The following is a 57,671-nucleotide window of genomic DNA, read 5'->3' on the forward strand; positions in this document are numbered from 1 at the left end:
GAGAAGTCAGACAACCCAGCCTCCCGCCCAGCTGCCGAGACTCGCTCTCGCCCTGCTTTCTGGGAGTGAACTTTTTAAAAAGCGCATGCATCTCATCATCTACATCAGCGATTATACAGGTAACGCTGGGCAAATCTCCACAGATCTGGAGGACATCTGCCAGACGGCTAAAAACAGAAACCCGGAGCACGACATCACCGGCTTGCTCTTTTATCACAACGGTAATTTCCTGCAGGCGATCGAGGGAGAAAAAGCCAAGCTCGAAAGCCTGATGGCTGCGCTGGAGCGAGATCCACGGCATGAGAAAATCACCCGCGTGGTGGACTGCCCCATTGCGGAACGCGGGTTCTCCGATTGGAACATGGATACCTTCGAGCTGGAGGAATCCGAATCGATCAGCAGGGACACACTGCACGCGTATAAGAAAACTTTCACCAGCCAGATGGAGATGGACAGCGCTGTGTTTATCGAATCGCTGAAGTCGATGTCCCAGGACCGGAACCTGCGCGCCATTGTGGTGAGCTAAGCGGGCTCGCCATGCACGGCTCAGATCATCTCCAGCAGGCGTTCGGCCTTATCGGCCACGATGGCATCCTGCGAGTGGCTGAGCTTATTGATGAAGCGGTGCTCGTTGTGCAGCTGCATACGCAGGCGTTTATGCCAGTCCTCGGCGGTCTCGTCATTGGGGACGGTGGCGAATTTTAAAAACAGATCCAGCACCTCACCCTGCACCTCCGGCTGCGCGATGCCGAGGATATCGACGAGAAAAGGGAAAGCCGGCTCGGCGGCGGGCCAGACTTGGCCGGAGCAGAGCGCCACCCACATATCGTGACCTGCCTTCATCGCCCGTGGGCCTTTGCGCGATGCCAATGCCTCGAGAATGCGCGGCACCTGCTTCTTGGATGCCGGTGCCATCTTGAATTTTGCCCAAGGCACCTTGCGTAGTTTCATCCACATTGCGTCCGCCATGCCGATAGCGTTAGCAGGTTCGGAAACAATAACCGACCGCGAAATGCACGAGTGTGGAAAAATCTGCCAGCGGGTGATCACTTGCTCTTTGTGGGAGCTGGAGGATAGTATCAGATGCGAACCATACTCTGCACGGCCGGCTTGTTAATTGCCGGCGTCCTGATTTCCTGCGCCAAGGAGAAGCCCGTGACGCTGGAAAAATACCAGTGGAAGAAACGCCTCATTCTCAGCTACCCCATAGATGCCCAAGCTTGGGCTGAGCAGTTGAAGTCGGTCCGGGCGCATTATGCCAAGATGGAGGAGCGGGATCTCGTCATGTTACGCCTCGATGCGGAGATGCAAAGTTTCAGCGCCGCGGAGCGCAAGGCCTTGATCGTGAAATACCAGCTCAGCCCCGGTAGCCACGTGCTGATTGGCAAGGACGGTGGGGAAAAAGCCCGGCAGCAGGGGGCACTCGATCTCAAGCCGTGGATACAGCTCATCGATACCATGCCGATGCGCCGCAATGAGATGAAAAAGGACTAGAGGACGTCCGGATTGAGCTGCCACATGGTGTAGCAGAGTGCGGCGGCGAAGCTGACCCAGATGAGATAGGGGAGCAGTAGGACCGCAGCGACTTTGTGCAAGCGCCAGAAAGCCACGACATTGGCCACGATCAGACACCACAGCAGCAGCACCTCGACAAAGGCGAGGGCGCCCAGGTGCCATTTGAAGAAAAGCCACGACCAAAGCGCGTTGGTCGCCAGCTGGACCAGGAAGATACCCAGTGCCAGCTTGGTTTTCCGACCAGATGGCTGTCGCCACACCAGCCAAGCAGACACCGCCATCATGGCGTAGAGAGCACTCCACACCGGCCCGAACAACCAAGCCGGCGGCGCCCAGCTGGGCTGCGTGAGTTCTTGGTAAAAACTACCCGCCGTGGCCGATGCAATTGCATCTAGCGCAGCGGCTGTGAAGGTGACGATACAGCAGGCGATGAAGCCGACAATCTGGCTCTTGAGCGGTTTGGGGGTCATTGTGAGGAGGAGGGAAATACGAGACGCCTACTTCGTCTCTGCCACCGGCAGAGCGGCGGCGATCTCCTTGGCAACTTGCTCGGCGAGGTGTTGGTAGCCTTTGCCCTTGAAGTGGACGTCGCCCACCTTGGCTTGGATTTCCGGCAGGCGCTTGAGGGCGTGCGCGTGGAGGTCGTTGATCGCGATGTCGTTCGCCTTCATGATCTCGGCGGCGATGGCATTGTATTTGATTTCATCGCCCACCTTGCGGCCGGCTTCTTTTTCCGGCACGGGGGTGGTGGCGCACCAGATCAGGGTGGCTCCGGTCTTTTTCAAGCGGGCGACGATTTGTTCCATGCTCTGGCGATACTGCTCGGGCGTGGCGGTCAGGGTGCCGTCGATCTTATCGCGGTGGCCTTGGGTTTTGGACTTGGGGTTGCGGTAGCAGATGTCCCAGAGGCCCCAGTTGAAATGAATCACATCCCAGTGTCGTGTGCCTAACCATTTTTCCAAATTGGCAGCTCCATGGGCCGCGAATTTGCCATTGCTGGGGATGCGGAAGACGTCTGCCTTGCCATGCAGCTTCTTCCTCACAGGGACGGTGTAGCCGATCGAAATTGAGTCGCCGATGATCAGCACATTAGGACGATCCGGATGGTCCTTGGGGTTGGCGAAGGCTTTGGAATATTCCTTGCCGGTATAGAGCTCCGAAGCATCGGCGAGCTTATCGGCACGGAGTGCCGTGCAGGGGACAAGCAGACAGAGGGCGAGGGTGAAAAAGGATGGGCGACGGCGTGAGGTCATAACTAGATGATGCGTGAATCTGGCGATCTGTCTACTCTTTAGCCGCCCCCTTGATGGCGGGGTGCGAGAGCAGGAAGGCGCGGCGACCATCGGCAAAGGTCCGGATCGGGGTGCCGGCGCCCCGCACTTCACTGAGCTCGTCAGGCTGATCGGCGGTGAGCTTGAGGAAGGCCTCGGTGCTGCCGTTTTTCCGGGTATCGGCGATGACGTCGTCTTTGATCATGGCGCGATATTCGGCGACGATCGGGCCGAGCTTTTTCCAGTCAAGCCAATCGCGGGCGATGCTCTCACAGTGGGCGAGGTAACGTTTCCGCAGCGAGGGGACTTTGAGCAGCTTGGAACGCAGCGGTTTGGAGTCGTCATCCAGTCCGACCAGGGGGTCGAGTGAAAATGGGCTGGCGTCCGCGGCGGACTCACCACGGCGGCGGTGGCCGGCGCGGAAGGCTTCGTTCATATCGTGGGGCACGATGTGGAACATGCCTTTGGGATCGCGGTAGAGGGTGAAATCACTGGCACGTGCCCAGTAGCCATCGCTGTTCATCAGGGTGCAATCGATGGCGAGGAAGCGCAGGGTGCTCTCGATGTCGAGGATGGGAGCGAGCGCGGCTTCGAGTTGGTCGATGGGGGTTTCGTTGAGCACCTTGCAGAGGCCGATCAGCGCTTGCCAGTCCTCAGCATCGCCTTTTTTCTGCTCAAAGCGCTTCTTGTATTCGGCCAGATCCTCGCCGAGGTATTTCAGTCCGGCATCGCCGCGTGGGGAGCCGGGGGCCTTCCAGCGAGCGCCTTTTTTGGTGTCGTAGTTCTCCTTGAGGAAGTCCTTATCGAACTGCTGCTGGTTCTGATAGATGCCCCAGTATTCGCCATTGATGACCACGCGGACGAGGTTCACTTTCGGCGCCGGTGTCAGGCTGCGGGCGATCTGCGAGTAGATCACGGCCCCCAGCAGGCTGGCATCGCCGAAGGAGTTGTTCAGATTGAGTGTTTTGTAACCATCGAGTCGCTGGTCCTTGTCGCTGTGGTCGAGCGAAACGTTGAGCGAGCGTTTCTGGCCGCTGCGGGTTCTGAAGTAGCTGGACGCACCGCGGAAATGTATGCCTACCCCTTCGTAAACCTTGCCATCGATGGTGAGTTTGGCCGGCACATCGACGTCCGAGTTGTTGAACGCCTCCAGCTCTTTTTCCCACTGGTCGTTTTCAAAATCAATGAATAGGGTGCGCAGAAGCTTCGGATCGTAGACCTCGCCCTTGACCTTCTCGATGTCGGACGGGCTGATTTTTTTGCCCGCTTGGATTTTCAGTTCCTGCTGCTCGCCGCGCCGTGGGCCCCGGCGCCGCGATGTGGGGTTCTGCTGAACGAACTCGAGGGCTTTGCTGCGTTCGGCGGTTTCGAGTCGACCGTTTTTATTGGCATCGAACTTGTCTAACAATTCGCGCTCGGGCGATTCATTCGGTCCGCCGCCGCCACCGGGTGGGCGGCCTGCTCCATTAGCCCCCGGAGGTGGTCCTGGCTGGGCAAAAGCACTCGCAGTGAGAAGGACAGCGCCGGCGGTGGTCAATGGAATGAATCGTTTCATGAAGGAGTTAACCTAGAGGAATCTGATTGGTTTTCAAATATTTCGAGTGGAATTTGATCATGACGCAGATGCTCGGCGCTGAACGATTGATCCCCGGTGCAGGCTACGTATAGTGGCTTTATGAAGACACCCTCCATGACTCGGCGCGATATGATGAGGCTTGCCGCACTGGCATCACTGGCTCCTGCCGGCAGTGCCTTGGCAGCACCCGGCGGTGGCAGGTCGCCCAAAAAGGGACTGGCGATTGCGGTGAAGAACAACGGCTGGGCGGAAAAAGTGCGCAAGCTGAACTGCAAGTGGTTCTACTCCTGGGGGGCAAAAATCCCCAATGGCATCCCTGCGGGGGTCGATTTCAAACCGATGATTTGGGGTTACTGGGGCGATAAGGCAGGGCTCGCCAAAACGGGTCAAAAGATCAAGGAAGCCGGTATTAAAGAGCTGTTAGGATTCAATGAACCCGATGGCAAACATCAGGCGAACATGTCGGTGGAAAAAGCCCTGCGCATCTGGCCGCTGCTGATGGAGACCGGGCTGCGACTCGGCAGTCCGGCTTGTGTTCACCCGGATAACGACTGGATGAAGGCCTTCATGGCCGGCGTGAAGAAAAAAGGCCTGCGGGTCGACTTCGTCACCGTGCACTCCTACGGCGGACCCCATGCGAATCAACTGGAGAAACGCCTGCACAAGATTCAGAAAATGTACAACAAGCCGCTCTGGATCACCGAGTTCGCGGTGGGCGACTGGGATGCCAAGACCCCGAAGGCGAACAAGCACCACCCGGACAAAGTGCTCAAGTTCATGGAAACCATCCTTCCGAAGCTCGATCGCATGGACTTCGTGGAACGCTATGCCTGGTTCCCTGCGGGTCAGAAATCAGCGCCGCTGGGCACCAGTGCACTTTACGATGGTAAGGGGAATCTGACACGCCTCGGTAAGGCATACCGAGACGCCTAAGGGGTGGGTAAGGAAAGGTCAGCTACGGCTGCGGCATGGCGGAAACTGTTCTGCTCGGATTTTCCTAACTGAGTATGTCGCCTGCTCACTCAAGTGATCAGTTTAGGTATTGCCGCGTGGACGATCCATGTGATGCTGGGTGGGTTCATAGATGAGAGAATCACTTCTAGGCGCGTTTGCAGTGCCTGAGTGAGTTCTTTTGATCTATGGGATGGTTCAATACCGAGAAACCGTAATATGATGAAGATAGAACAAACAATGAAATCAATCAGGTCTCTGACCGCTCTGACGCTGACGGGCGTCGCCATGGTCTCCGCATCAGCAAATGCCGCAACTCTGGCATCCTGGGATGCCTGGGCGGACAGTGACACAGCCGGTGGCTTAGCTTCCGATTTTTCCACGGCGTCGATAACTACTACGATCACCGGTACTGCGGTCCGGGACATTGTCACCAATAGAGGCAGTAATGACGGAACGTTCGGAACCTTAGCTGGAGCGGTATCCGATACAAACGCACTACGGATGAACAAACCTGACGGTTCAATCTTGCAAGTGAATGTTGCCAACAATTCAGGAGCTACCCTGTCCTTCGATCAATTGCATTTCGATGGCGTGTTTACGGGTGACAGCATTCGGGACTTTGAGGTCGTATTTGTGAACACTTCCACGGCGACCACCAGTGGTCTGTTAGGTTCAGGCTCAATCACCTCTGATACGAATACCGTCACATTCGTTGCTGACTACGATGATTTCGATATTGATGTAAGCTCGATCACTTTGGATAGCGGTGATGAAGGATACTTTCAGATCACCTTCGATGGTGGCACTGGTGGTATCAATAGCGCTTCAACGATCGACAATGTTGCTCTTACGACCGTCGTTCCTGAGCCATCTTCCGCGGCCTTGCTTGGCCTCGGTGGACTTGCGCTGATCATGCGTCGGCGCCAGTAAGTCTCTCAACTTTGTGTGTGTAGGGTGCCAGTTTCTAACTGGTGCCCTTTTTTTGTCTTGTTCCCTTGCTGACTGAAGAGCCGCCCAGTTCAGCTCTAGCGCTGTTTACAAAGGTCAGGGGGGCTTAACGCGATAATGTGATGCATAAACGGCCCACGCGCAGGACGTGTGAGCCGTTTATGAAAAAATGGGTGTGTCAGCTGAACTAACTTCTCTTACGGCGGGCTGTCAGTGCGAGAGCACCAAGTCCTAATAGAAGAGCGGAAGATGGTTCCGGCACAGCAGCTGCACCGACTTGGTGGGCGAGTTCTGGCCCAGCGTCGATAACGGTGTATCCCCAGGAAACGATGACATCTTCGGGATTGAGCAAGGTCGCGTCACCGTCGAAATCTGAGAAGTAAATGTTGTGGTTTAAGACATCTCCGACAGCAAAACTAGCCTGTGAAGCTTTTTCAATATGGATAATGTCTGTTGCCAGATAAGTGGCTTCGTTGGGAAACATGTAGATCAAACCCAAGTTTACGGCACTGGGGTCGAGGCGGGTGGAGCCGCGGAGGATATCGCTGTAGTCGATATCGTTGGTGACAAATTCAGGATTGCCGCCGGGGATGCCGATGACGAGGCGTTGTTGGGCATTTCCTCCTGCGACGTCGTCGGTGATGGTGCCCGTGATATCGAAGGAGAGTGTCGATTCGGTGGCACTCCAATTGGAGATCGTCAATGCGGCATTAGCGGCACTGGTGAAGGAGCTGATCGCGAACAAAGCCGCTGCGATACTGCGTAGTTTGGATGTATTTTTCATGGTTGTATCATTGCTATAACCATCGGTGAATGGAACTAGTGGGAGTTGTTCCATTCAACGAGAATTATGATGCGTTTTAAAGGAATGTCGTGATGACACCCTTAGAAAGGAAGGTGGGGACTGAGGCGCAAGACTGGGCGCGGAGATAAGATGAATTAACATGAAATTGATTCACTTTTATGATGTCTGTGTAGGTATTGAGGTGACTGTTTTTCCGCCAGGGCCAGATTCAATCGCTGAACCTCCATCGTGTGGTGGGGAGGGAGCGATCTGGTGACGTGCAAGAGAGTCTATTTTGTAGGCACATCAACGCAAGAAATGGGGGCATGGTCCAACTGTGTCTATGATAGGCACACCCAAATGAGGTTTTTTGAGATAGCCGACTGAGCGGTATGCTGGTGCTTTAGATTGAGATGATCACATGTTTCATGTGTGACTCAACTGTCGATCTGGTAGGTGCAGGCTTATCAGATATGCAAACAGCACAAAGCTATAAAATATGAAAACACAGAACATCAAGAAAACGATCACCAAGCACGCTGTATCCGCGCTGCTGGTTCTCACATTGGGCGGATCAGCAAGTGCGGCTACACTGAGTGTGACGGCCTTGGGGGACCCCGATCAAGCCATCGACCTAACGGCTCTCGGCACCGGCGATTGGGCGCTCTATACGACGACTGATCTTGAGCCGACCGAGAGTAAAGCGGGAGGCAGTGGGATCAATGCTGTCACCTATGCGGGCTCCGACGTTCTTGGAGCATCTAATTCGAGCCAGAGTATTTTGTACTCATGGTCGGACGGTAGCCCGACTGCGAGCAACCCAGGCGGAACCTTTGACGCTGACCATTTGAGCACTGTTAATGAGCCAGGCTCAGCGGTGTTCTCGACAAGTGTGCTGGCCTCGACAACGCTCAACACGCTTTATGTGACCTACGGACAGTGGAATGCAGTTTCTCGTATTACAGTGTCGTTATCGGATGGCTCGATTGCTGATCAGCAACTTGATTTGTCCACCAACGATCACCAAACGGTGCAGATTGATTTTGCCTCGGATACGGATGCGGTGCTTGATGTGGAAATTGAATTTCTATCGGATACGGGAAATAATAACAGCCAGCTGCGTTTTCAGAGTTTAGCCTTGGCGAACGCTGTTGATCCGATTCCAGAGCCCTCCACGAGCGCTCTGCTCGGACTGGGTGGTCTGGCTCTGATCTTGCGTCGTCGCAAGTAATTCAGCGGCGTCTCCGGGAGGAGACTGTAACCATCGACACGAGACGGTCTGTTCGCGGGCCGTCTCGTTTTGTTAGGTGGCGAGCTGATTTTTACTTGGTCGGTGGACTGAAATGGAAGGAGTCGAAAAGGCCATAGTTCTCCTGATGCGGAATATGGTCGCCAATGAACTTAAGATTCTCAACGCTGCAATGCGCGGTGAAGGTGATCTCGTCTCCGAAGGCCGTTTGCAGCTGCTTCACTTGCTTGCCGTTGACGAACCATGAGATCAAATACTTGCCATCTTTTCTGTGAGCGATGTCGATGGCCAGCTTATACCAGGCCTCAGCCTTGATCAGAATTTGGTCTGAGCTGAACGGGTTTCCCTGTGAGGTGCAGTAACAAACAAGGTCGTTGGGGCCGGCTTTGAGTTTCTCGCGCAGGGACTCCTTACCGTAGCCAATTTCAAAATCGACTTCGTGTCGATCGTTTCGATAAAGAAAGGCACCCACGCTGGACTGATCGCCCTTACCCATTGATGGGATAAACACACGCCAGGTGTAGCGCCCGATACCGAAACGTCTGGTCGTCCGAATCTTCACGCGGTCTCGTGTCTCCGCTCTGGTGCTCATGCGGAGGATGCCCTTGCTCAGACTGTAGGATGGAGGGCTCTTTGGACTGGAGTCATTTTTCCATCCTGAGAGGTCATCGAAGTTCGCGTGAAACGAACTTTCCTCGGCGTGGATCTGCTGATGGCCTAGGGTGAGGAGAAGTGAGATGCCGAGGAAAAGGCGGATTTCGCGGATCGATCTCATGGCCGTCAAATGGAGACTCTTCATTGTTGGGGCAGGTTTGTTGGCTGTGACATTCCTCTGAGTGATCTAGCGCGGGGCGGGGCCCAAGGTCTGGCCACCGTCGACTAATTCGGCACCCAGAAACTTGATCGAGCCATGCGGGAATCCACCGCGGACCCAGCTTCGGAAATGTCGCAGAGCATCCTCGTGCAGGTGGCGATAGCGTGTGGGTGATGGCTGCAACCAAGCGAGAAAATCAGCGTCCTCCAAGACGACGAGCGACATGTCACGAGGCATTTGGATGCCGTGCGCGAGACAGTAGTTGTTCAAGCAAATGGCCTGAAAAACATTCTCGGTGATGACCACCGACGGTCGTTCTTTGGTCAGCGTCATTCGCCACCACTCGTGCCAGTCGGATGGATGGACGAGATCTGGAATCATGTGGGAAAAGGAGACCTCTTCGCTATCCCAGTTTTCTGCGAGGATTGGGGCGGTGCTTTCCTGCACGGCACCTGTCATTACCTCTTCAGGTGTGGCGCGGCCCATGACCAGAAGGATGCGCCGATGCCCCAGCTCAAGCACTTCGCGTAGCAGGCCGGTAATGCAATCGACAATTTTGAAACCGCTGCCCGAAAGTAGCCCCACACTACCACGCAAGCTGCCACCGGTGGCGTAACAAGGGAGCTTGAAGGTTTCGACAGCCTTGACCCATTCCAGCGTGATCGTGTCGAAAAACACGCAATTGGCACCGGACGCGGTGATCCACTTTTTGAGCAAATACTCAGGTTTCCGGATCCTCATTAGATCGCACTGCACCCGACTCGTCTGGCCGCCTTCGGATTTCCAGAAATCCTCAATCTGCAGGATCAGGGCGGCGTCCTCCTGAGTTGGGGGATGGCGGCTATCGATGACGACTAACAAGTGCAGCTGATCTGACGCGGCTTTTTTACTCTCTTTGCGCAGGATTTTACGCATCTTCCCTGGCTCGGCGGGGGAGATCAGTCCGTTGGCTTCGAGGATGTTCAGGGCGCGTTCACAGGTCGGGCGGCTGACATCGTAACGCTTTCCTAAAATCCGGTGCCCAGGTAGGCGCTCTGTCCACACACCGGCTGTGATCTCTTTCGAGATCTCAGCGGCGAGTTGTTCGGAAAGGGTGTTTCGCTCGAGTCGGGCCATGCAGGAAACCTGATCGCAATACAGGACAATGTCCACCACAACTATGCATATCATATGCACACTTGAAAGCCGCCTTTCCATATCGACCTGACCGTAGCGATGTGGAGGATCTGGTGTGTGTGATGATAAAAAACGCTGCGCGTGCTCTGCTCAGTGGAAGTTCTGATCTCGATCAGGGCGAACCTAATCACACCAACCCTAACCAAACGATGATGAAAAAACACCTCGCTTACTCGATTAGTTCATTATGCATGGCCGCCACGCCGCTGGCCTACGCAGCCACGCCCATGATTTCCACCACGGACTTTGTGGTGGCTATCGATGCCGATGGGAATGGTAGTATCGGACTTTGGGGGAATGAATTGTCTTTCCTGACCGACGGTATTGAGAACAACAAGGCGATCTGGGGAGGCGCATCCAATAGCGGCTTCATCGTCACACCTACCTTGGCGAGTGGCTTGGTGGCTAGCTTTGATATCCGGTCGGCCGACCACGGTCCGCGCGATGTCACCAGCTGGGCAATTTACGGCACCAATGATGCCATCACGAGTACAAGCAACAGCACAGGCACCGATGAAAACTGGACCTTCATCGACTCTGGCACTTTGGCGGACCCCGCTCCATGGACCACTACTTCGGTCGCTGTCGATGCGAGCGAAGCCTATACCTCTTACAAGGTGCTCTTTCCTACCACCGTTGGTGAAGATACTGAGACAGCGGTCGCTGAGTTTCAGCTGTATGCCGTCCCGGAGCCCTCGTCCGCCGCGCTGCTTGGCTTCGGTGGCCTTGCCCTGATCCTGCGCCGGCGCAAGTAATCTACGAATTTTTTTGTGTGTGCAAAACGGTGGGTGGAGTGATCTCTACTCACCGTTTTTTTGTACGGATGACCGGGCGGCTTGGGGCGCAGGGCCGAGGCTGGCACCTCCGACTTGCTCGGCGCTGAGAGCCTTGACGGATCCTGGGGAGAATCCGCCACGCACCCAATCTCGAAAGTGGCGGAATGCTTCGTTGTAGAGATAGCGGTAGCGCGTGGCGGGAGGTTTGAGCCAGGTGAGGAAATCGGCATCCTCCAGAACCACAATCGACATGTCACGTGGCATTTGGATGCCGCGTTCGAGGCAGTAGGTGTTCAGGCAGAGCCCTTGGAAGGCATTCTCGGTAACGACCACTGAAGGCTGCTCCCGGTCTAGCGTGCTTTGCCACCAGTGATGCCAGTCGGATGGGTTGGTGAGGTCTGGGACCTCGATGGAAAAAGTGATCTCTTCCCCGTCCCAGGTCTCGGCGAGAATCGGATCCGTGGTTCGGCGGATGGCTTCGGCCATTGATTCCTCATCGGTGGCCCGCGCAAGCACCAGTAGGATGCGTCGGTGACCGAGCGCGAGGAGCTTTCGAAATAAAGTATCGATGCACAGCACCAGTTTAAAACCACAGCCAGAGAGTAAACCTGAGCCTGCGCCGATGTGGCCTCCTGTTGCATAACAGTGTAGTCCAAAGTGTTCAAGGTGCGCAATCCATTCCGGGGTGATGGTTTCAAAGAGCACGCAGTTGGCACCCGACATTTGCAACCATTTCTTGAGCAGATACGTAGGCTGATGGATGCGCGTCAGGTCACCTTCCACGCGACTGGTTTCGCCTCCCTCGCTGATCCAGAAATCCTCCATACGTTTGATCAGGGCTGCGTCTAATTGGGTAGGGGGATGGCGGCTATCAATGACAATTAGCAGGTGCATCCGCTCTGTGTTCGGGGTTTTGACCTTTTGCCGTAACACGGCGCGCATTTTACCGGGTTCTGCAGGACCGATCAGGCCATTGGATTCGAGGATCAGCAAGGCCCGTTCACAGGTAGGACGACTGACTCCAAAGCGTTTTCCCAGCACGCGATAGCCAGGCAGGCGCTTGGTCCAGACGCCGTTTTCGATCTCTTCGCTAAGGGCGCGGGCCAGCTGCTCGGCAAGCGAGGTTCGGTCTAGATGGGGCATGATTGGATTCAAACCGAGATCACCAAAAAGTCCAGTCTAACTGAGTATGTGCACTGCTCACTCAAATGGAAGCTTTGAGTGTCGACCTGATGCTTAACCGTGAGATACTTAGACGATCGTATTCTCATGTGGCATGTCCTTTGTCATGGGATGAATGCGATGAATAGTTAGAATTCTCCAGGCTCCCGATGGGGTTCGGCGAGGGTTAAGCGATAAAACATGAAACAATGAACACATATAAAAACATACTCACTTTGGCTGTGCTCGGTGCGGCGTCTTGGGCTGGCACCATGCAGCTTGACGCTGCGTCATATACCTTTTTGGGAGGCGGCAGTATAACGGTAGGGGCGAACTGGGAAAATGACTCGGATAACTCCACTGGAACGGTTCCTGGCAGTGGCGACACCGGGGTGATCGCCGTGGACGGAACTTATGCCGCTAACATATGGAATACCTCGGGTGCCAATATCCTGCAAACAGGTGGAGATATCGTCAGTTCAGGTGGCGGCACCTCACAGAATTTCAACTTCAACGGTGGTAGCACTTATACCATGACCGGAGGTTCATTTACTTCACGTGGTCTTCTAGCCAACGGAACGACGATTAATCTGCTCGGCGGAACTTGGACGGTTGGCAACGGGACTTCAGGCAGCGGTTTCGGTGTTGGGAACGGAGGAACGCTGAACATTGGAGGCACGATGATCATCGATAATAACCGAACCACTGCTCACGGTTTTTCCAGCAGTTCGGGCACGATCGACTTTGCTGCTGACTGGACCGGTAGCTGGACCAACCCCACGGTGGATACGGCAGCCTGGAAAACGGAGATCACCACGGGTAACTACACCCTGGGTGGCGTGGATATCACCGAGATTTCGTTTGATGAGGACTTCGTGGTCACCGGGAACACCCTGAGCCTGGTGGCTGTGCCTGAGCCATCATCCGCCGCCCTACTCGGTCTTGGTGGTCTGGCGCTGATCATGCGTCGCCGCAAGTAACGGATCTATTTTCACGGAGTAGCAACTGGTAGGTAGAGTTTGCTCTGCCTACCGGTATTTTTGATTCGATGGATGGGTGTGAATGCACCTAGTCCGCGCAACTGTGCATATGTCCTGCGCAGACGAATGAAGCCCTCTACGGCTGGATCTTCCACCAATCCGTGTAAGTTACCCCAATGAGTCGTCGTTATACCTGCCGCTAGGTCGTTCGTTTTTCAGAAGCTGGAAGCACATCGGCGGAGCCTCATCTATTTCACACACTTAAGCCATCTTCATGAATTCTCATTTGAAACGTGTTACCACTCTTTGTTCTCTCGCCATCTTGGCACCTGCCGTTCAGGCCAAGCCGACTCCGTCAGAGCCGGCTATCACAAAAGCACATGCCGTCTACCCAGGCTTTTCCCGGCCTCCATCCCAAGGGGAAAACTACAACACCTGGAGCGATGCCAAGGGGCCTGACGTTGGGGCCACGACCGTGGATGTGAGCCGCCTGCCCTCACGCGTCGATAACTCGGCTCGTCCTCAGTTTCCCGCAGTTTACAAACAGATCTGGGGCGCTTGTGGTCAGTTCGCCTCAGTGGCGTCGATTTTCACGTATGAAATGAACGTCCTCAACGGCACCGCGGCCGATACGGATGCGACACGTTTCCCTGCCCACTTTTCGTGGAACATGATCAACAATGCCGAGAACAAAGGCTCCGAGGCCTATCACGGCTGGGAGGTGGCGAAACACATCGGTGTGCCCACCGCCAAGTCCTACGGCGGCGTCCGTTTGGATAAAATCGGCGTCTGGCCGGATGGCTACCATATCTGGCGTGAGGCGATGGAATACCGGGTGTCCGGCTACCGCTACACGCCGCTGAATACGGTCGAGCAGCTCAACGAGGCTCGCGCTTGGCTCTACGATCGCAATCAACCGAAACAGGGCGGGCAGACCGTCGGGGGATTGTTTGCCATGGATGGGCGGATGGGCGAGCTGAAAAAAGTCACCGTCACCCTGCCGAAGGGAGCGCATGAGGCCGGTAAGAAGCTTTGGACGAAGTGGGGACCCAGCGGCTACGGCCACGGCATTGCCTGCGTCGGCTACGATGACGAAGTCGGTTATGATGTGAATGGCGACGGTAAAATCACCAACGATGTCGACCTCAATGGCGACGGCAAAGTCACCCTCGCCGATTGGGAACGCGGGGCCTTCATAATTGTGAATTCCTGGGGCGACGAATGGTCGAACAATGGCCGAATCTACCTCCTCTACAGCGGCATGGTGGATCCTACTTGGAAAAGGGGGAACTACTTGGGTCGGGTGGAAGTGGCCCGCTATCAGCCGCGGACAACGCTGCGTCTCAAGCTCGCCTGCAGTGACCGCACCGATCTCCGTATGAACATCGGGCTCGCTAGCGATGAGCAGGCAACAGCTCCCGAGCAGCAGTTTGCTCCAGAGGCATTTAACGGTTGGCCGTTATTTGGTAGAAGCAATGCGGGACACGTCCCCATCGCAGGCCCAGGTGATGATCGCCCCATCGAAGCCGGGATTGACCTCACCACACTGCTTAAAAGACTAGGCCCCAACGAGGACGGCAAAGGCCGTTTGTTCCTGAGCCTCAGCCGCGCCGATGGTAGTGAGGCATCCGGTGAACTCATCGAATGTGCCATACGGACTTATGACCAACATGGCGGCTTCGTTCGTGAGTCCGTCGTCAAGGTTGGAGATGGTAGTTTTGGGGAATCACAGTTCACACTGGAAGCCTCGGTCGATGGCCTCCCTGTCCAATAAAAACAACATGATTGAGAGCGCGTCGCTTTGCCCAGCCTCTAATAAATAGTCATTCCTGCAGCAGCATCTTCTTTGAGTCACCTCATCTTCTCACCAGGTCATCTTGCCCGATCTTCCAAAAAAGAGCGCTGACCTGCTCATGGAGGGGCAATGGTTTGGGGTGACCACTTTCATCTATAACCTTTGCAATTAAACACACATTAAGCTTAAGAGTCTAAAAATGACCCTTTAAGAAAGCATCTAATACTGTTTTCTGAGAATGCTTCCATTACGAATGGAGATCATAAAGATGAGGTGTTTTTGATTGCGAGTTTTATCTACGTCATTCTATCTTTATCACTTTCAACCCATTTATTTCATGACTCTCTACATTACTCGTCTTCGCCCAGTTGCAACGAAACAGGGTTTTGCTCTGATCGCGACCATTTCTGTGATGGTTCTATTAGTCATGATTGCTCTGGCAATGTTGTCACTTTCCACGATTGAGCTGCGCCAGGAAAGCCAGGCCGCGCACAAGCAGACGGCGCAAGCGAACGCTCGCATGGCGTTGATGAAGGCCTTGGGTGATTTACAAAAATATGCAGGAGCCGACCAGCGTGTGACAGCAACGGCATCGATTCTCAGTGACTCGGTAGCGACGCACAAAAAAAATTGGACCACCGTGTGGGATACCACGGATTGGGACGTCACGGATCCGATTAAGACCAGGGACAGCGCTTACATGGGAGCGCTAGTTTCAGGCGATGAATACTTACTTCCTACCGATCTTAATTCTGCGACTGCAGCGCTTGAGCAAGCGGTTCCCCTAACTGACCCTGAATGGATCCCGCTGGTAGCCGAAGGTTCAGTGAATGAGACTGACGAATATGTGTATGCCCCACGCGTCGATGTGGTTGATTCAAGCTCTCGGGTAAATGGAGGTTATGCTTACTGGGTGAGTGATGAAGGGGTGAAGGCTAGGCTGGACGTGGCCGAGCCAGCAAATTCGCCTGGCAATACCTGGATCACCACTGGAAAGTTGGCAGCAGCTCCCGGCACGGGAGCGCACAAGGTAACAGGTCTCGCTGACTACACTGCCTACCTGCCGGAGGGCGGGAAGGTCGATCAGATCGACAAGATGATGAGCTACCGAAGCTTCGATTTGAGTGATCTGAATGCCGAAGCACTCAAAGAGAACTTCCACCATTTAACCGCTTCACATACCGGTCTCCTGGTTGATAACCGTCGCGGAGGAATCCGCCGTGATCTTTCAACAGCCTTTGAAATTGACCCTGAAGAATTCGGTGAAATTGAAGAGTTCAATAATTCAGGCGAGACGAATCAAACGGAGGAATACAGCTCATTTGCACCCTCGGATGTGACCTCTAATCCGCTGTACTATCATAATGGAACGGACAGTGAATTAGGTTACCTTTACGAAGTGCCCGTGGATTCTTCTAACCGCTACCGCGGTCCGACATGGGATCTTTTGAGAAACCATTACAGGATCTATAAAAAAGAGCGCAACGATCTGAATTTTAGGGGGCTCCCCACGCCCAGTAGCGGAGCTTTGGCAGCTCATGGTGTCGTTCCTTTCAGTTACACCGGAGATCCCAATGGCTTCGAAGGATCTTCTTTAGGATCCGTCTATGTTGGCCCCAACTACAATGGAGGTGCCGGCTATCAGTGTCCGTTTGTTTCCTCGCACGGTGCGAGCGGTGGCCACGATGCACGTAATGGGAATAGAATGCAGCCCACGGTGCAGAAAATCACCCCGGAATTACTCCGCGCTGTCTTTGTCTTTGGCTTGGCTCGCGAAGAAGACCAATTCTACATGACGGCTACCCCTTTCTTCACCTTCCACAACCCCTACAACTATCCCCTGGAGTTTTATTCGCTGAGCGTCGATATGCGCGCGGTCGGTTCATACACGGCCTTTTCTGCGCAATATGAAGACAAGTCGGGCGCGAATAAGACCGCCATTTTGAAATACCAGAGCTCCGACTGGTATGGCTTGAAGATGCTCACTTCCTACAGGCTGACTCCACCATCCAGCGGCCTGCATCGACTGGAACCTGGTGAAATTAGGATCATGAGTATGTTGCCGAATACGGAAATCGCAGCATCGGATCGCAACATCATCCGCATGACGGAATTCCAATACAACGAAGCAAACGGCCTGGTGTCGAATGCTAGGGGGGTGGGCCAAAACTATATGGAAGTGAAGACTGATTCCCAGATCACCGTGCAGATGAGTCTGAAGCAGGCCAATGCCACGCTGGGGAATATGTTTGTGCGCCTGTATCATCCGGAGAAAGCCACTGGTGGTAATTATAACATCGGAGACACGTCGACATTTTCCAATAATAACGATTGGGCGACTAATCGATACAACGATACCGAGCCGCTCTCGCTGATCAAACAAATCAAGGTGTGGCCGTACACTCAGAACGCGAGTGAGGCCAGGGTCTTCAATGAATCTCAGGTGACTCGACCAGATCAAGGATACCTCTCACTGTTTGTCCTGGATATGAACCTGAAGACCTTTCAAGATAATGTAGCCGTTCTCAGTGATTTCAACTACAGGGCCATGGGGGTAGGCCCAAGGGATTATGACGGCAGCGATGTGATTGCCCCGAACTGGAACATGAGCATCAGCCCCATCGGTGATTATTCTGAGCTGCAGCTGACCGATAGCATCGATGCTCCTGGGTATTGGGGCTCGTCACATGAAGCAGGAAGTGGTGAGTCCGAGATCGTGCTCTTTGATCTGCCTCACTCTCCCAGTGTCTCACTGGCCTCGCTACAGCATGCAGACACATCCAAGCTGAATTTCCACGCCATGCGCTCCATCGGCCACTCTCGCCCGCAGGTTGGCCAGCAAGACCTCACGAAGATTTACAACAAGCTTTCCAATTCACGAGGCACGGCAGGGGCGAAGGATCAGATTGATACCGCCTGGGCTTCCAATGAGGCGCTGTGGGATCGCTATTATTACTCTGGGATCAACTGGGGTGATCAACCAGGTCAGCCCTACGCGACGCATGAGCAAGCTATTCAGGCTGTCATCGATGGGAATGCTGGTGAAGTCTTTGCCAACACGAGGATGCAGCTGCTGAAGCCTGTGACCTCGGAAAATCTGGCAGAATTGACCGGCAACGAGGGCTACTCGAAAATAGGGGAGTTTCTTGGTATCAAGGGCGCGTTTAACGTGAACTCCACGAGTATTGAAGCGTGGAAGGCCGTTCTAGCCTCACTCAGTGGTCATGAGATTAGCTACTTAACCGGAACGAGCCTCAACGAGGAAAACCTAGGCAATGATCTCACTCCTCTGAGCCGTTTCAGCACTCCTGCTGGAGATGAAAATAATGACTTCATGGGCTTCCGTGCACTCTCCGATAAGGAACTGGAAGATCTCGCCGAAGCAATTGTCGATCAGGTCAAGCTGCGCGGTCCTTTCATGGGGCTTGCCGACTTTGTCAATCGTCGCTTGCTGAGCGATGAAACGGGTGAGGCAGGAGCCATCCAAGCGGCTATTGATGAGGCCAATCTGAACTCGTCTGTTGGCATGGGATCCACCAGTGACGGTGGACTCAAGCGATCGGCCGAAGATATCAATGAAGGTATGGCTCGGCACATTACCCAGGGAGATGTGCTCAACTCACTGGCACCCGTCATGGCGACCCGTTCAGATACTTTTGTGATCCGTGCTTATGGAGATAGTAAAGATGCGGATGGGGTGATCAGAGCAACTGCCCACTGCGAGATGGTCGTGCAGCGTGTTCCTGAATGGCTGGCGTCGACTACAGAGGAAGCTACAGTGCAAAGTTCAAGTTATCCGTCCCAAAACCCGACGACTCACCCCATTCTGGAGAAATGGGAAGAGAACCCGAATTTACCAGAGGTTAACAAGAAGTTCGGTCGGAAATTCGAAGTGAAGTCCTTCCGCTGGTTGTCGAAAGACGAGATTTAAACATAACCCTGTAATTACTTGAGATGAATTTGATGAGAAGAATCCTAATTGTCGCCCTGATTTTGGGCAGTGTTTCCTATGTGTCGGCCCAATCAACGGATACTGAGGATGCCACAGGGAAAACGTTTCGAGCGACGTCATTCAATCAATGGCAAGGAGTGGAGCTCTTTGCCAAAAGTAAGAGTTCCTACTTGCCTCTAAAGCCAGCCAAGAGCTCCTATACACGCAGTTTTCGGTATGTAGGGAATACAATCGTGCTTTATAAAGAGGGGCTGTCTGATGAGGGTAAGGAAATTTTCCTAGAGGCAATGAAGGTGGTGGTTCCTCCATCGGTGATTGAGCCATTACTGATTCTCGCGTGGGATGGAACCCGCAAGAAGGGGGTCGCTAAAGTGATTGAATTCTCCCCCAGCAAGTTCCGTTACGGCAGCTACCAAATTGTCAACTTCAGCCAGTTACCGCTGGGTGGACATATCGGGTCCAAGTCGAATAAGGTGGTTTGTTTGCCAGGTAAGGAATATATTACCTCATTCAATTTTGAGGAAGGTAAAGCCGTCGCTATCGTTTTTTATGTCCGTGAAAATAACGAGCTGAAAAAGGTGTTTGGCTCAATCACCACGCATCGGAATAGAAAAAGAGCGGTGTATTTGATGTATCCTGAACACAACAAACTGAATAAAACTGTTTTTAAGAGTTCCGTGATTGTCGATGTTGCACGCGCGAGTGATTCTTGAAGGTTTAGAGCTGCACTCGGCTGGGGAGGTTGAGTTAGGGGGCACATGCAGAGAATGGCCCTCTAAATGGAGTCGCACACAGAGGAGGCTGTGATGACGGTGCTGCTAGGTTTGATCTCACCACGGTGGATGGCGTAGGGAGACCCTGTCATAATAAGCCTAGTGCTAGAGAGCATCTGCGTAGCCAAACTGCTGCGTTTTTACTAAAGTTGAACCATGTTCAACTGGGATTCATTCACTCGGCGTGCTCCAGTTCTCCTCGGCATCGGTCTACTGACCGCCTGCACGGTGGGCGAGGATTATGAACAGCCCGATGTGAATCATCCCGACCGCTGGAGCGAGCTGGAAACCAGTGGCCTGAAAAATGGTCAGTTAGATCGCAGCGCACTCAATGCGTGGTGGAAGAGCTTTGGCGATCGCAAACTCAACGACCTGGTGAACCGGGCGGTGAGTGGCAATCTGAGCCTGAAAGCGGCCGCTTCCCGTCTCCTTGAGGCGCGCTCGCAGAGAGTGGTCGCTGGCAGTGCTAGGTTCCCAACCATCAATTTAGGCGGCGACATGATCCGCACCGAATTCAGTCAAACATCGAGAACGCCCTACCCCACAGGAACTGTCTACGAGGGTGGTTTTGATGCCGGCTGGGAGCTGGATTTGTTTGGAGGAATCCGACGCCAGGTTCAGGCCGCGAAGGCCAACGAGCAGGCGAAGATGGAAAGCTATGGCGATGTGCGGGTGACCTTGCTGGCGGAAGTGGCGGTGAACTACGTGGAAATCCGCGCGTATCAGGCGCGGTTAACGGTCGCGGAGGCCAACCGTGACGCCCAGGCAAAGACGCTGGAACTGGTTGAGGCGAACGTCCAAGGCGGCGAGGCATCACCGCTCGATCTCACCCAGGCGCGCTCGAATTTGGAAATGACACGCTCGCAGATCCCGGCGATCGAGACTGCGCTGGCACGCACCCGGCACCGGTTGGAGGTTTTGTTAGGTCAGGCACCGGGGACTTTAAAAGCGGAGTTAAACACGCGCCGGAAGATCCCGGTGGCACCTGCGGACATTGCCGTGGGCATCCCAGCAGAGGTGCTGCGGCGCCGACCCGATGTCCGCCGAGCCGAACGTGAACTCGCCTCCCAATCCGCCAAGGTGGGGGTCGCTGTGGCCGAGCTCTATCCGAAGCTGACTCTGGTCGGAACTGTGGGATTGGAGTCACTCGATTCCGGCGATTTTCTCAAGTCTGCCAGCCACGTCTTTAACGTCGGCCCGTCGGTGAAATGGAACATCTTCAGCGCCGGCCGCGTGCGGCAGAACATCGCCATTCAAAATGCCCGCCAAAAACAGGCGCTGATTGCCTATGAGGGAACGATTTTAAACGCACTGAAAGAAGTCGAGGACGCGCTGGTTTCCTATGGCAAGGAGATGGTGCGCCGTGAGTCGCTGCGCAAAGCGGAGGCATCCACCCGCGAGTCGGTGAAGATGGCCGAGGAACTCTATCGTGGTGGCGAGACAAGTTTTCTAACTGTCCTGGACGCCCAGCGGTCGTTGTACACGGTCCAGGACCAACTCACTCAAAGTAATGCCCGGATCAGCACGAATATCATCATGCTTTACAAGGCACTTGGCGGCGGGTGGCAGTAGAAAGGCATCATCATGAAAATAAAACAATGCACGGCACCTCGTGGGTCGGTCACCCGCAAGCTGCCTCTCATTCTTATCCTGCTCGCACTGGTTGCGGGCGGAATCTGGTATCTGACCCGTGAGCCTGAGTCGGAGCTGCCGGCGGGTATCGTCAGCGGCAATGGCAGGATCGAGGCCGATCAGGTGGATATTTCCACCAAGTATCCTGGTCGGGTCTCGGAAATCCTGGTGGACGAGGGCGAGCTGGTCAAACCGGGCCAGGTTCTGGCACGCATGGACGATGCGGAGATCAAAACTCAACTGGCACGGGCGAAGGCCCAGCTGGCCAGCGCCAAGGAGTCGATCAAGGAGGCCGAGGCACTGATTGCTCAGAAAAAAAGCAGCCTCACACTCGCCGAGCAGGAGCTGCAGCGTGCGCTGCCGTTGGTTGAAAAAGGTGTCATGTCCCAACGTGTCGGCGAGCAACGCAAGGCGCTGCTCGATTCAGCCAAAGCTGCGCTGGCCGCTGCCATGGCACACCTCGAAACCGCCAAAAGCACGACGCTAGCTGCCGAAGCGACGGTGAACCAGATCCAGGTCCAGCTGGATGAGTGTGTCTTGAAATCGACCACCCAAGGACGCGTCCTTTACCGACTCGCCGAGACCGGTGAAGTGCTCGGCGCCGGCGGCAAGATACTGACCTTGTTAGACCTGAGCGAGATTCACATGGAGGTGTTTTTGCCGTCGGCGGATTCGGGAAAAATCGCCATCGGTTCGGAAGCCCGCATCACCCTGGACGCAGCCTCCTCGGAGTATGCCATCCCCGCGGTGGTGAGTTTTGTTTCGCCCGAGGCCCAGTTCACCCCGAAGCAGGTGGAGACCTTGAACGAACGCCAAAAGCTGATGTTCCGCGTCCACATCCGCATCCCCCAGGAGCTGGTGCTGCGGCATATCGACAAGGTGAAAACCGGAGTGCGCGGCATGGGCTACATCAGACTGGACGACAGCGTCGCCTGGCCAGAGGCACTCGAAAAACGTTATCCGGGTGACCAGCCCAAGTAGTTGCCATGCCAGCTCCTCCCACAGCGGCGGCGAGCCTTTCCAAGGTCACGCACCAGTATGGAAAAAACCAGGCGCTCAGTGAGGTCAGCCTGGACATTCCGCGCGGCTGCATGGCGGGTGCCATCGGGCCGGACGGCGTGGGAAAATCCACCATGCTGGGATTGATCTCCGGCGTGCGGGTGGTGCAGCAGGGTGAGGTGCATGTGTTAGGCGGCGACATCGCCCATAGCCGCCACCGCAATGATGTCTGCCCACGCATCGCCTACATGCCCCAGGGGCTGGGGAAAAACCTGTATGCGGAACTCAGCGTGACGCAGAACCTCGACTTTTTTGCCCGGCTATTTGGGCAGGCGTCCAGCGAGCGCCGCCAACGCATCGCCACACTGCTGAAGGCCACCGGGCTCGACCCCTTTCCAGACCGCCCCGCAGGGAATCTCTCGGGCGGAATGAAACAAAAGCTAGGCCTCTGCTGCGCCCTGATCCACGACCCGGATTTGCTGATCCTCGACGAGCCGACCACGGGTGTCGACCCACTCTCACGGCGGCAGTTCTGGGATCTGATCAACTCGATCCGTAGTGAGCGACCTGAGATGAGCGTGCTGGTATCGACCGCTTACATGGACGAGGCGGAACAGTTTGATTGGCTCGCCGCCATGGACGACGGGAAAATTCTAGCCACCGGGTCACCCGCGGAACTGAAGCAGCAAACGCAGACCGATAACCTCGAGGACGCCTTTGTCGCGCTGCTGCCGGAGGGGAAAAAAGGTGGCGGTCACCAGCTCAGCATTCCGCCGTTCAGCGAGACCGAGAGCGAGCCTGTGATTGTGGCCAAGGGGCTGACCCGACGCTTTGGCAAGTTCACCGCGGTCGACAAGGTGAGTTTCTCCATCCGCCGGGGTGAGATCTTTGGTTTTCTCGGTTCTAACGGCTGCGGCAAAACCACCACGATGAAAATGCTGACCGGCCTGCTCCCGAGCACCGAGGGTGAGGCCGAGCTCTTTGGCGAACCGGCGGACGCCCACCATTTGCAGACGCGCAAACGGGTCGGTTACATGTCGCAGGCATTCTCGCTCTATTCGGAGCTGACCGTGCGGCAGAACCTGGTGCTGCACGCCCGTCTGTTTGATTTGGATCTGAAACGTGCCACGCCGCGTATTGAAGAGTTGTTAGGAAAGTTTGATTTGGAGGAAAGCGCCGACCGTTTGTCGGGAAAACTTCCCCTCGGCGTGCGGCAACGGCTCTCCCTGGCGGTGGCGATCATCCACGAGCCGGAGATGCTCATCCTTGATGAACCGACGTCCGGCGTGGATCCTGTGGCGCGTGATGTGTTTTGGAAACTGCTCATCGATTTGGCGCGGAAGGACAAGGTGACGATCTTTATCTCGACGCATTTCATGAACGAAGCGATGCGCTGCGATCGCATCTCGCTGATGCACGCGGGGAAAGTGCTCGCGTGCGATAGCCCGGCCGAGCTGGTGGCAGCGCGTCAGGCGGACCGACTCGAAGACGCGTTCATTTCCTACATCGAAGAAGCCCACAGCGACACGGCCGCCGACTCCGCCACAGCCGCCGCCGTCGAAACCGACACCGCAAGACCGAATTTCGACGAGCGACTCCATCTGGATATTCCGTCGCCCGAACTGCGCCTGTTCAGCCCCGCGCGCTTGTTGGCATTCAGTCACAGGGAGGCGCTGGAAGTCCTTCGTGATCCGGTCCGCCTGATCTTCGCCTTTGTCGGCTCGGTGGTGCTGATGTTGCTCTTTGGTTACGGCATGAACACGGATGTGGAAGACATTCGCTACGCGGTGCTGGACCAGGACCAGACACCGGAGAGCAGGCGCTACCTGCAGAACCTTTCCAGCTCGCCCTACTTTCTGGAACAAACACCGATCACCAACGCCGCTGAGCTGAGTGAGAGGATGCGGGCCAATGACATCACGGTGGCGTATGAAATCCCACCGCACTTCGGCAAGGACCTCAAGCGGGGTCGGCAGCCTGCCATTTCCGCCTGGATCGACGGCTCGGCTCCGTTTCGCGGTGAGACCATCGAAGGTTATGTGAAGGGCAACCACCTGATCTACCTCCAAGATCTATCACGCCGGACACTCGGCGAAGTGCCGGCCTACCTGCCCGCCACCATCGAGCCCCGCTACCGCTACAACCCGAGCTTCGAAAGCATCAACGCCCTCGTGCCCTCGATTCCCGCCGTGCTGCTGATCCTGATCCCGGCGATCCTGATGGCCTTGAGTGTGGTGCGGGAAAAAGAACTCGGAACGATCACCAATTTCTACGTCACCCCGAGTCGAAAAATCGAATTCATCCTCGGCAAGCAACTGCCGTATATCGCCATCGGGATGATCAATTTTTCCCTGCTCACCTTGCTGACGGTTTATATTTTCAAGGTGCCGGTGAAGGGAGATCTCTTTGCTCTAACACTCGGGGCGCTGCTCTACATCATGGGAACCACCGGCTTGGGCTTATTGATTTCCACCTTCACCTCCAGCCAGGTCGCCGCCGTATTTGGCACCGCGATTCTGGCGATCCTGCCGACCGTGCAGTTCTCCGGCATGCTGCAGCCGGTATCGACCCTGGAAGGCGCGGCCAAGGGGATCGGCACGCTTTGGCCGACCACCTATTACATGCACACAAGCGTGGGTGCCTTCACCAAGGGCCTGACATTCAACGAGCTCAGTGGCGACCTGATCAAGCTCGCCCTGTTCATCCCCGTCTTCACATTCTTCACCTTCCTCGCGCTGAAAAAGCAAGAACGCTAGCTGCCCATGAACCGTATCAAGAACATCTTCTGGCTCGGCATCAAGGAGCTGCGCAGCCTGTCCCAGGACAAGCTGGTGATCGTACTGCTCATCTGGGCGCTGACCTTCAGCGTCTACACCATGGCCAGGGGCACCTCGACGGAGGTGCACAATGCCTCCATCGCTTTTGTCGACGAAGACCGCTCGGATCTTTCTAACAAAATGATCAACAGCTTCTATCCGCCGAGCTTTTTCAAACCGGAAATCATCGAAGCCTCGGAGATGGACGACGCGATGGACGCGGGGCGTTATATTTTCATCGTCAATATCCCGCCGGATTTCGAAGCCGACGTGCGCGATGGTCGCCAGCCGACCTTGCAGCTGAACATCGATGCCACCGCCGTCATCCAGGCCGGTGTGGGTGCGAGTTACGTGCAAAACATCCTCTCTAACGAGATCAACCGCTACGCCAGCGGCACCGATCAAAAAAGCAGCTACCCGGCCAACATCGTCACCCACACCGCATTTAACCCGAACCGGACCACGGCCTGGTTTGCCGCTATCGTGGCACTCATCGATCAGGTGACCATGCTGACCGTGATTCTGACCGGCGCGGCACTCATCCGGGAGCGTGAGCACGGCACCCTGGAGCACTTGCTGGTGATGCCGCTCACCGCCTTTGATATTGCGATGTCGAAGGTGTGGGCGAACAGTCTGGTTTTGCTTATTGGCGTGGTGCTGTCGCTGCATTTCATCGTGGTGAAACTGCTTGAGGTCCCGATTGCGGGGTCGGTTTACCTTTTCCTAACAGGCACGGTGCTCTACCTCTTTTTTGCCACCGCACTGGGGATTTTTCTGGGCACGGTGGCGCGGTCGATGGCGCAGTTCGCGCTGCTGTTCATCGTGGTGATTCTCGTCGTCCACCTGTTGTCCGGGGGCATGACCCCGATCGAGAGCCAGCCTGAGTGGCTGAGGAAACTGACCTGGTTTCTGCCCTCGCGCCACTTCATTTCCGGGTCGCAAGCGATCCTTTTCCGTGGCGCGGACTTCAAAACCGTCTGGCCCCAGTTTGCCGTGGTCGCCGGCCAAGGCTGGATCTTTTTCCTGATCAGCCTGCAGCTCTTCCGTCGGTCGATTGCCTCGAGCCGTTAGCCATCATTGGGAAGCTTTTCTCAGCTCGCGCAGGCGAATGACCTCGGCGACAGCTTTGTAGCAGTGGATCAGGCCGTGGCCGGTTTGGTAATCGACTCCCTTCGGGCCGACATCGGTGGCGGTGCGGGTGATGATTTTTTTCAGATCCCAGGGCAGCAGGTCGGGGTCGGCGGAGAGCATCAGAGCGATGGTGCCGCAGAACATCGGGCCGGCGAAGGAGTTGCCATTGAGCCGACCTTCGATGACTTTGCCATCCGGCATCAGCAGGGGCACGCCGTGGTTGAATGCGCACACTTCCGGTTTTTGCACCCGCCCTTCGCGGTAGTGCTCGGTCTTCCATTCCACCGGTCCTTGGCTGGAAAATAGGGTGCGTGAGAGGTCTTTCTGCACTCCCGCCGCGGCAAAGACGGCCTCCGGAATGTCCTCGGGCGTGCGCATCTGCACGGGGACTTTGGTGCTCATGGCGAAGTTCCCTGCACCGGAGACAAAGAACAGTCCGCAGAATGATCCGTGCTCCATCAGCTTGCGCCAGTGGCTGCGGGTCTCACCCAGATGCGGGATGGAGAAGCTCATGCTGTAGGTGTCCGCGCCTTGCTCGATGGCCCATTCCACAGCCGACTCGATGTCCGCGCTGGTGATCACGCCCGCCCATCGCGCCATCGGGGCGATGCCGAACTGCGGCATGCCGGTCTCCGTTTCCACGCCGCAGATGATGTGCGCGCAGCTGGTGCCGTGCAGGTTTTTCCGGTCGGTGGCGTCGCCCTTGAGTTTGCGTGTTGTTAGGTTCGGTGAGCGGGTGTTGAAGTTGTAGCCATGGTAGTCGTCAATCAGGCCGTTGCCATCGTCATCCTTGCCATTGTTAGGGGTCTCCTTGGCATTGGTGTAGACGGATCGGGCCAGCGAGGGAGTCATGATGAAATTGCTATCGTGCACGATGTTCAGCGTGCCCTCGCCAGTGACGCCTAGCTCTTTCCAGACTTTGTCGGCATGCAGTTTTGAGATGTACCATGGCAGGTTCTTGCTGCTGGTTTGGCTGGGTCTGTTAGGCGATTTGACAAGCGGCGCAGGAGCTTGCGCCTGGACGCTGCGCAACGAGCGCCGACCGGCAAAGATCTTCTTTACTCCCTTCACCTTGGCAAGCTGCTCAATGCCCTCGGCATTGGCCGTGCAGCTGAAGCCGTTGATGATCCAGTGCGGGGTGACATCCTTGATGGCGCCACTCTCTTGCAGAGCAGTGAGGTCATTCTTCGCTTCACTGTGGGACTTGGCGCTGAGAGTCTTAAGCGATTGCACCACGCGACTGCGCAGCTCACGTCGGCCGCTGTTAGCAAACTCCTTGGCGCGGCGCTGGTAGGCTTTTCCATCACCGAGGAACTGCTGATCGAACCAGACCACGATCCTGACAGGCCGGTCGGTCACCTTCTTCAGCTCGGGCGCGATCCAGACGGATTCGCCCTTCAGTGCCTCACCGGCGATCAGTGGGGGCTTGGCGGAGGTCTGCGCGTGGGCGGTCAGGCCGCAGAAGGTGGCTAGGCAGCATGCGGCCATCCATTTCCCGTAGTTCGGAACGATATTCATATGACACTCAAGCTAACGAGATCTCCCCTGATGGCAAGGTCGCGGAACATTGCCAGGGGTCAGGATTCTACCTGTTGGTGATGGCGTGTCTGGGACTAACAAGACGATCCGACCGCTCTAGGACAATTTATTTGGATATATGGGGTATTTTCTGGAAACGTTTGGGCTCTCGCGGTCATAGTCATGTATTGAGTCGCCTATGAAATCTTCCCCCGACGCATCGCATGACCCAGCGCAGGTTTTCATGAGTGAAATCACGGAAATCCAGTCGGGGCTGCGGGCATTCATCGGCTATCTGATGAGTGGCACCAGCGATGTGTCAGACGTCGCGCAGGAGGTTAATTTGCTGCTTTGGCAAAAACGCGACCAGTATGAAGCGGGCACCAATTTTCGTGCTTGGGCGTTCACCATCGCGCGCTATGCGGTGCTGGGTCACCTGCGGAAAAAGCGGCGTGGGAATGTGGAGTTTTTCTCGCCGGAGCTGCTCGAGCAGTTGGCGGACGAGTGGCAGGAAGATGAATGTGAGTACGAAGAGCAGCTGACGGCGCTCGAGTCCTGCCTGGACCAATTGCCGGATGAGGACCTGGATCTCGTGCAAGCTCGCTACAACAGCCACGGAGGAGTCGAGCGCTTTGCCCAACGCATGGGCCTCAGCGCTGGCAGCCTCCGCTTGCGCCTGTTTCGGCTGCGTGCGGCCCTGAAGCGCTGCGTGGAGCAGAACATGGGAGAGGAGGGGAGCATCGTATGAAAAAACGCGACCTTGAACAGCTGATCCAGAACATGGTGGACGGAGAGGCCACAGCGGATGAAGTCGCCCGGCTGGAAGCCGAGCTCAAGGGGAGTGCCGCCTCACGTGAGTTCTATCGCCGATCCATGAGGGTGGAGCTGCTGCTGCACGAGGCGCTGCAATGCCAGGTCCTGCCCGCCACTCCGGAGTTGCGGGAGCGATTGGAGCTACCGTCCCTGCGTGCCGGGGACAAGTCACGCAGCCGTCGCCAGCTGATGCTGCACTCTGCCATGGCTGCTGCGGCTTTGTTGCTTTTGTCATTTGTCGCCATGCACTGGTTTTCGCGTGCTGGGAAAGAGGCGGGTGTTCCGGTGACATTCAGCCCCGGCACGTCGTGGTCGGGGTCGATGGAGCAGGCGAGCCGGATGAAGTTTGGCGACTCCTTGACCATCGAGTTCGGCGTCGCACGCATCGAGCTCCCGGGGGTGTTGGCGATCATTGAAGGTCCGGCAGAAATCAATCTCACCGGGCCGGGGCTGCTGGAGTTGCGTGAGGGCAAGGGCTGGTTCCGAGTCAGTGAGGCAGGGCAGGGGTTCCGGGTGCTCACGCCATCGGTGGAAGTGGTCGATCATGGAACGGAGTTCGGCTTGGTCGCCGACCCGAATGATGCCGATGAGGTGCATGTTTTCGATGGTCGCGTCCATTGCTCGGCGCGTTTTGCCTTGAAGGAGGGGCAGGACCTGCGTGAAGGGGCGGCTCTGAGAGTTTCACCGGTCGGTCGCTGGATTGATACGGAGCTGAGCGAGCAACGGTTTCTCACCAGCCTGCCGTCGGACTTACCCGGCATCCACTTTTCCTTCGATGGACCCCAGCCGATGACGCCGGAGGGCTCCTACCCGGCGGTAGAGAACATGCAGGCCGCCACGCGCGGTGGCGGCGGTGGAACCTTCACCCGTGGAGTGCGTGGTAAGGCGCTTTCCGTCCAAGATCCGGAGGATGCGGTCCGCACCGATTGGCCGGGGATTGGTGGGGCGAAACCGAGAACCATCGCATGTTGGATCCGCCCGGACGCAGCCCACGGCGTCCAATTGGCCGGTATTGTTTCCTGGGGGACGCCGAGCACTCGGCCATCGGGCCGCTGTCAGATCATGACCTCCAAATCACGGAAGACCGGGCAGCGGGTGCTGCGCTTCTCGCTGGGCCATAACCTGCACTTTTCTGGAGCCACCGAACTTGCGGCAGGGGAATGGCATCACGTCGCCGCCGTTTTCCGAGGCACCGAGACGACCCACGGCGAGATGATTGAGCTCTATATCGATGGCAAACGCGAGCAGGTAGACCGCGAACTGAGCAATTTGCCGAGGGACGATCAAGCTATCCGCACCGTCATCAAACACCCGAACTCACAGCCGCTGCAGATTGGCTGCGGTGCGTATGACAATGCCTCGCCGGCTCCCTTCTACGGGGAAATTGACGAGGTCTGGATTCTGCCCAGAGCGCTCACTGCGGCTGAGATCAAGGGGCTGATGGCAGTGGATCAATAAACCGAAACCTTAGGCGGCGGCAGCAGCCGAAATAGTGTCATTTCCAAGTATTTCCCATCAATTTGGTAACATCTCATCAGAATTAACATTATACTGTGTAGAGACGATTGTGATCCCCTGCGACTACTTCTCCCAACCGACCCATCTCGATCATATGAAGCAACCCACTGACCGCACCACGACAGCTCGCTTCCCGGCCGAAGCAAGAAAGACGACTGTGGGCGCTGGGAGCCCGCTGAGGGCAATCATCCCCCTGATCACAGCCATGGCCACAAGCTGCCTGACCCCTAGTGCGAGCGCCGTGGAAGATTCCGAGAAGGCACTGCGTGAATCCGATGCTCTGCGCCAGGTCACCAAGCTGGCTCGCGCCGGCGCGCTGGATTACGAGAAACACATCGCCCCCATCGTCGATAAATACTGCACCGACTGCCATAATCCGGTGGACGACGAAGGTAGCATCGATCTCGAAGCCCTGCTGACCACCAAGGAGGCGTCGAAATACCCGGACCTCTGGGAAATGGTCGGCAAGACCGCGCGCATGGACGTCATGCCGCCACCCAAGCGCAAAACCCGACCTGACATCCGCGAGCGCGCCTTGTTAATGGGCTGGGCAATGCAGATTGGCCACCTCTGGGACCAGGGGATCATGGGCACCGATCCGGGGCGCACCACCCTGCACCGCCTGAACCGGAATGAATACAATTACACCATCCGCGATCTTTTCGGGTTGAAAATCCGGCCGGCCGACAATTTTCCGGAGGACAGCGCCGGCGAGGGTGGCTTCGATAACGATGCCGACGCCCTTTTCCTGCCCGCCCTGCTGATGGAGAACTACTTCGAGGCCGCGGTGAAGGTTTCTAACATGGTGCTGGGGAACCACGCGCGCCGCCAGGCTTTCCTGATCGGTGCCAGCAGCAATGTGGCAGGAGCGCGCAGGGTGTTTGCCCACTGGGCACCGCAGATTTACCGCCGCCCCGTGGCCGACGATGAGATTGAGCGCCTGGTCTCGGTCTATCAGAAGGCCCGGAAAAATGGCAAGAACCACGTCGTCGCCATCCGTGACCCGCTGATCATGATGCTGGTTTCTCCCAGCTTTTTGTATCGCTCCGAGCTACCGATCGCCGGCGGTGGGAAAACGGTGGGGCTCACCGAGTTCGAGCTCGCCAACCGACTGTCGTATTTCCTCTGGGCCTCGATGCCCGATCAGGAGCTGTTCAAGCTCGCCAACGAGAAAAAGCTCTCCGACCCCAAGGTCCTCGAGCAGCAAGTCATGCGCATGCTGCAGGATGAAAAAGCCAGCACCCTCGCGATGCATCTCGGCGGCCAATGGCTCGGCTGGGAGCAGCTGCGCGGCAGTGCCAATCCGGACGTGAAAAAGTTCCCGATGTTCAACTTCGCCCTGCGCGTAGACATGTATCGTGAGTCGTCGAACTTCTTCGAGCACCTGCTGCGTGAGGATGGCAGTGTGTATGATCTTCTCGATTCCGACTACAGCTTCCTCAACGATCGCCTTGCCAGACTCTACGGCATCAAAGGCGTAACCGGCAGCCATTTCCGCAAGGTGAAACTGAATAACCCGGACCGTGGCGGCGTGCTCGGTATGGGCAGTGTGTTGGTGGCTTCATCGATGCCGCTGCGCACCAGTCCGTCGCTTCGCGGGGCCTATGTGTTGGAAAGTTTGTTAGGCGATAAACCACCGTCACCGCCGATGGATGTCGAGCAGCTGCCGGCCGGTGACTCCAAGCTCAAGACGCTGACATTCCGCGAAACGCTCGACCAGCACCGCGATAGCCCGGACTGCCGCGCCTGCCACGCACTGATCGATCCCCTCGGTTTCGGACTGGAGAACTTCGATGCCATCGGTCGCTGGCGGACGATGCAAAACGGAGCCAAGATCGACACCTCCGGCGTCACCCCGGAGGGCGATTCCTTTTCCGGCCCGGCCGAGCTGAAAAAACTCCTGCTCAAGCGCAAGGACGAGTTCACCCGCCACGCGGTGGAGAAGTTTCTCTCCTACGCCCTCGGCCGCGAGCTGACTCCCTACGATCGACCTGTCACCCGCGAGATCGCCAACAAGGTGATGGAGGAAAATGGCAGCATGCACACGCTGATCATGTCCGTCGTCACCAGTCATCCTTTCCTGAATCGCCAAAACCCTAAGAAGTAAACCACCCATCGCACCATGAACCCAAAGACCTTTAATTCATCACGCCGAGGCTTCCTGCGCGGAGTCGGCGTTACCATGGCCTTGCCCTTTCTCGAGTCGCTTTCACCCGCTGGCAAGGTGCTGGCCCAGGGGAAACAAACCGGGGCGCTGGGTGCCAATGGCGAGCCGATCCGCTTCGCCACCTTCTTCATGCCCAACGGTGTGAACCCGCGCGCATGGATGCCGAACAAGGGCGGTGGGAAAATTGGCGAGCTGCCACGCATTCTCAAACCCCTCGACGCCCTCCGGGAGCACATCAACGTCATCACCGGCATCAAGAACCCCGGCAATGGCCACAGCCTGGGCACCGCCAGTTTCCTGACCGGCATGAATCCGCACCGGACGATGAAACCCAGCGAGGTGAATGTGCACAATGCCAGCCTTGATCAAATCATCGGCGAAGCGCTGAAAACCAGCACTGTCTTCCCCACCTTGGAGCTCGGCATCGGTGGCCAGGCGCAGGCGGCCAATGCCATGGCGGCCACACCGGTCTACACCAGCCACATCTGCTGGAAAGATGCCAAGACACCCATCCCCTACGAGGTGAACCCGCAGCGCGCCTTCGATCGCTTGTTCAAGAATGCCACGGCAAAAGGCAGACGCCACGCAAAAGCCGAGCCGTCGAATATGCCCGATAGCAGCGTCATCGATGCCGTCCTGGCAGATGCCAAGGCGCTCGGCAAAAAACTCGGCCGTGAGGACAAGGCCAAGCTCGATGAATACTTCACCGCCGTGCGCGAAGTGGAAAAACGCATCGCCCAGCAGAATGCCGTCACCGGACTGAACATCACCGAAGACGTGCTCAAGGACATCCTCGGACTGAAGGGTGACATCCGCGAGCACATGGCCGATCAGAAAGACGGTCGTTTCCAGAAACAGCCGAAGATTCCGCAGCGGGAATATGGCCGACTGATGATGGACATCCTCGCGCTCTCATTCTGGAGCAACTCCACCCGCTCTGCCACCCTGTCCTTCGGCAACGGCTTCCAAGGCGGCGGTAACATGTCCTTCCTCGATGGCGTCAACAGCGCCCACCACCAGGCCTCGCACCACGGCTTTAAGGACCAGAAGCTGGAGCAGTTCACCGTGATCAACACCTTCTACATGGAGCAGTATGCCTATTTGTTGGATCGATTGAAAAACATGCAGGAAGGCTCCTCCAATGTGCTGGAAAACTCCCTCGTGCTCTTCGGCTCGAACATCAGCACCGGCCAGGCGCACAACGGCAAAAACATCCCCGTGATCCTCTCCGGCAACGCCGGGGGCCGATTGAAAACCGGCCGTCACATCGCCACCAAGAACCAACCGATCGGCGACCTGCACCGCTCCATCCTCGATATGATGAACGTGGAGGCCAAAATCGGCAAAGGCTCCGCCACCATCAAAGGCATCTAACGCTTCCACCTATCCTATTTTCACCCCACTCCCATCACACGATGACCAAAGCACTCCTCAGCCTCCTTTTACTCGTCCCCATGGCAGGTCTAACATCCGCCAAACCCTTGCCAGAATCTCCGGATAAAGCGGAAAAACCTTACACCAATCTGATCAAAGGAAAGTGGGTGCATCAGGAGGAGCCGGTGATCGAGGACGGCCTGCCATTCTGGTTCTACGCCGATCGCAAACTGAAGTCCGCCAGAAGTGGCAAGAAGCACCCGCTGGTCATCGTCTTACACGGTCGCAGGAACAAGGCGAAGCCCGGTGACAAGTTCAAGGTCCAGAGCATCGCCACCATCTGGACCAAGGAGAAGATTTACAAGGAGCACCCCTGCTTCGTGGTGCAGCCCTACTACCCGCCAAAGGGTGGCTGGGAAAAGATCCCTGAGAAAATCGACGAGCTGGTGAAGCATCTCACCAGCCACCTGCCGGTCGATATGAAGCGCATTTACCTAGTCGGGTTCTCCAATGGCGGCCAAGGCACCTTCCTGACGCTGGCACGCCAGCCGGATTGGTTTGCGGGAGCCGTCACCATGGCCGGTCCGGTATCGCCCAAGCAGGTGGTGGGTAAAATCAAGGCACCGGTCTGGTGCTGGGTGGGTGGTAACGATACCGACCTGAACAAAAACGTCCGACTCCCAGCGCTCGCCAAGCAGCTGCAGAAACTCGACGACCGCGTAAAGCTCAACATCGTCCCCGGCGGCGGCCACGGCTGCGCGCCGCAATCGATCGGCACCGACAAGGTGCGCGACTGGTTATTCGATCAACGTCTGCCCTAAGCCATCATGAAAATTCACCACCTCCTCGTCCTCCTGTTAGCGGCCAGCAGCGCCGTTCAAGCTGGGAACGGACTGCCTGTTAGAAAAGGCCTGATGCTCGATCTCGATGCCGACCACGGCGTGGAACTGGAGGAGGGGAATCGGGTCAAAGCTTGGCACAACCAAGTCAAAGGCAACGCCGCGGACGTCTTTGTGAAACGCGACGAAGGCCGCAAGGTGCCAGGCTCAGGCCGACCCACCTTCGTCCCGAAAGTCAAAAAAATCGGCGGCCACAACACCCTCGCCTTCGATCGCCAGGAGCTGATCAACATGGACGAAGATGTCTTTGATCACCTCCTAACAGGCAGCGGCTACACCTGGGTTTCCGTGATGTCGATCGGTCAGCAGAAGCAGGGCAAGAAGGACGTGAATTCGTTTTTTGGAAACCTGAAAAACGGCAGCAACTACGAAGGCTTCTGGGGCTGCCTCGATGACGCCAACCACGTCTGGATGGGCTCAAGGTGTTGGCCAGCGGAGAAAAAAGGCAGGCAGCCGCTGTGGAATGAGAAAAACCCGAAAGTCACCGCCCCGGAACCGCTCGCCCTCCATCGCTACTACCTGGTCATGGGCCGCATGGGAGCCGGAAAAGGAACCGTAAACCTGGATCTCTACATCAACTCAGCCACGCCAGCGGACAGCCAGAAAGTCCCGGTCAATCCCAAGGCGAATTCCTCGAAAATGGCCATCGGCCAGGAACGCGACGCCACCAATCACCCCGGCCACGAGTCATTCGTCGGCGAGATCACTCGCTTCCTCATTTTCGACCGACCACTCAGTGACCAGGAGCTAGCCGACCTGAGCCAATACCTCATGAAACGGTATGACATTGGCACGAAAAAATGATCCGCAGGGATTCAGACCCCTAATAGGTCGATCTACCGCATCCCAAGGCAAGGCCCAGATTGTGACACACAGCTTCCGTGCTGAAAGCACACCGGATCACAGCCCCGGACTTCAGTCCGGGGTCAACGGATGAGAACACCGCGCCCTGTAAGGCCGCCGGAGTGGTTTCGGGCGATGACGTTGGGTCACGAGGAAGTCATGAACGGATCGCTAAGCAAAGCTTCCAGTGCCCCCTTCAGGGCACCGAACGATTCCACCATGCACCCATGGCTGGAAGCCATGGGCTTTGTTCCATGGTGCCTTCAGCACCTCGGCCAGGATACTTGTCAATTCACCTTGCTGTAGTCATCTTCTCTAACAATTGTGCGTGAAATTATGGCAACGCCATAGTCTGCGGTAACGTATCTTCGGAGCATAACGCGTGTTAGTTCCTTACACAGTAGAAAAGTAAATGCACCATTTCTATACCGAACCCTTTCATCCCCCAATTTTTCATGCTCCTTTACTATTTACGAAATGATCATTTAACATTAGACATTTTAGGAGAAGTTGTTAGCGCGTAGGGCAACATCTAACATTCAAGCTAAAGGCTGCATGGACGAAGAAGATTTTAAGGAACTGGCTCCCAACCCTCAAGTAGGGTTGTATACTGCCGAGCACGTTGTTTCGGGCATCCCTATTCCAAAAACAAAGCGGATTGAATTATTTTCTCCAGATCAATGGGAAGAGTTCACGGAGGAGTGGGCGACATCCCTCACTGGTTCGTATCATAAAATAAAACGGTTTGCAGGGGCTGGGGATCAAGGACTGGATGTTGTTGGCTTTATCAAAAGTGGCGAGTTTGATGACGGATGGGTGAACTATCAATGCAAGTATTATGATCATTCCTTGTATCCAACAGATGTTTGGGTAGAAATTGGTAAAATAATTTATTATTCGTTTGAGGGTGAGTATCCACCACCACTGAAATATTTTTTCACAGCACCCAAACAAGTCGGAACCACTCTTGGTAAGATGCTTGCTAAGCCCAAAAAACTAAAAGAGCAGTTAATGAAAAATTGGGAGCAACACTGTGAAAAGAAAATTACAGATACAGCTACGATTGTTTTAGAGGGTGATTTTCTACAATATTTAAATGATTTCGATTTTTCCATTTTCGAGTCCATCACACTCGTTGAGATGATCAAAGGGCATGCAACCACGCCATTCCACTCCGTAAGGTTCGGTGGAGGTTTAGGCCCTCGACCAAAACCAGAAATTCCCGCTGAGAATACTGTGTCAACCGACCATCGCTATGTACGCCAGTTATTATCTGTGTATGCTGAAGCTATGGGTGTTGAAAGTAAACCTATCAGCCTAGAGATTTTGGAGAGAAACGAAAGATATAAAAAGAATTTCCACAGGCAAAGAGAGCGGTTTTACCATGCCGAATCACTGCGCAATTTTTCACGCGATACCGTTCCCGTAGGCACCTACGAGCAATTACAGGAAGATATATACCAAGGGGTTGTCGACGTTTGCGAAGGTAATCATATTTCAGGAATTGTGTGCATGACAAACACCGTCTCACAAGCCGCCCAAGTTGCCGTGCATTCAAGCCCACTAGCTAGTGTGACAAGAGTAACTGATAAACAGGGGATATGTCATCAATTATGCGATGACGAACGCTTAACTTGGATAGACGATAATGAATGAATCCGCATTGAAAACTCCATTCAATAGCTCGCTCGAGACTGGTATGCGCGCTATGATTATCCTTGTTACTTGCTATCCACGTTCACTAGATTTGCAACGGTTAGTTGATTTTGATTACTTGGTAGTGCACTCAGGTGATGTTGACGGTCCAGAAAGCCTTCATCCGCCCCTTCCTATGCGCGCGGGTGAACTGTTGATTAGGCGCAGTATCATTGAATCTGGGGTAATGCTGATGATGAGTCGTGGCTTTATTGAAAGAGTGGTTAAGGATGACGGTATTGAATATTTAGCAAGTGAAACAGCCATGCCATTTGTTAGTAGTTTAATAAATTCATACACAAAGAATTTACAAGATCGCGCTAAGTGGGTAATACTAAATTTCGGTGATGCTTCCCGTGATTCACTTCAATCAATCACGGCTAAATTTTTCGACAAATGGACAACTGAGTTTCATCCATTACAAGGATCTCTAGATAATTGACATGGACATTAACAAGATAGTAATCCGCGATGTTAGTTTTCTTGGGAACGGTCGCGATTCCGCCAGTATCAAATTTCAATCTGGTTTAAACGTATTATGTGGGGCCTCGGAAACTGGAAAATCGTTTTTGGTTGAGGCCATTGATTATCTGCTAGGAGGAGGCAAGCTGCGCGACATACCAGAAAGAGTTGGCTATGACCGCGTACGAATTGGAATCGAAATAGTAAATGAGGGTTCTTGGACTTTTGAGCGCAGTGTTGATGGGGGTGGGTATACGCAATATGAGGGAATCATCGGTGAAGAAGTTGTTGCTGAATGCTATGGTAATCTAAAAGTAAAACACACTTCTGGAAAAGTTGATAACCTATCAGGTTGGATGTTAGACAAAATCAATCTTCTTAATAAAAGATTGAAGAAGAATAAGTCAGGTGGAACGCGCTCACTGAGTTTTAGGGATTTGGCACGGCTTGTTATCGTAAATGAGAAAGAGATAATAAGGCATGACTCTCCGTTTCTCAGTGGTCAGGTTGTCACCAAAACAGCCGAATATTCAGCTTTGAAGCTATTGCTCACCGGTGCAGATGACAGTGCTGTTGTAGCTATAGAAAAAAACGAGACCGCTGAAACTGGGCTTAATGCGAAAATAGAACTACTTGATCAGTGGATCCAAGATTCGGAAGATGAAGTTGCTGATTATGGTGCTACGAGACGTGAAATTACCTCCCAACTTGTAAAACTTGAAAATGCCATTGTTTCACAAAGGGATTATTTAGGAGAAATTCAATCCCAACTGAACGAATCAATGAGACGTCGCCGTGAAGTTGTGAAAAGGCGTGAAATAGCACGAGATCGTTTGGATGAAATCACTGACCTCCTAGAACGATTTTCATTACTCAGGGCTCACTACGCTGTTGACATTAACAGACTTATGGCTATCGAGGAGTCAGGGTCATTATTTGTGCATCATGCAAAAGTAACTTGCCCTCTTTGTGGAGCTCCTCCTGAGGCCGGTCATGACGATGGTGCTTGCGATGGTGCTTGCGATGGAGATGTTGCATCAATTGTTCAAGCAGCATCCGCTGAAATCGAAAAAATAAAAGCCTTGGCATCTGATCTTGAGGCCACGATCACATCTTTGTTAGGTGAGTCCGATCGATTAAAACAGCTGTTAAAAGGTATAGATATTTCTTTTGGATCAATTGATCAAAGTATTAGAGAAACTATGGCACCAGATTTATCCATCATGCAGCAGCAATACTCTGAATTTTTAGAGAAAAAAAATGAGGTTCATGACGCCTTAAATGCAGTTAAAAGACTGGATAAACTTAAACTCCAAAAAGAAGAGCTTCTTAAAAATGAAGGTGATGATGTGTCTGAAGATGATGGCACTGGCGCTGAATTATCCAAACATGTCCTTAACCAACTTTCTCAAACCGTGCAAAATATATTGCAAGCTTGGGACTTTCCTGATGCTGAGAATGTCTATTTTGATGAAAAAGAAAAAGATTTCGTTATAAGTGGAAAACCTCGAGGCAGTAGAGGCAAGGGTTTAAGAGCAATCACACATGCTGCTGTTACCTTAGGGCTACTCGAGTTCTGTCAAAAGTACTCGCTGCCCCACCCAGGTTTTGTAGTGATGGATTCCCCCCTGCTTGCTTATTATGCACCTGAAGGAGAAGAGGATAACCTACAGGGCTCTGCTCTGAAACATAACTTTTATAGATACCTGCTAGATAACCATGCAGAAAATCAGATTATCATTATTGAAAATCAACATCCTCCCGAAGAATTTGCAGATAAACTCAATTTGATTGTGTTTACAAAGAATCCTCAAGAAGGGCGCTTTGGGTTATTCCCAATTGAAACTGAAACCATATAAGCCGCTCATAGCTTAAAGTGACTAGATTTGATTTATAATAGTGGTCGTAGTAGCGAATAGGAGAAGAAAAGGGTCAAAAAGGGAGCAAATACAGAACTGCATCATCCCCGCCCTGCATAGACTCCTTCTATGATTCAGAATCAGGCGACTCCTGCTCCTTAAGAGCCTCAAACTTGGCTGCCATCGTGGGGTTGTTGCGGGTCAGTTTTTTGACGGTGACGTTTTGGGCTTTGTCGTTGGCTAGGCGGAGGTTTCGGTCAGTGCCGAGGAGGGCGTCTTTGGTTTTTTGCAGGTGACTGATGGACTTGTCGATCTCGTCGATGGCGGTTTGGAACTTTCTGGATGCCAGATCGTAGTTTTTGGCGAAGGCGTTTTTGAAGTTGTCGAGGTCGGCTTCGAAGTTGGTGACATCGACGCTCTGCGCCTTGACCAGGGCGAGCTCGCTTTTGTATTTCAGCGAGTTCATCGCGGCGTTGCGCAGCAGGGTGATGATGGGCAGGAAGAACTGCGGGCGGATGACATACATCTTCGGGTAGCGGTGGAAGACATCGACAATGCCGGTGTTGTAGAGCTCGCTGTCTGACTCGAGCAGGGTGACCAGCACGGCGTATTCGCAGCCCTTTTCGTTGCGGTCCTTATCGAGCTCCTTGAGGAAGTCCTCGTTCTTTTTTTTGGTGGCGGTGGTGTCGCTTTCGTTTTTCATTTCGAACATGATCGAAACGATTTCGGTGCCTTCTTCGTCGGTATCGCGGAAGATGTAGTCGCCCTTGCTGCCGGTGCGGGCGTCGTTGTCCTTTTCAAAATAGGCTCTCGGAAATGCGGTGGATCGGATCCGGTTGAACTCGGTCTCGCAGTGCTGCTCGAGAGTCTCGCCGACCATCTTGGTGGACAGCTGAGCTTTCATGTCGCGGAGTCGCTCGATGGCGTCGTCGCGGTCCCTGATCTGGGTTTCGTACTTGTCCTTGAGTGATTTCTCGGCGAGTTGCTTTTCAAGCTCCACCTGCTTGAGGCCGTTCCGCAGTGCGTCGCGATCCTTCTCCACCTGGCTGACGGCCTCGGTGATGGCGAGCTTCTGGGAGACTTCGCTGGCGTTCAGCTTGGCCTTGAGGTCTTGAATCTCCGCATCCTTCTGCGCGGCGGTCTGTTGCATTTCGCTGGCGACCTTTTCCTTGGCGAGCTCGATGGCGTTTTGTTTGTCCTTTTCGGCCAGCTCAAGTCGCTCATGCAACTGCTTTTCAAAGTCACTGTCACGAACCTGCTTCAGAATGTCGGCATAGCCTGCTTCGTCGATTTTGAATGCCTTGTTGCAATGGGGGCAGATGATTTCGTCGTAATAGGGGTCAGGAAGAGATTTGACGCATCTGGCTAAACATCTGATCTGTTATGATGTGTCGTTATTATTCTAAACACGGACTAGTGTCATCAAAGTCTCAAAACGGTAGATAGCTGGCCGACTGCCTTTGGCTTCCTTCGGTTTGCTGCAATCGTGAATCGGGAGCTGGAAGCGCTGCGCGATTACCTTACCCAGCGCTATCGGATTGCTCTGGGGACTGGTGTTTGAGGGAGTTTGGCTTGGGGCGATGCACCTAACTATGACCTTTTTGGGGACGGTTTTTACGCGCTTTGTTATTGAGGAAAGTTATCGCCAGCTTATGCGTATTGCTTGTGCCGCTTGTGGAACTCGCGGCCGATGTTCGAACCGAGCCACCAATCTATGAAATTGAATCACCTGATCCACCCGGTCACTGCCACTGTGCTGGGCCTTGTTACTGTCAACGCTGCGGAGCTCGAAGAGCAGTTCGCGCCTGATACAAAATGGAATAGCTTCGGCAAGCTGGAGGCCGACAAGGAAGGTCTGGTGGTGCGCAGCCAAGGCGACGACCTGCTCGCCAACATCGCGCCGAATGGCAAGTTTGACAAAGCCGGCTTTCTCCGCAGCAAGGAGAAGTATCAAGATTTCCACCTCAAGATGGAGTTCATGATCCCGAAGGGGGCGGACTCCGGCGTCTACGTCATGGGCCGCTACGAGATCCAGATTGGCGATAGTGCCGGGAAGAAAGCCACCAGCATCTCAGACCTCGGAGCCATCGCCCAGCGCTGGGACAATCACCGCAATCCGAAGGGCTTCGAAGGCGTCGCTCCGAAGGTGAATGCCGCCAAGACGGCGGGCGAGTGGCAGACGCTCGAAATCGTTTTCCGCGCACCTCGTTTCGCCAAAGACGGCAGCAAGACCCACCACGCGAAGTTCCTCAAGGTGCTGGTCAATGGCCAGCTGGCCCACGAGAACCAGGTGGCCAAAGGGCCGTCGCGCTCAGCTGTGTTCCAGAATGAGTCCGCCAAGCCGGAATCGATTTTCATCCAGGGGAAGACCAGCCCGGTCGCCATCCGCAAGTTCGAGGTGAAGAAGCTGGAGCTGAGCACCGAGGGTGAGCCCGCGCTCAAGGGCAGCGAGGCCGCTCCGCTGGATCGCCAAGGCCAGATGATGATCAATGCCGTCGATTTCGGTAGCAAGGTGTTCCAGGCGAAAGGTTGCGTCGAGTGCCACAGCACCACCTCAGGCGAGGTGAAAACCGGGCCGTCGCTCTACGGTTTGTTCACTCTGACCGGGAGAAAAACCAAGGTCTTTGAACCGGGCGAAGGTCACCGCAAGGAGCTGCCTGCGGACCTCGCTTACCTGACATTTTCCATCCGCCGCCCGCACGAGGCGCTTTCGGTGAAGCCCGATGGCAGCAACCACCTGCCGATCATGCCCGCCTATGATTTCAAGGCGATCAACGACGATGAAATCAACGCGCTCTACAGCTACCTGCTGACCCTGAACGAGCCCAAGGACGCAGGTCCGAAGGTGCTCTGGAAGAAGAAGCCGGCCGCCAAGTATCAGCTGGAAAAAGATCCCATCGCCATCCTGATCAAAGACTATCCGCGCCTGGAGCGGGTCGATATGGGCGAGCACATTTCCGCCCGCGCCTACCACGTCGGCCTGCCCGGCGACATCAGCTACAGCTTCGATCCGCGTAACATGGCGATCGCCCAAGTCTGGGACGGCCCGTTCATTCAGAAAAAAGATCAGGTGAGCCGCGGTAAAGGCGGTGCTGCCCAGCCCGGCTACAAGAGCCGCGATTACCAGATTTCCAACCTCTTCCAGCCCTTCGATGCCAAGGGGGAATTGGTCGATCTCAGCTACACCTCGCCGCCGGCGATGTTCGACGTCAAGCAGTCGGAGACATTCGTCAACGACAAGGCGGACTTCATGAAAACCGTCAATGCCTACCCGGCGAAGTTCCTCGGGGTGGACACACCGAAGCAGAAAGTCCCTACCTTCCGCTACCAGGTGGACGACAATGAAGTGGCCGTGACCGTTAACATCAGCAAGTCCTCCGAGCTGCTGGCCAGCTTTGATCTCAAGCTGAAGTCCGAGCAGGCTTTCGCCATCCCTGCGGGGAAATTGGACAAGGTGCAGGTCTCCCACGGCGAGCTGCGCGATGGCAAGTGGATCCTGCCCGCCGGCGAGCATTCCGCCGTCACCTTCAAGGCGACCCTGCCACCGCTGTCCGGCAGCCGTTATCCATCGGACGTCGCCGCCAGCGAGAGCTACGCGCCGCAGAAGCTGCTGTGGCAGCCATCGAAAAAAGAGGCCACCTTGCCAGAAGGATACCGCATCGAGGATGGCACGCCGCCCACCGATCCCTTCGGCCGCGAGCTGATGTTCGAGCCTCTCGGCATCGAGTTCCATCAGGGCGAAGCCTTCGTCTCCACCCGCACCGCAGGCATCTGGAAAGTGGTCGATGGTGAGTGGCGCTTGTTTGCCGAAGGCGCTTACGAATCGATCGGTATGGTGGTGAACTCCCCCAATGAGGTGGTGATCGGCGAGAAGGCCGGCCTCACACGCCTGATCGATAGCGATCACGACCACTGGGCGGAAAAACGCATCAACATCACGGATAAGTTCCGTTTCAATGGCGGCTACCACGAGTATCTGCACGGGCCGATCAAGTACAATGGCAACTACCTCTTCACCCTCAACCTCAGCCACGAGGTGATGGGCGCTTACAAGGCGGGAGGCCGCTACATGGGGTCCCGCGGTGGTCTGCGCGGCTGGATGCTCTCGTCCGATGAGCAGGGGAACACGGAGCTCTACGCCAATGGTTTCCGCAGCCCGGCCGGCCTGGCATTGTCGCCTGAAAATGAAATCGTCTACGCTGAGAACCAGGGTGAATTCGTCGGCACCTCGAAGATGTTCAAGGTGCACAAAGGCAAGTTCTACGGCAACCCGACTGGTCTGATCGATCTCCCCGGCAAGAATGTTTCCAGCCCCGATGTCCAGTGGGATGCGGTCAAGGATAGCCGCGAGCTGCCATTCGTCCTGCTGCCTCACGGCGAGGTGATGAACACCCCCGGATCGCCGGAATTCTTGACCGATAAGATCAACTTCGGACCTTTCCAAGGCCAGATGTTCCTGGGCGACCAGATGCAGTCGAACATTTACCGCATCGACTCCCAAGTGGTCGATGGCCAGGAGCAAGCGGTCGCCATTCCCTTCGCCGAGGGACTGGAATCCGGCGCTGTGAGAATCCGTTTCAACCCGGCAGACTCGAGCCTCTGGATCGGCCAGACTGGTCGTGGCTGGCGCGCGCTCGGTGGTCAGCTCGCTGCCTTCCAGCGCATCGTTTACGATCCCTCGGTCACCGTGGATGCGATCAAGACGGTGAAAGTCACTGCCGAGGGCTTCGATATCCACTTCACCCAGCCGCAGTCCGGCGCGGATGAAGCGGCCAACATCGAGTGCGATTCCTGGTATTACATCAACAGCGCGAAATACGGCTCGCCCCGCGAAGGTGTGCGTAAGGAAAAGGTCAGCAGCACCCGCTGGAATGCCGAGAAGACCATCTGCCACGTCACCCTGGATGATTTCAAAGTGAAGCGTGCGCAGTCCGATCACAGCGCCCGCGTGTTCCGCCTGAACCTGGCGAACACCGCCTACGGCAAGAAACACGGACCATTTTTATCCAAGGCCTACTACACCTTGTATAAGATTCCGAAGAGCTAAGTGATCGCGGCAGCGTGGAAAAAAGGTGGCCGTCCGCAGCGATGGCCGCTTGACCCGCTGCCGGCATGTCGTATCAGTCATGCCATCATGAATCATCTATCTCTGAGAGAGCAAACCGATCAGCAAATCGCCAAAACCCGCGCAGCCAACCCTGACTTCATGGGCGCCGTGGATGAGCTGCTGGCCGAGGCCAAATCCTTCCAACGCGGAGCCGAGGCGATCGATCTCGCTCAGAAAGCCCCCGATTTTGAACTGCCGAATGCCCGCGGAGAATTGGTCGCCCTCAGCGATCTTCTCGCCTGTGGTCCGGTGGTGGTGACCTTCTATCGCGGCGGCTGGTGCCCGTATTGCAACCTCCAGCTGCAGGCGATGCAGACTCGCCTCCCCGAGCTGCGCGAGCTCGGTGCCAGCTTGGTGGCCATCAGTCCGCAGAAGCCGGATGCCTCACTGAGCGACGAGGAAAAACAAGAGCTCAGCTTCTCCGTGCTCAGCGATCAGGACGCCAAGACCGCGGCGAGCTACGGCGTTGCCTGGGAGGTGCCGGAACGCCTGCTCAGCCACATGCGCGACGACCGGGGGCTCGACCTCGAATCGATCAACGATGGCAATGCCAGCATCCTTCCCATCCCCGCCACCTTTGTGCTCGATGCCGAAGGCGTGGTGCGCTGGCGCTTTGTCGATGTCGATTACCGCACCCGTGCCGAGCCCCAGGACATCGTCGAGGCCGTGCAGCAGCTGAGCGAGAACGCCGGTTAAGTCGACGGCCAGTTGTGCTACCATCCCCATTCAACCCTGAACAATACACAGCCTGATGAAAGCCATCCAATTTATCCGAAACAGCAGCGCAGCTGGATCTGCCATCGATGTCGAGATCGAGACGCCCACACCCACCGGCCACGATCTCTTGGTCCAGGTGGAGGCCGTGGGGCTGAATCCGGTCGATTACAAAGTCCGCCCCGCCGAGGGTGACGATCCGAAAATCCTCGGCTTCGATGCCGCAGGGGTGGTGGTCAGTGGTGGCGAGGACACATCGCTTTTCCAGCCGGGAGATCGCGTTTATTACGCCGGCGATGTCACCCGCCCAGGCAGCAATGCCGAGTATCAGCTGGTGGACGAACGCATCGTGGGCAAGCGCCCCACCTCGCTGGACGCAGCCACCAGCGCCGCCCTACCACTCACCGCGCTGACCGCTTGGGAGTCTTTGTTTCACCGCTTGGGCATCGATGTGGATACTCCGGAGAAAAATGCCGGACAGACACTGCTGATCATCGGGGGTGCCGGTGGTGTGGGATCGATCACCATTCAGCTGGCGAAATTGGCCGGGCTCACTGTGGTGGCGACCGCATCGCGTGAGGAGAGCGCCAGCTGGTGCCGCAAGCTCGGCGCCGATCACATTATCAATCACCACGAGGACATGCCGGCGCAGCTGAAAGAGCTCGGCCTGGGGATGGTGAATTACATCGCGAACTACAACGACATCGATGCCGTCTGGGATGCCATGGGCGAGATGATTGCTCCCCAGGGTGGCATCGTCCTGATCACCGGGAACGAGCAAGCGCTCGATCTCACCGGCCCGTTCAAGGTGAAGTCGGTGTCGATCTGTTGGGAGTTCATGTTCACTCGCTCGATGTTCAGCACTCCGGACATGATCGAGCAGCACCACATTCTCAACCGCGTGACGGAGCTGGTCGATGCCGGGCAACTCATCGCCACCGCCAACGATCAGCTGAGCCCGATCCAGGCCGAGAACATCCTCGAAGGCCACCGCCGGATGGAGGCGAAGTCGGCGATTGGAAAGCTCACGGTCTCCGGCTGGGACTAAGCGTCAGATGGCAGTTAGGGGCCGCGCGCCGGGGGGATCTCAAGATTCCTCCTTGCGAGCAGGGGAAGCCTGCACGAGCATGTTGGTATGATTCCCCTAGCCATGTTTGTTTCGCACCCCACTCTCGATCTCATCCTGCGCGGCCTGATCCTGACCACCGTGGGGCTGGTTTGGGTTGTTTTGTTAGTGCGGGTGAATGGTCTGCGCTCGTTTTCCAAGATGACGAACTTTGACTTCGTCATGACGGTGGCGGTGGGCTCTTTGTTAGCCGGTGCCAGCCAGGCCACCAACTGGTCAGGTTTCGTGCAGAGCATCATTGCTATGGCGGCACTCTTTATCGTCCAGCGACTCGCCGCCAGCCTGCGCAAGCGCTCGGACACCGCCGAGGACCTGATGCAGAATGAGCCGGTGATCCTGATGCGTGACGGTGCCATCATCGAGAAGGCGCTCAGTGCCACCCGAGTTTCCCGCAGCGATCTGATGGCGAAGCTGCGCGAGGCAAATGTGCTGGATCTCCAGGAGGTCCGCGCCGTCGTGCTGGAAACCACCGGCGATATCTCGGTGCTGCACGGCGAATCCTGCGCGGAGGATCTGCTGACCGGCACCCGCTGCATCGACGAGTAGACGGCTGAAATTTCATCCCACAAACAGCCCCCACTAACATCTCATGAGCAAGTGCCCCTGGTCAGATCCGGAGAAAATCGCCGCCCTGAGCCGAACGGAAATTGGCGAGCAGCTGGCGGCACGCGTGGCGGCCCAACTGGTGGCGGACAACGGCCAAGCTGGCATTTGGCAGAGTCATCAAAGTTACTGCGGCCACGGCCTGGTTTTTGCGGACGGAAAGATCTGCCTGGTGTCGGTTCATGATGGCGATGTGCTCTACGGGCCAAGGTTGTTAGAATGGCAGCAGCCCGACACCTTCGTCATCTGGCTCAGCCGACAAAGTGACTTCACGCTATCGGGGGCCGATCGCAGCGTGCCGGAACTTTTCACCAAGTCACGGTTCCGGCGCAACAACCAGCGGCTGACGCGCGCCAAGCTGGAGCATTATGTGTTAGACTCGGCAGGCCGCTGAGCCATCGCTGCGTTTGTGCAAAGAACTCCTTGCAGTTCGATCAGGATAGGAGATTCTATCGCCAGTTTTATATCTGATGAACGAGCTCGAAACGAACACAGCCCTCCGCGAAGGGATGAAGGGGTATGGCCTGGTGATCCTGGCTGGCGTGCTCTATGCCATCGCCCTGAAATACTTTGTGCTCCCGTCCAAGGTGATCCTAACAGGCACCGAAGGGATTGCCACGGCGCTCTCGTATTACTTCGAGAGCTACGCCCTGTTCATCACCCTCTACGTGATCTTCCAGGCCGGGCTGCTTTGTTTTGCCTTCACCAAGGTAGGGCGGGTGTTTGCCCTGCGCTCGATGGTGGTGGTCGGCACCGTGGTGCTTGGCTTGATTGTGCTGCCGGAGCTTCGCTTTGCCGATCCAGAACCGCAGAACGAACGGATCATTCTGGTGCTGTTCGGGGGCATCCTCGCCGGCGTCGCCAAGGCGATGGCTTTCCAAAATCGGGGGTCGACCGGTGATGAGGACATCCTCGGCGCTTACTTTGCCATCAAGTATCTGAAACCTGTGGGTTCGATTGCGGTGATCTCATCGATCGGCTCCACGGCATTCGGATTGAGCATGGATTTCTTGAAAAATGGTGACTTCGAAACGGTGATCAACACCCTGATGTACACCTGCATTTACATCTTCGTCTCCGCCGAGATGCTCAATAACCTCTACCGGAAATTCAAGATCACCATGCTGGCGGTGATTTCCAAAGACCACAAGACGGTGGCGGCATCCATCACGGCCACCTCAGCGCACCGGACCTATTCGTTGCACGAGTCCACCGGTGGCCACAGCCAGGAATCCTTCCGCGTGATCCGCACCATCATCACCCACGAGGAGCTGCCGCAGATGATCGCCGCGGTGCAGGCTGCCGATCCGGAGTGTTTTTACTACTACCACGATATCGAGGGGATCTCCTCCCGCTACTACATCTCGCCCATCGGTTAGATCCGCGGCGAGACCTGAGCAGGTCTCAGATTTATTGAAAAGCGGCGCGTCTGCTGCGTCCGCTTACTTCTTCGGCGCAGCTTGCTCTCTGGCTTCACGCTGCCACTTGGACAGGTCCTTGAGCGTGGGGAGGCTGCCTTCATGGACGGATTTGGCAAAGCGTCCGTAGGGTTGGATGGGCAATGCTCTTCCCACGGCGAAGGCCTTGGCTGCTGCCACACCCTGCTTGGCGGTCATGGCTGCGTCTTCCTTGTTTCCGAGACGCCATTGGTGGATGCTCAGGCTGACAAAGTGGTTCGGACCGATGGGCGATTCGTTGCGCAGGACGTAGTCGGCGTAGAGTGGCACGAAGGCTTTCATGAAGTCCTCCGGATACCCGTGCTGCTCACTGCGAGCGAGCCGCATGCCGGTCATCGAGATGAACGAGTTCTTGGTCTCACTCACAGGCATCTCCTTGAGCTCAGTCACGGCCGCTGGCCAATCTTTGCAAACAATCAGCACCCAGAGCTCGAGGATCGGGATCTCGGGGTGAGCGGAGTCGATGCCTTTGAGCTGCTTGAGTAGGGTGCTCATCTTGGCGGCGTCTTGCTTGTTCCTGGCGTTGTAGATGGCTTGCACCAGTTGCTTGGTTTTCCCCTGCTGGTTCTGGGCGGATAGCAGGGTGTTTGCGCCTTGCTGGGCCCCCTCGTCACCGGCGAGCAGGGTCTCGATCAGTTGGTCCGTGAGCCGGGAAGCCTGGGTGGACGCCAGCAGTTTGCCATTTCTGACGATGAATGCATGGGGGATGGATTTCACGCCGGCGGCCTTCAGCCATTCGCTCTCGAATGCCGAGCCCTTACCGGTGAAGGCAACCGGATACGACATCTTGGCGCCCTTGAATTTGACGAATTTTTCCACCTTGGCCTGATCGTCCTCCCAGACGCTCATGCCGTAGACCCGCAGCCCCTTGTCGTAGTATTTTTTGTGCAGTTCGTTGACGTGGGGGATCATCATGATGCAGGGGCCGCACCACGTCGCCCAGCACTCGAAGATGTAGACTTTGCCCGGTTCAAAGGCTTTGGGTCCCTCGCCCTGCACCCAGGTGGCCTGGGTGATGGCGGACAGGCTGACTTCAGAGCCCGCGACCACGCTAGCTTTGGTCGCCGCCTGCTGGGCACCGACGGGGGCAGCCGCCATGACCGTAGAGGCAAGCAGCAGGCTCAGCCGGAAAAATGGAGTCAGGGAGGCAGAAAAAATCGAGCGTGAAGCTGCGTGGATCGTGGTCATGATGGTAGCGTGAGTGGAGTGATGGAGCCCATCGGGCATCCTCGAGAAACAAGGGGCAACTCAAGATGAAGAAACGTGCCATGACAAGGGGCAAATCCCCGGTGGCCAGCCTATGGCGTTGAAAACATCAGAGCTTTCCAGCTGTCCACCACGCTAAGGCGTCCAGCTCCAGGCTTAGCCGCGCTTTTTCAGAAGCTTGATAATCGCCTCCGCCGCAGGGGCTGCCGAGGCTGGGTTTTGGCCGGTGACCAGTCGGTCGGAAACGACCGTGTGAGCTTTGAAGTCCGGGCCGGAGCTGTAGCTTGCTCCCTGGGCCTTGAGTTTGTCTTCCAGCAGAAATGGCACAGCCTCGGTGAGCCCTACCTTGTCCTCCTCGCTGTTGGTGAAACCGGTGACCTTTTTCCCTTTGATCAACAGCGAGCCATCAGGGAGCTTCAAGTTGACCAGCGCCGCCGGGCCGTGACAGACGGCCGAGACGATTCCGCCCTGGGCATAGATTTTTCCTGCGATCTCCGAGGCTCCGGGAGCAGCGGGAAAGTCCCACATCGTGCCGTGTCCGCCGGCGAAGAAGATGGCGGCGTAGTTTTTGGCATCCACATCCTTAAGCACCTTGGTTTGATCGAGCGCGTTCTGGTAGGTTTTGTCGTTTAAAAATTGCTCGTTCACGGCGTCGGGTGCCTTGGTGCTGCGTGGATCGATCGGCGATTTCCCACCCTTCGGACTGGCAAAGTCGACCGCATATCCGGCCTGAACAAATTTCTGCCATGGGTGGGTAGCCTCGGCGAGCCACAGCCCGGTCGCTTTTCCATCAGGCATCTTCGCATGGTTGGTGACCACAATCAAAACGGTCGGCTTATCCGCGGCCGCCTGGGTCAGTGGAATGAGCAGTAAACTGGCAATGAGAGTGAGGAGCGATTTCATATTAAGGAAACGGAGCCGTGGGAATCATTTGTCTGAGCCCCGAATCCATTTTCCAGCTAGTTACCCGTGCTGCTAGCACTACTTGATCGGCTGGCTCCGAAGGGTCAATGCTGGTTCAGCTTCCATTCGGCCTTCTCCTTGATTACGGACAGCGAAGGAAAGTAGTAACCTTTGTGAACCACTAATACCCTGCCTTTCTCATGGTTTCCTTTGTATGAAAGAGTGAAGTCATCGAGTTTGTAATCACTAAAGACTTCCTTGAAGTTCCTTTGGTATCCCTGCAAGAGTTTATCCCATCCTTCTTTTTTGCATTGCGCTTGCATTTTCTCGGAGAATGCAGATTTCAGTTGCTTTAGGTCCCCCTCTTTTACGGTCTTCAGAAATGTAATTACTGGTTGCGTTTGGGCAATGGTGTCAGCTGCGATGGCTGTTGATGTGGCGAAGCCGAGCATAAACGTGCCAACAAAGAATGCGCTTGTGAACAATCTCTGGAATGGTTTCATTATTTCGAAGTGGTGTGGAAATTCTATGAACGCGTCAGGCATGCGCATCCGTGAGGTTTTATTTGCAGGACGTCTTGTTCGCCATTAGTTGATTTGTTGGCTTCGACGCCACGCGGGATCCAAGAGGTCGGACACCTGCTGTTCGGTGAGAGTAAACCACTCGCCAGAAGTTCTGTGCGTGGAAAATAGGCGATGAACAGTTCCTTCTGTAGTGCGGGATGCCGCAGAAAAATGCCCAATCAGCTCTAGCTTCTTTGGTGATCCTGTTTGTAAAGATCTGAGACGAGCCGCTGGGTTCTCGGCAGTAGTCCAGCCAATCTTGTAGTGATCGGATCCTTCTTGGCGTATCACGTAAATAGTTCCACGGACTGCTGGAGTCGCAAAGAATGATGCTTCGGAACCAAGGTTTAGTCCACCCAGTTTGAAAGCGTGTAGCCATAACTCCCATGTTTCCTTGTCTGATTCGGATCTCATGAGAGCATCGTCGCCCTTCTCGACAATGAGTGTCTTCCAATCGGTTCCTGTGAAGTAGTAGCTGCCGTAACCGAGGTGAAACTCGGAATCGATCCACCACCGACTGGTCACGTCGTGTGGCCGCTGCGTGTAAGGTGGGAATCGAAGAAACTCGAACGCAGGAGCCCCTGAATACGTGGTAAAGGCTTTGTCGACATCAGGAAGAAACTCTTCCCACAAGAGGTTCTGATCAACCTGCTCCGGATACAACTCGGCCCGTGCCTGCTGAGCCATCTGTGCTACTGGAGGAAAAACTTGGTCTGGTATGAACTTCTCGCCGTCAGGATCATAGGCAAGGACAGTTGCCAAGTAGGCGACAACCTGCCTCTGGATCACGGCAAGATCGTTTCGTTCGAAGAGGTTGTGAAGCGGGCGAGGCAGGACTAAGCCAAATGGGTAGTAGTCCTCTCGAACTCCAACGTTTCCAAATTCGCCTTTGTTGACCGCGTTGTGAATATCCTCCCACAGGGTCCATTCGCGTGCTGTGGTTGGATACCAAGTAAGCTCTCTTCTCTCATCAAGTCCCCTGATTGCACGAACGCAGGCCACACGCTCAAGAAACGCATCCTTCTTTAGACCTGCGATTCGATGGATCTGGAGATTTGGCACATTCGCCGGGTCAATGAGGTCTCGAATCGTCATTTCTTTAGCCGAACAGTATAATTAGTGAACTCGGGGAGTAGGAGCTCACAGATGCTTCATCATGGAGTTTCATTCAACACAGAGCGAATACAGAGTTGAATGGAACAGACTCTAGTCTGTTAGGTTGAGCGGCGGCAAGAGAAATCATCGAGGTCGCGCATTGCTATGGCCCTTTATACGAACACATTTATGAGGAATGATCCATTTCTACCCAAATCAATCAGTCCCCGAATATGGAGGGCGTGGCGTCTGGGGGGCTACCGATGATTCGATAGCCGTTGCTCAAAGTATTCTTCGAGCTCCTGATAGATGTTGTCAAAATCGTCCGGATCATCAGTGAGCTCCATCATGAGGAAGCTGCTGTCGTGGGATAATTCGGGATCGAGCAGCCGCGATAGCCAGAGGTCGACGGCTCGGTCGCCCCGATGTTTGCGGATCAGTTCGAGTCCTGCGACAGGTTCCGGTCGTCTGATCGCGCTGTAGAGATGCCGGCCTTCACCGATGGCACACATAATGGATCCACCGCCACCCGAGGCAAACAACCAGCTGTGGTCGTGCCCATCGTCGCCCCGGTAAGCATCATAAAACCCGCTGAGCTCGGTTTCTTTGATGGTGGTTCTGGGAATCCAGAACATCCGCGAGGTCGATTGCATCCTGCCGCAAGTGGTGCAGATCTCCGTGCCGCGAAAAAATCCATGCCCCGCCCACGCAGAAAACGTCACCAGCAGAGTCGCCGGGAACACGACGAAGATGAGGATTTTTTTCCAGTGTCTCATGGGTGAAAAAGGGATGAGGTCCAAACGTCGGCGACCCGTTAGAGATCTGTGGCATCACTGATGACGGACTACGTGACGGAAGTAGAGTGTAACAAAGCACTGTCCGTTGATAAGGGAAAACTTCAGCGTGCACCTGTTTGAAGTCAGAACCTGACGGAGTCCGAACATCAAAGCACCTTGTTGGATGTGTTCTATTCGTAGTGAGTCCAAAGCCGTAAAACCTTGATGACGTGCTCATCTTCGACGACCTCGTAGACCAATCGATGTTGGATATTGATACGCCTCGAATAGGCGCCTTTAAGGTCCCCCACCAATGACTCATAAGGAGGTGGGTCAGCATAAGGATTCTCTTTAATGACCTCTAGTAGATCCTTGGCCTTCTTTGCTAAATGTGTGCCTTTGAGCTTCTTGGCATCCTTGCGAGCTTGGCGAGCATACACGAGCGAGTAGCTCACAGATCGATCTCCTCACTGCACTCTTCAATCGGTTCAGCCATCCCCTTAACAATGGAGTCTCTCATACCAGGAATACCCAATAGATAAATCGTTTCCTGAATGGCGCGCCAATCCTCTTCAGCGATCAATACGGCATTTCCCCGCTTGCCTGTGATCTGCACAGGCTCATGAGTGGACTGGGCTGAATCGATTAACCTGTATAGATCTGAGCGAGCTGATGTTGCGGTGATCGTCTTCATGCTGTGAACGTGCGTTATTACGTGCGTATCTGCAAGTTTTCTTTTATTAGCCAACAGAATTATTAGTGAACTCGGGTAGCTGGAACTTACAGATGTATCATAACATAGGACCATTAAGCTCCGAGCGAATACCCGATTTGATCGAATAGACTATAGTCTGTTAGGTGGAGGGGCGGTAAGAGAATGAAAAACTGAGCGGGATTGACTGTCTGAAAATTTGGCGATCGCTCCACTTGAAACGATGCTCCACTGTTGATTGACAGGGATACTCCAGACACGAATGCTCAAATAGCAGTCCATCAATTGCCTTTGACTGAGCCGACCGTAAAAGGTTAGATCGTGAACATGCACAGGGTTGGCCGGCAAATTTACCGTTGGGAGGGAGGGCTCTTTAATGTGCTGTGCGCGATTTATTTTATCGTTCTCGGCCCACGTGTGGTGGAGGCCGCGGACTACGCGCTGCGCACGCCCGGATCGAAGGTCCATTGGTTGGGTTTCCTGCTGATTGGAATCGGCGTGGCAGAAATCTATGCATGGCCGATCAAAATGCGCTACGTGCGGGAAGCGGTGCGCGCATTCGGTGACTCGATCGGGGCTGGATTTGTGCTCTGGATGTTTCATGCCGTGATCTCAATCATCCTACTTTTCCTCGGTGCCAGCGCGTTCGGAGTGCCGGTCGCCGACAGTTCCAATGCTGACATGCCTGGCTGGCTTGCACTTCTGATGTTAGCCGTGGTCATCAAGGAACTCGTCTTCCTGGGCTTTCTGATGTGGGACGGGAAAGAATCAAGCGATGCGCCCGTTTCCCGCTACATACGACCCAACCGGCGCGAGTGGCTGATCGATTTCATTCTGGTGAGCTACGCCTGCGTTGCCTACTCAGCCACCTGGGGAGCGATCACCATGAACATGACGCTTGAGAAAGAGAATCCCGTGATGTTCGTGGTCAATGTGTGCGTCAGTGCGCTCCTCTTTCTGATTTTCTATCTCCCCCTTCGCATCCCCTACTGGCTGGAGGAAGTCGCTCAAACAAAAACGCATTCGGATCGATTCAAACTCCTCGTCTCGATTTTCTCGGTATTGATCCCTGCCCTTGTAAGCCTGAGCTAGCACCTCTGGATGGGGCAAAGAGCTCTCAACGGCGATGAATCCGCAAGCTGTGATACGCCACATCACGGAATAAGGCATGCTCGCCTTCATGGCAGAATCCCGCCTCTGCCTAGGATCTGGCAGAGCATAGACGAGGGTGCACATTGGGATGACCCATTATGCGCACTTTTGAAGGAATGATATATTTCTATGCCTGCCCCCTTTCCGGCTTCCTCGGCGTCGCCATCTACGACTTGTTAGATTTCTTTGTCCTTATCTCCCAGGCTGTGATTGCCTCAGAGGTTGTAACAGCATCAGCGATACCCCCACCATCCTGAATCTTCATTCCTACACTGTATGGGAATGGACTGAGTCGAGGTTGCCCTGACTCGTCCGATTCAATCATCCAATGCGAACACAAATCACTATCCACCGTTTGATAGAGTTCCGAGATCGAGTCAAAAAAATCCAACACGTCCTCGTTGGGATGACTTGAATCAATCGAAATTGTGATATCATCGAACCTCACAGCAACATGGCCTATATTCTTTCTGCGCTTAGTCACAACAGGTAAAACCTTCTCCTTCGACCAGCGATAAAGATCCTTCGTCAGCTCTTGCAAAAAACCTTTGCCTACGAGTGCCGTTACAGCTGAAATCTTCAGGACGAGATCCCAGCTTTCTGGTCCTGCTGCGCATGACTGCCAGCGATATCCCACTGTTGTTGGATAATCCGTTGCGAAATCAGGATAGATGTCCTTGAGCTCCTGCCCTTCGTAGCTCATCGGCTGACAGGTAAAGCTTATTGCGGTTCTCATAGAGTAATTTCTTTACCTAACGTCGAAGTGGTGGCACCCGCTACCGGGAGCGCCAGTCCGACTCAAGGTAAAGGGTTTTAGTCACGGTTCAATCTCCGACTCACGGCGGGGTAGCGGGTTACCACCCACGCCTTGTTCTGCTTCTTAGTTTGCATCCCAGATCGTGAGCTTATCGCCTGAGTCCTCGAAGAGATAGAACGAAATGTCATACTGCCCCTCCTTCATGTTTTCGATCTTCCGATCAGGAAGCATGTCCCATAACTCGGCGTCCTGGTCGCAGTCAAAAAGTGTCGCCACGAATTGCTCTTTCGACACGTAGTCCAACTTCGATGCAATCTTGATAAATCTGTAGGGTTTGCCGTTCTTTACCGGCCAGTAGCAGTCCTGCCACGTCGGAACTGACGGGGTGCAATAGGTAATCTCGTTGGAGACGCCCTCAGGATCATTGGCCCGATCAAGAGCAGCTTCATCGATCTGGTTGGCGGAAATATCCAGATCGATCAACTTCCCTGCGGCCATGCAATCGAAGCACACTGCCTCGATATCCTCTTGGCCGAATAGATTGCCGCCATCGAGACAGTTCTGAGTAGCCTTGCAGAAATGACATGCCTGGCCTTCGTCAGCGACATAAGCGAATGCCTTCGGGTCGGCGAAATACTTGAAGCTCATTTCTTAGCAGAACAGTATAATTAGTTGACTCGGGCAGTAGAAGCTAACAGATGAATGATTACTTGGAATCGTTAAGCATGGGGCTGATACCCTTTTGAACTAGATCAGATGTAAGCTGTTAGTTTGGGGCATGGCAAGTGAAATCATGCCTAGGGCAGCTTGAGACTATAGAGATCCATTATCGCTGGAGGTCTTATTTCGCATCAATCGAAAATCACAGATGGTTAGAGTCTAGCTTTACTTTTGAGATGTTAGGTTTGGCCCTTCCGTATTCGCCTATTTCTCCAACACAATCACACACTCCAAGTGCCTCGTTTGTGGGAAGAGGTCGAAGGGCTGCACCGCAGTGAGTTTGTAGCCGGCTGTTAGGAACTCTTTGAGGTCGCGCATTTGGGTAGCGGGGTTGCAGGAGACGTAAACGACTTTGCTGGGGCCGAAGGCGAAAAGCTGGGTGAGGAATTCCTCGTTGCAGCCTTTGCGGGGGGGATCGATGACCACGGCGGTTTCGTCGCCCGGGAAGGTGATATCGCCGAAGATGGCTTCGGCGCTGGAGGCGAGGAAGGTGGTGTTCTCGATGTTGTTGAGCTCGGCATTGCGCCTTGCCCAATCGGCCGCGGTTTCACTGACTTCCACCCCGGCGACTTGCACGAACTTGTGGGCCAGGCAGAGGGAGAACAGGCCGGAGCCGCAGTAGGCATCGACTAGGTATTTCGCGCCGCCGGACGACGCCTGCTCGGCGACGTAGCCGGTGAAGGCGGGGAGGATGAAGGGGTTGTTCTGGAAGAAATCGCCTGCGAGGAAGTGGAAGGTGATGTCCTGGCCAGATTCGCGGTCGGCCACGTGCACGGTCTCGCTGATCGGATTGCGGTGGTTGGTTTCCACGCGGCCTTCGGTGGCGCGCAGCAGCAGTGTGGCGTCTTTTTTGTAGGCCTTGGGGTTGGCGCGGGTTTCCTCGCGGATGCGGGGCATTTCCTGATTGATGACGTCCATGGCGATCGGGCAGTGCGGCACGTCGACGAGGTGGCTGCGCTGGCCGGCGAGGAGGAAGCCGATATCGCCGATCTTGCCATCGCGCGGGCGTTTGAAGTGCGGGGTGATTTTCGATCGGTAGCCCCACTCCTTGGGTGAGGGGATGGCGGGGGAGACCTCGGTGTGGACGCCGGCCATGTGCTCGAGCAGCTCTTCGACCTGGCGGGTTTTCCATTTCAGCTGCTTCTCGTAGGAGAGGTGCTGATATTGGCAGCCGCCGCATTTACCAAATAGCGGGCACTTGGGATCGAGTCGGTCCGGGGAGGGCTGGAGCACCTTGACGAGGTCGGCCTGGCTGTGGGCTTTGTCGTTGCGGAAGATGCGTGCGAGCACTTTCTCGCCGGGCAGGGTGTGTGGCACGAAGACCACCCAG

At 55.3% G+C, this 57,671-nt stretch carries 51 protein-coding genes (1 of these 51 running past the window's edge); 31 read left to right on the forward strand and 20 right to left on the reverse strand.

Annotated elements, in window-relative coordinates:
- Positions 1-85 precede the first annotated feature (85 nt).
- Positions 86-526, forward strand: coding sequence for a BLUF domain-containing protein (locus JO972_RS10035; RefSeq protein WP_309489908.1), 441 nt, complete (start codon positions 86-88; stop codon positions 524-526).
- Positions 527-546: 20 nt separating this feature from the next.
- Here JO972_RS10035 and JO972_RS10040 read toward each other — a convergent pair whose 3' ends face one another.
- Positions 547-969 carry a hypothetical protein gene (locus JO972_RS10040; RefSeq protein ID WP_309489909.1) on the reverse strand — a complete coding sequence of 141 codons (423 nt, stop codon included), beginning with the start codon at positions 967-969 and terminating at the stop codon, positions 547-549.
- Positions 970-1,083: 114 nt separating this feature from the next.
- On the opposite strand from JO972_RS10040, the gene JO972_RS10045 reads away from it, so the two are divergent.
- On the forward strand, positions 1,084-1,494 hold the full coding sequence (locus tag JO972_RS10045) for a DUF4174 domain-containing protein (RefSeq protein WP_309489910.1): 411 nt from the start codon (positions 1,084-1,086) through the stop codon (positions 1,492-1,494).
- Here JO972_RS10045 and JO972_RS10050 read toward each other — a convergent pair.
- The 3 genes from JO972_RS10050 to JO972_RS10060 are packed head-to-tail and all read right to left on the reverse strand — an operon-like array spanning position 1,491 to position 4,341.
- Complete coding sequence (locus JO972_RS10050) at positions 1,491-1,985, reverse strand: TspO/MBR family protein (protein WP_309489911.1); 495 nt, start codon at positions 1,983-1,985, stop codon at positions 1,491-1,493. The genes JO972_RS10045 and JO972_RS10050 overlap by 4 nt on opposite strands.
- 27 nt (positions 1,986-2,012) lie before the next feature.
- Positions 2,013-2,768: an SGNH/GDSL hydrolase family protein gene (locus JO972_RS10055; RefSeq protein WP_309489912.1), complete on the reverse strand. Its 756-nt coding sequence runs from the start codon at positions 2,766-2,768 to the stop codon at positions 2,013-2,015.
- A 31-nt stretch (positions 2,769-2,799) separates the two neighbouring features.
- Positions 2,800-4,341, reverse strand: a complete 1,542-nt coding sequence (locus tag JO972_RS10060) for a CotH kinase family protein (protein ID WP_309489913.1) — start codon at positions 4,339-4,341, stop codon at positions 2,800-2,802.
- A gap of 120 nt (positions 4,342-4,461) precedes the next feature.
- Here JO972_RS10060 and JO972_RS10065 point away from each other — a divergent pair, with 120 nt between their 5' ends.
- Complete coding sequence (locus JO972_RS10065) at positions 4,462-5,295, forward strand: glycosyl hydrolase (RefSeq protein ID WP_309489914.1); 834 nt, start codon at positions 4,462-4,464, stop codon at positions 5,293-5,295.
- 237 nt (positions 5,296-5,532) lie between these two features.
- Entirely contained in the window at positions 5,533-6,246 is a 714-nt protein-coding gene (locus tag JO972_RS10070) for a PEP-CTERM sorting domain-containing protein (RefSeq protein WP_309489915.1), read from the forward strand.
- Between the two features lie 205 nt (positions 6,247-6,451).
- Here the strand turns inward: JO972_RS10070 and JO972_RS10075 are convergent, their stop codons facing one another.
- A complete protein-coding gene (locus JO972_RS10075) occupies positions 6,452-7,048 on the reverse strand; it encodes a PEP-CTERM sorting domain-containing protein (RefSeq protein ID WP_309489916.1) in 597 nt (198 codons plus the stop codon).
- Between the two features lie 499 nt (positions 7,049-7,547).
- On the opposite strand from JO972_RS10075, the gene JO972_RS10080 reads away from it, so the two are divergent.
- On the forward strand, positions 7,548-8,279 hold the full coding sequence (locus JO972_RS10080; RefSeq protein ID WP_309489917.1) for a PEP-CTERM sorting domain-containing protein: 732 nt from the start codon (positions 7,548-7,550) through the stop codon (positions 8,277-8,279).
- A 91-nt stretch (positions 8,280-8,370) separates the two neighbouring features.
- On the opposite strand, the gene JO972_RS10085 is transcribed toward JO972_RS10080, so the two are convergent.
- Together JO972_RS10085 and JO972_RS10090 are read right to left on the reverse strand one after the other, a co-directional pair.
- Entirely contained in the window at positions 8,371-9,072 is a 702-nt protein-coding gene (locus JO972_RS10085) for a hypothetical protein (protein WP_309489918.1), read from the reverse strand.
- Between the two features lie 66 nt (positions 9,073-9,138).
- Complete coding sequence (locus tag JO972_RS10090; protein ID WP_309489919.1) at positions 9,139-10,227, reverse strand: GntR family transcriptional regulator; 1,089 nt, start codon at positions 10,225-10,227, stop codon at positions 9,139-9,141.
- 209 nt (positions 10,228-10,436) lie between these two features.
- Here JO972_RS10090 and JO972_RS10095 point away from each other — a divergent pair, with 209 nt between their 5' ends.
- A complete protein-coding gene (locus JO972_RS10095) occupies positions 10,437-11,042 on the forward strand; it encodes a PEP-CTERM sorting domain-containing protein (protein ID WP_309489920.1) in 606 nt (201 codons plus the stop codon).
- Between the two features lie 45 nt (positions 11,043-11,087).
- Here JO972_RS10095 and JO972_RS10100 read toward each other — a convergent pair whose 3' ends face one another.
- Positions 11,088-12,206, reverse strand: a complete 1,119-nt coding sequence (locus JO972_RS10100; protein ID WP_309489921.1) for a substrate-binding domain-containing protein — start codon at positions 12,204-12,206, stop codon at positions 11,088-11,090.
- 227 nt (positions 12,207-12,433) lie between these two features.
- On the opposite strand from JO972_RS10100, the gene JO972_RS10105 reads away from it, so the two are divergent.
- The 8 genes from JO972_RS10105 (at position 12,434) to JO972_RS10140 (ending at position 26,242) form a co-directional block, all read left to right on the forward strand.
- Positions 12,434-13,204 carry a PEP-CTERM sorting domain-containing protein gene (locus JO972_RS10105; RefSeq protein ID WP_309489922.1) on the forward strand — a complete coding sequence of 257 codons (771 nt, stop codon included), beginning with the start codon at positions 12,434-12,436 and terminating at the stop codon, positions 13,202-13,204.
- 274 nt (positions 13,205-13,478) lie between these two features.
- Positions 13,479-14,978, forward strand: a complete 1,500-nt coding sequence (locus JO972_RS10110; protein ID WP_309489923.1) for a hypothetical protein — start codon at positions 13,479-13,481, stop codon at positions 14,976-14,978.
- A 358-nt stretch (positions 14,979-15,336) separates the two neighbouring features.
- Positions 15,337-18,930, forward strand: coding sequence for a hypothetical protein (locus JO972_RS10115; protein ID WP_309489924.1), 3,594 nt, complete (start codon positions 15,337-15,339; stop codon positions 18,928-18,930).
- A 254-nt stretch (positions 18,931-19,184) separates the two neighbouring features.
- On the forward strand, positions 19,185-19,664 hold the full coding sequence (locus tag JO972_RS10120) for a hypothetical protein (RefSeq protein WP_309489925.1): 480 nt from the start codon (positions 19,185-19,187) through the stop codon (positions 19,662-19,664).
- Positions 19,665-19,880: 216 nt separating this feature from the next.
- On the forward strand, positions 19,881-21,296 hold the full coding sequence (locus tag JO972_RS10125; protein ID WP_309489926.1) for an efflux transporter outer membrane subunit: 1,416 nt from the start codon (positions 19,881-19,883) through the stop codon (positions 21,294-21,296).
- Between the two features lie 12 nt (positions 21,297-21,308).
- The gene (locus JO972_RS10130; protein WP_309489927.1) at positions 21,309-22,337 is read left to right on the forward strand and encodes an HlyD family secretion protein; all 1,029 of its coding nucleotides are present in this window, start codon (positions 21,309-21,311) and stop codon (positions 22,335-22,337) included.
- Positions 22,338-22,342: 5 nt separating this feature from the next.
- A complete protein-coding gene (gene rbbA, locus JO972_RS10135; protein ID WP_309489928.1) occupies positions 22,343-25,111 on the forward strand; it encodes a ribosome-associated ATPase/putative transporter RbbA in 2,769 nt (922 codons plus the stop codon).
- A 6-nt stretch (positions 25,112-25,117) separates the two neighbouring features.
- Positions 25,118-26,242, forward strand: coding sequence for an ABC transporter permease (locus JO972_RS10140; protein ID WP_309489929.1), 1,125 nt, complete (start codon positions 25,118-25,120; stop codon positions 26,240-26,242).
- 3 nt (positions 26,243-26,245) lie between these two features.
- Here the strand turns inward: JO972_RS10140 and JO972_RS10145 are convergent, their stop codons facing one another.
- The gene (locus JO972_RS10145; RefSeq protein ID WP_309489930.1) at positions 26,246-27,820 is read right to left on the reverse strand and encodes a S8 family peptidase; all 1,575 of its coding nucleotides are present in this window, start codon (positions 27,818-27,820) and stop codon (positions 26,246-26,248) included.
- A 244-nt stretch (positions 27,821-28,064) separates the two neighbouring features.
- Here JO972_RS10145 and JO972_RS10150 point away from each other — a divergent pair, with 244 nt between their 5' ends.
- From JO972_RS10150 to JO972_RS10195, 10 genes are all read left to right on the forward strand, one after another.
- Complete coding sequence (locus JO972_RS10150) at positions 28,065-28,568, forward strand: sigma-70 family RNA polymerase sigma factor (RefSeq protein ID WP_309489931.1); 504 nt, start codon at positions 28,065-28,067, stop codon at positions 28,566-28,568.
- On the forward strand, positions 28,565-30,091 hold the full coding sequence (locus JO972_RS10155) for a LamG-like jellyroll fold domain-containing protein (RefSeq protein WP_309489932.1): 1,527 nt from the start codon (positions 28,565-28,567) through the stop codon (positions 30,089-30,091). The genes JO972_RS10150 and JO972_RS10155 overlap by 4 nt, the downstream gene beginning before the upstream one ends.
- 154 nt (positions 30,092-30,245) lie before the next feature.
- Positions 30,246-32,258 carry a DUF1592 domain-containing protein gene (locus JO972_RS10160; RefSeq protein WP_309489933.1) on the forward strand — a complete coding sequence of 671 codons (2,013 nt, stop codon included), beginning with the start codon at positions 30,246-30,248 and terminating at the stop codon, positions 32,256-32,258.
- Positions 32,259-32,273: 15 nt separating this feature from the next.
- Positions 32,274-33,692, forward strand: a complete 1,419-nt coding sequence (locus tag JO972_RS10165; RefSeq protein WP_309489934.1) for a DUF1552 domain-containing protein — start codon at positions 32,274-32,276, stop codon at positions 33,690-33,692.
- 41 nt (positions 33,693-33,733) lie between these two features.
- Positions 33,734-34,513, forward strand: coding sequence for a carboxylesterase family protein (locus tag JO972_RS10170; RefSeq protein ID WP_309489935.1), 780 nt, complete (start codon positions 33,734-33,736; stop codon positions 34,511-34,513).
- A gap of 6 nt (positions 34,514-34,519) precedes the next feature.
- Positions 34,520-35,395 carry a LamG-like jellyroll fold domain-containing protein gene (locus tag JO972_RS10175; RefSeq protein ID WP_309489936.1) on the forward strand — a complete coding sequence of 292 codons (876 nt, stop codon included), beginning with the start codon at positions 34,520-34,522 and terminating at the stop codon, positions 35,393-35,395.
- A 198-nt stretch (positions 35,396-35,593) separates the two neighbouring features.
- Positions 35,594-35,740, forward strand: a complete 147-nt coding sequence (locus tag JO972_RS10180; RefSeq protein WP_309489937.1) for a hypothetical protein — start codon at positions 35,594-35,596, stop codon at positions 35,738-35,740.
- 249 nt (positions 35,741-35,989) lie between these two features.
- A complete protein-coding gene (locus JO972_RS10185; protein ID WP_309489938.1) occupies positions 35,990-37,090 on the forward strand; it encodes an ABC-three component system protein in 1,101 nt (366 codons plus the stop codon).
- A complete protein-coding gene (locus JO972_RS10190) occupies positions 37,083-37,571 on the forward strand; it encodes an ABC-three component system middle component 2 (protein WP_309489939.1) in 489 nt (162 codons plus the stop codon). The genes JO972_RS10185 and JO972_RS10190 overlap by 8 nt, the downstream gene beginning before the upstream one ends.
- A gap of 1 nt (position 37,572) precedes the next feature.
- Positions 37,573-39,450 (forward strand): AAA family ATPase, encoded by a 1,878-nt coding sequence (locus tag JO972_RS10195; RefSeq protein WP_309489940.1) that lies wholly within the window; start codon positions 37,573-37,575, stop codon positions 39,448-39,450.
- A 127-nt stretch (positions 39,451-39,577) separates the two neighbouring features.
- Here the strand turns inward: JO972_RS10195 and JO972_RS10200 are convergent, their stop codons facing one another.
- Positions 39,578-40,828: a DUF2130 domain-containing protein gene (locus JO972_RS10200; RefSeq protein ID WP_343221580.1), complete on the reverse strand. Its 1,251-nt coding sequence runs from the start codon at positions 40,826-40,828 to the stop codon at positions 39,578-39,580.
- Between the two features lie 336 nt (positions 40,829-41,164).
- On the opposite strand from JO972_RS10200, the gene JO972_RS10205 reads away from it, so the two are divergent.
- From JO972_RS10205 to JO972_RS10230, 6 genes are all read left to right on the forward strand, one after another.
- Positions 41,165-44,497 (forward strand): 3-keto-alpha-glucoside-1,2-lyase-like domain-containing protein, encoded by a 3,333-nt coding sequence (locus tag JO972_RS10205; RefSeq protein ID WP_309489942.1) that lies wholly within the window; start codon positions 41,165-41,167, stop codon positions 44,495-44,497.
- A gap of 87 nt (positions 44,498-44,584) precedes the next feature.
- Positions 44,585-45,253, forward strand: coding sequence for a peroxiredoxin-like family protein (locus JO972_RS10210; RefSeq protein WP_309489943.1), 669 nt, complete (start codon positions 44,585-44,587; stop codon positions 45,251-45,253).
- Positions 45,254-45,308: 55 nt separating this feature from the next.
- On the forward strand, positions 45,309-46,319 hold the full coding sequence (locus tag JO972_RS10215; RefSeq protein WP_309489944.1) for a zinc-binding alcohol dehydrogenase family protein: 1,011 nt from the start codon (positions 45,309-45,311) through the stop codon (positions 46,317-46,319).
- Between the two features lie 102 nt (positions 46,320-46,421).
- A complete protein-coding gene (locus JO972_RS10220; RefSeq protein WP_309489945.1) occupies positions 46,422-46,943 on the forward strand; it encodes a DUF421 domain-containing protein in 522 nt (173 codons plus the stop codon).
- A gap of 43 nt (positions 46,944-46,986) precedes the next feature.
- Positions 46,987-47,394 (forward strand): hypothetical protein, encoded by a 408-nt coding sequence (locus JO972_RS10225; protein WP_309489946.1) that lies wholly within the window; start codon positions 46,987-46,989, stop codon positions 47,392-47,394.
- A gap of 76 nt (positions 47,395-47,470) precedes the next feature.
- Positions 47,471-48,379: a YitT family protein gene (locus tag JO972_RS10230; RefSeq protein ID WP_309489947.1), complete on the forward strand. Its 909-nt coding sequence runs from the start codon at positions 47,471-47,473 to the stop codon at positions 48,377-48,379.
- 63 nt (positions 48,380-48,442) lie between these two features.
- Here JO972_RS10230 and JO972_RS10235 read toward each other — a convergent pair whose 3' ends face one another.
- The 7 genes from JO972_RS10235 to JO972_RS10265 all read right to left on the reverse strand — a co-directional run bounded on the left by JO972_RS10235 (position 48,443) and on the right by JO972_RS10265 (position 53,694).
- The gene (locus tag JO972_RS10235) at positions 48,443-49,645 is read right to left on the reverse strand and encodes a TlpA family protein disulfide reductase (RefSeq protein WP_309489948.1); all 1,203 of its coding nucleotides are present in this window, start codon (positions 49,643-49,645) and stop codon (positions 48,443-48,445) included.
- A 174-nt stretch (positions 49,646-49,819) separates the two neighbouring features.
- Positions 49,820-50,566 (reverse strand): type 1 glutamine amidotransferase domain-containing protein, encoded by a 747-nt coding sequence (locus JO972_RS10240; protein WP_309489949.1) that lies wholly within the window; start codon positions 50,564-50,566, stop codon positions 49,820-49,822.
- 104 nt (positions 50,567-50,670) lie between these two features.
- Positions 50,671-51,111, reverse strand: coding sequence for a hypothetical protein (locus tag JO972_RS10245; protein WP_309489950.1), 441 nt, complete (start codon positions 51,109-51,111; stop codon positions 50,671-50,673).
- Positions 51,112-51,153: 42 nt separating this feature from the next.
- Complete coding sequence (locus JO972_RS10250; RefSeq protein WP_309489951.1) at positions 51,154-52,224, reverse strand: GIY-YIG nuclease family protein; 1,071 nt, start codon at positions 52,222-52,224, stop codon at positions 51,154-51,156.
- 257 nt (positions 52,225-52,481) lie between these two features.
- Positions 52,482-53,000: a hypothetical protein gene (locus JO972_RS10255; RefSeq protein WP_309489952.1), complete on the reverse strand. Its 519-nt coding sequence runs from the start codon at positions 52,998-53,000 to the stop codon at positions 52,482-52,484.
- A gap of 191 nt (positions 53,001-53,191) precedes the next feature.
- Positions 53,192-53,455 carry a Txe/YoeB family addiction module toxin gene (locus JO972_RS10260; RefSeq protein WP_309489953.1) on the reverse strand — a complete coding sequence of 88 codons (264 nt, stop codon included), beginning with the start codon at positions 53,453-53,455 and terminating at the stop codon, positions 53,192-53,194.
- Positions 53,452-53,694 carry a type II toxin-antitoxin system Phd/YefM family antitoxin gene (locus JO972_RS10265; RefSeq protein WP_309489954.1) on the reverse strand — a complete coding sequence of 81 codons (243 nt, stop codon included), beginning with the start codon at positions 53,692-53,694 and terminating at the stop codon, positions 53,452-53,454. The genes JO972_RS10260 and JO972_RS10265 overlap by 4 nt, the downstream gene beginning before the upstream one ends.
- 339 nt (positions 53,695-54,033) lie before the next feature.
- On the opposite strand from JO972_RS10265, the gene JO972_RS10270 reads away from it, so the two are divergent.
- The gene (locus tag JO972_RS10270; RefSeq protein WP_309489955.1) at positions 54,034-54,804 is read left to right on the forward strand and encodes a hypothetical protein; all 771 of its coding nucleotides are present in this window, start codon (positions 54,034-54,036) and stop codon (positions 54,802-54,804) included.
- A 226-nt stretch (positions 54,805-55,030) separates the two neighbouring features.
- Here the strand turns inward: JO972_RS10270 and JO972_RS10275 are convergent, their stop codons facing one another.
- From JO972_RS10275 to JO972_RS10285, 3 genes are all read right to left on the reverse strand, one after another.
- Positions 55,031-55,600 (reverse strand): hypothetical protein, encoded by a 570-nt coding sequence (locus tag JO972_RS10275; RefSeq protein WP_309489956.1) that lies wholly within the window; start codon positions 55,598-55,600, stop codon positions 55,031-55,033.
- A 144-nt stretch (positions 55,601-55,744) separates the two neighbouring features.
- Positions 55,745-56,269, reverse strand: coding sequence for a CbrC family protein (locus JO972_RS10280; protein WP_309489957.1), 525 nt, complete (start codon positions 56,267-56,269; stop codon positions 55,745-55,747).
- Positions 56,270-56,545: 276 nt separating this feature from the next.
- Positions 56,546-57,671, reverse strand: the 3' portion of a protein-coding gene (locus tag JO972_RS10285; RefSeq protein ID WP_309489958.1) for a class I SAM-dependent RNA methyltransferase. 179 nt of this gene lie beyond the right edge of the window; only the last 1,126 of its 1,305 coding nucleotides appear in the window; its start codon lies beyond the right edge, outside the window; its stop codon occupies positions 56,546-56,548.

It is taken from the genome of Oceaniferula flava (genome assembly GCF_016811075.1).
Lineage (GTDB): Bacteria > Verrucomicrobiota > Verrucomicrobiia > Verrucomicrobiales > Akkermansiaceae > Oceaniferula > Oceaniferula flava.

Excerpts from the sequence above, each read along its gene's own strand:
- JO972_RS10035 (WP_309489908.1), top strand. The coding sequence starts at position 86 with ATGCATCTCATCATCTACATCAGCGATTATACAGGTAACGCTGGGCAA.
- JO972_RS10040 (WP_309489909.1), bottom strand. The coding sequence starts at position 969 with ATGGCGGACGCAATGTGGATGAAACTACGCAAGGTGCCTTGGGCAAAA.
- JO972_RS10045 (WP_309489910.1), top strand. The coding sequence starts at position 1,084 with ATGCGAACCATACTCTGCACGGCCGGCTTGTTAATTGCCGGCGTCCTG.
- JO972_RS10050 (WP_309489911.1), bottom strand. The coding sequence starts at position 1,985 with ATGACCCCCAAACCGCTCAAGAGCCAGATTGTCGGCTTCATCGCCTGC.
- JO972_RS10055 (WP_309489912.1), bottom strand. The coding sequence starts at position 2,768 with ATGACCTCACGCCGTCGCCCATCCTTTTTCACCCTCGCCCTCTGTCTG.
- JO972_RS10060 (WP_309489913.1), bottom strand. The coding sequence starts at position 4,341 with ATGAAACGATTCATTCCATTGACCACCGCCGGCGCTGTCCTTCTCACT.
- JO972_RS10065 (WP_309489914.1), top strand. The coding sequence starts at position 4,462 with ATGAAGACACCCTCCATGACTCGGCGCGATATGATGAGGCTTGCCGCA.
- JO972_RS10070 (WP_309489915.1), top strand. The coding sequence starts at position 5,533 with ATGATGAAGATAGAACAAACAATGAAATCAATCAGGTCTCTGACCGCT.
- JO972_RS10075 (WP_309489916.1), bottom strand. The coding sequence starts at position 7,048 with ATGAAAAATACATCCAAACTACGCAGTATCGCAGCGGCTTTGTTCGCG.
- JO972_RS10080 (WP_309489917.1), top strand. The coding sequence starts at position 7,548 with ATGAAAACACAGAACATCAAGAAAACGATCACCAAGCACGCTGTATCC.
- JO972_RS10085 (WP_309489918.1), bottom strand. The coding sequence starts at position 9,072 with ATGAGATCGATCCGCGAAATCCGCCTTTTCCTCGGCATCTCACTTCTC.
- JO972_RS10090 (WP_309489919.1), bottom strand. The coding sequence starts at position 10,227 with ATGGCCCGACTCGAGCGAAACACCCTTTCCGAACAACTCGCCGCTGAG.
- JO972_RS10095 (WP_309489920.1), top strand. The coding sequence starts at position 10,437 with ATGATGAAAAAACACCTCGCTTACTCGATTAGTTCATTATGCATGGCC.
- JO972_RS10100 (WP_309489921.1), bottom strand. The coding sequence starts at position 12,206 with ATGCCCCATCTAGACCGAACCTCGCTTGCCGAGCAGCTGGCCCGCGCC.
- JO972_RS10105 (WP_309489922.1), top strand. The coding sequence starts at position 12,434 with ATGAACACATATAAAAACATACTCACTTTGGCTGTGCTCGGTGCGGCG.
- JO972_RS10110 (WP_309489923.1), top strand. The coding sequence starts at position 13,479 with ATGAATTCTCATTTGAAACGTGTTACCACTCTTTGTTCTCTCGCCATC.
- JO972_RS10115 (WP_309489924.1), top strand. The coding sequence starts at position 15,337 with ATGACTCTCTACATTACTCGTCTTCGCCCAGTTGCAACGAAACAGGGT.
- JO972_RS10125 (WP_309489926.1), top strand. The coding sequence starts at position 19,881 with ATGTTCAACTGGGATTCATTCACTCGGCGTGCTCCAGTTCTCCTCGGC.
- JO972_RS10130 (WP_309489927.1), top strand. The coding sequence starts at position 21,309 with ATGAAAATAAAACAATGCACGGCACCTCGTGGGTCGGTCACCCGCAAG.
- rbbA (WP_309489928.1), top strand. The coding sequence starts at position 22,343 with ATGCCAGCTCCTCCCACAGCGGCGGCGAGCCTTTCCAAGGTCACGCAC.
- JO972_RS10140 (WP_309489929.1), top strand. The coding sequence starts at position 25,118 with ATGAACCGTATCAAGAACATCTTCTGGCTCGGCATCAAGGAGCTGCGC.
- JO972_RS10145 (WP_309489930.1), bottom strand. The coding sequence starts at position 27,820 with ATGAATATCGTTCCGAACTACGGGAAATGGATGGCCGCATGCTGCCTA.
- JO972_RS10150 (WP_309489931.1), top strand. The coding sequence starts at position 28,065 with ATGAGTGAAATCACGGAAATCCAGTCGGGGCTGCGGGCATTCATCGGC.
- JO972_RS10155 (WP_309489932.1), top strand. The coding sequence starts at position 28,565 with ATGAAAAAACGCGACCTTGAACAGCTGATCCAGAACATGGTGGACGGA.
- JO972_RS10160 (WP_309489933.1), top strand. The coding sequence starts at position 30,246 with ATGAAGCAACCCACTGACCGCACCACGACAGCTCGCTTCCCGGCCGAA.
- JO972_RS10165 (WP_309489934.1), top strand. The coding sequence starts at position 32,274 with ATGAACCCAAAGACCTTTAATTCATCACGCCGAGGCTTCCTGCGCGGA.
- JO972_RS10170 (WP_309489935.1), top strand. The coding sequence starts at position 33,734 with ATGACCAAAGCACTCCTCAGCCTCCTTTTACTCGTCCCCATGGCAGGT.
- JO972_RS10175 (WP_309489936.1), top strand. The coding sequence starts at position 34,520 with ATGAAAATTCACCACCTCCTCGTCCTCCTGTTAGCGGCCAGCAGCGCC.
- JO972_RS10180 (WP_309489937.1), top strand. The coding sequence starts at position 35,594 with ATGAACGGATCGCTAAGCAAAGCTTCCAGTGCCCCCTTCAGGGCACCG.
- JO972_RS10185 (WP_309489938.1), top strand. The coding sequence starts at position 35,990 with ATGGACGAAGAAGATTTTAAGGAACTGGCTCCCAACCCTCAAGTAGGG.
- JO972_RS10190 (WP_309489939.1), top strand. The coding sequence starts at position 37,083 with ATGAATGAATCCGCATTGAAAACTCCATTCAATAGCTCGCTCGAGACT.
- JO972_RS10195 (WP_309489940.1), top strand. The coding sequence starts at position 37,573 with ATGGACATTAACAAGATAGTAATCCGCGATGTTAGTTTTCTTGGGAAC.
- JO972_RS10205 (WP_309489942.1), top strand. The coding sequence starts at position 41,165 with ATGAAATTGAATCACCTGATCCACCCGGTCACTGCCACTGTGCTGGGC.
- JO972_RS10210 (WP_309489943.1), top strand. The coding sequence starts at position 44,585 with ATGAATCATCTATCTCTGAGAGAGCAAACCGATCAGCAAATCGCCAAA.
- JO972_RS10215 (WP_309489944.1), top strand. The coding sequence starts at position 45,309 with ATGAAAGCCATCCAATTTATCCGAAACAGCAGCGCAGCTGGATCTGCC.
- JO972_RS10220 (WP_309489945.1), top strand. The coding sequence starts at position 46,422 with ATGTTTGTTTCGCACCCCACTCTCGATCTCATCCTGCGCGGCCTGATC.
- JO972_RS10225 (WP_309489946.1), top strand. The coding sequence starts at position 46,987 with ATGAGCAAGTGCCCCTGGTCAGATCCGGAGAAAATCGCCGCCCTGAGC.
- JO972_RS10230 (WP_309489947.1), top strand. The coding sequence starts at position 47,471 with ATGAACGAGCTCGAAACGAACACAGCCCTCCGCGAAGGGATGAAGGGG.
- JO972_RS10235 (WP_309489948.1), bottom strand. The coding sequence starts at position 49,645 with ATGACCACGATCCACGCAGCTTCACGCTCGATTTTTTCTGCCTCCCTG.
- JO972_RS10240 (WP_309489949.1), bottom strand. The coding sequence starts at position 50,566 with ATGAAATCGCTCCTCACTCTCATTGCCAGTTTACTGCTCATTCCACTG.
- JO972_RS10245 (WP_309489950.1), bottom strand. The coding sequence starts at position 51,111 with ATGCCTGACGCGTTCATAGAATTTCCACACCACTTCGAAATAATGAAA.
- JO972_RS10250 (WP_309489951.1), bottom strand. The coding sequence starts at position 52,224 with ATGACGATTCGAGACCTCATTGACCCGGCGAATGTGCCAAATCTCCAG.
- JO972_RS10255 (WP_309489952.1), bottom strand. The coding sequence starts at position 53,000 with ATGAGACACTGGAAAAAAATCCTCATCTTCGTCGTGTTCCCGGCGACT.
- JO972_RS10265 (WP_309489954.1), bottom strand. The coding sequence starts at position 53,694 with ATGAAGACGATCACCGCAACATCAGCTCGCTCAGATCTATACAGGTTA.
- JO972_RS10275 (WP_309489956.1), bottom strand. The coding sequence starts at position 55,600 with ATGAGAACCGCAATAAGCTTTACCTGTCAGCCGATGAGCTACGAAGGG.
- JO972_RS10280 (WP_309489957.1), bottom strand. The coding sequence starts at position 56,269 with ATGAGCTTCAAGTATTTCGCCGACCCGAAGGCATTCGCTTATGTCGCT.